The sequence below is a fragment of the Bacillus sp. FSL R5-0523 genome (assembly GCF_037975295.1).
In the GTDB taxonomy this organism is placed as follows: domain Bacteria; phylum Bacillota; class Bacilli; order Bacillales; family Bacillaceae; genus Bacillus; species Bacillus subtilis.
Map to the genome: position 1 here is coordinate 3,122,843 of NZ_CP150251.1, position 57,219 is coordinate 3,180,061.

The 57,219-nt window shown below is 46.7% G+C and carries 60 protein-coding genes and 1 pseudogene (2 of these 61 only partly in view); 18 read left to right on the forward strand and 43 right to left on the reverse strand.

All coding sequences use genetic code 11. The annotated features are described in order from the left end of the window. The 3 genes from NYE53_RS16045 to NYE53_RS16055 all read right to left on the reverse strand — a co-directional run. Window positions 1-748, reverse strand: the 5' portion of a protein-coding gene (locus NYE53_RS16045) for a 2,3-dihydro-2,3-dihydroxybenzoate dehydrogenase (RefSeq protein WP_339245616.1). The gene continues 38 nt to the left of window position 1, outside the view; 748 of the gene's 786 nt are visible here — the first part of the coding sequence; the start codon lies at window positions 746-748; its stop codon lies beyond the left edge, outside the window. Between the two features lie 192 nt (window positions 749-940). After that, the gene (gene besA, locus NYE53_RS16050; protein ID WP_339245617.1) at window positions 941-1,810 is read right to left on the reverse strand and encodes a ferri-bacillibactin esterase BesA; all 870 of its coding nucleotides are present in this window, start codon (window positions 1,808-1,810) and stop codon (window positions 941-943) included. Window positions 1,811-2,023: 213 nt separating this feature from the next. Then, window positions 2,024-2,620 carry a sulfite oxidase-like oxidoreductase gene (locus NYE53_RS16055; protein WP_003228739.1) on the reverse strand — a complete coding sequence of 199 codons (597 nt, stop codon included), beginning with the start codon at window positions 2,618-2,620 and terminating at the stop codon, window positions 2,024-2,026. A gap of 100 nt (window positions 2,621-2,720) precedes the next feature. On the opposite strand from NYE53_RS16055, the gene NYE53_RS16060 reads away from it, so the two are divergent. Further along, window positions 2,721-3,323: a biotin transporter BioY gene (locus NYE53_RS16060; RefSeq protein WP_339245619.1), complete on the forward strand. Its 603-nt coding sequence runs from the start codon at window positions 2,721-2,723 to the stop codon at window positions 3,321-3,323. Window positions 3,324-3,391: 68 nt separating this feature from the next. On the opposite strand, the gene NYE53_RS16065 is transcribed toward NYE53_RS16060, so the two are convergent. Together NYE53_RS16065 and NYE53_RS16070 are read right to left on the reverse strand one after the other, a co-directional pair. Then, complete coding sequence (locus NYE53_RS16065; protein ID WP_003228736.1) at window positions 3,392-4,720, reverse strand: Na+/H+ antiporter family protein; 1,329 nt, start codon at window positions 4,718-4,720, stop codon at window positions 3,392-3,394. Between the two features lie 147 nt (window positions 4,721-4,867). Further along, window positions 4,868-6,370 (reverse strand): leucyl aminopeptidase, encoded by a 1,503-nt coding sequence (locus NYE53_RS16070; protein ID WP_133954419.1) that lies wholly within the window; start codon window positions 6,368-6,370, stop codon window positions 4,868-4,870. Between the two features lie 157 nt (window positions 6,371-6,527). Here NYE53_RS16070 and NYE53_RS16075 point away from each other — a divergent pair, with 157 nt between their 5' ends. Then, on the forward strand, window positions 6,528-7,004 hold the full coding sequence (locus NYE53_RS16075; RefSeq protein ID WP_003228732.1) for a divergent PAP2 family protein: 477 nt from the start codon (window positions 6,528-6,530) through the stop codon (window positions 7,002-7,004). 29 nt (window positions 7,005-7,033) lie between these two features. Here the strand turns inward: NYE53_RS16075 and spsC are convergent, their stop codons facing one another. From spsC to NYE53_RS16095, 4 genes are all read right to left on the reverse strand, one after another. Next, entirely contained in the window at window positions 7,034-7,678 is a 645-nt protein-coding gene (spsC, locus tag NYE53_RS16080; protein WP_163182295.1) for a stationary phase survival protein SpsC, read from the reverse strand. Window positions 7,679-7,792: 114 nt separating this feature from the next. Continuing rightward, window positions 7,793-8,113, reverse strand: coding sequence for a YuiB family protein (locus NYE53_RS16085; protein ID WP_003243877.1), 321 nt, complete (start codon window positions 8,111-8,113; stop codon window positions 7,793-7,795). 53 nt (window positions 8,114-8,166) lie between these two features. Then, window positions 8,167-8,310, reverse strand: a complete 144-nt coding sequence (locus NYE53_RS16090; protein ID WP_003243733.1) for a YuiA family protein — start codon at window positions 8,308-8,310, stop codon at window positions 8,167-8,169. Window positions 8,311-8,482: 172 nt separating this feature from the next. Beyond that, window positions 8,483-9,703 carry an NAD(P)/FAD-dependent oxidoreductase gene (locus tag NYE53_RS16095; protein ID WP_047183579.1) on the reverse strand — a complete coding sequence of 407 codons (1,221 nt, stop codon included), beginning with the start codon at window positions 9,701-9,703 and terminating at the stop codon, window positions 8,483-8,485. A gap of 331 nt (window positions 9,704-10,034) precedes the next feature. Here NYE53_RS16095 and yumC point away from each other — a divergent pair, with 331 nt between their 5' ends. Further along, window positions 10,035-11,033 carry a ferredoxin--NADP reductase 2 gene (yumC, locus tag NYE53_RS16100; protein ID WP_003220618.1) on the forward strand — a complete coding sequence of 333 codons (999 nt, stop codon included), beginning with the start codon at window positions 10,035-10,037 and terminating at the stop codon, window positions 11,031-11,033. Between the two features lie 38 nt (window positions 11,034-11,071). On the opposite strand, the gene NYE53_RS16105 is transcribed toward yumC, so the two are convergent. After that, complete coding sequence (locus NYE53_RS16105; RefSeq protein WP_003228723.1) at window positions 11,072-11,212, reverse strand: hypothetical protein; 141 nt, start codon at window positions 11,210-11,212, stop codon at window positions 11,072-11,074. Between the two features lie 278 nt (window positions 11,213-11,490). Here NYE53_RS16105 and guaC point away from each other — a divergent pair, with 278 nt between their 5' ends. Then, window positions 11,491-12,471 carry a GMP reductase gene (guaC, locus tag NYE53_RS16110; RefSeq protein ID WP_339245625.1) on the forward strand — a complete coding sequence of 327 codons (981 nt, stop codon included), beginning with the start codon at window positions 11,491-11,493 and terminating at the stop codon, window positions 12,469-12,471. 74 nt (window positions 12,472-12,545) lie between these two features. Here the strand turns inward: guaC and paiB are convergent, their stop codons facing one another. The 6 genes from paiB to NYE53_RS16140 form a co-directional block, all read right to left on the reverse strand. Then, window positions 12,546-13,169 (reverse strand): protease synthase/sporulation negative transcriptional regulator PaiB, encoded by a 624-nt coding sequence (gene paiB, locus NYE53_RS16115; RefSeq protein ID WP_339245627.1) that lies wholly within the window; start codon window positions 13,167-13,169, stop codon window positions 12,546-12,548. 23 nt (window positions 13,170-13,192) lie between these two features. Then, a complete protein-coding gene (gene paiA / locus NYE53_RS16120; protein ID WP_014477872.1) occupies window positions 13,193-13,711 on the reverse strand; it encodes a spermidine/spermine N(1)-acetyltransferase in 519 nt (172 codons plus the stop codon). A 339-nt stretch (window positions 13,712-14,050) separates the two neighbouring features. Further along, window positions 14,051-14,413, reverse strand: coding sequence for an iron-sulfur cluster assembly accessory protein (locus NYE53_RS16125; protein WP_339245628.1), 363 nt, complete (start codon window positions 14,411-14,413; stop codon window positions 14,051-14,053). 76 nt (window positions 14,414-14,489) lie between these two features. Further along, window positions 14,490-15,344, reverse strand: coding sequence for a diaminopimelate epimerase (gene dapF / locus NYE53_RS16130; RefSeq protein ID WP_163117223.1), 855 nt, complete (start codon window positions 15,342-15,344; stop codon window positions 14,490-14,492). Window positions 15,345-15,466: 122 nt separating this feature from the next. Next, window positions 15,467-16,681 carry a NupC/NupG family nucleoside CNT transporter gene (locus tag NYE53_RS16135; RefSeq protein ID WP_339245630.1) on the reverse strand — a complete coding sequence of 405 codons (1,215 nt, stop codon included), beginning with the start codon at window positions 16,679-16,681 and terminating at the stop codon, window positions 15,467-15,469. A 135-nt stretch (window positions 16,682-16,816) separates the two neighbouring features. Further along, the gene (locus NYE53_RS16140) at window positions 16,817-17,053 is read right to left on the reverse strand and encodes a YuzB family protein (protein WP_003222913.1); all 237 of its coding nucleotides are present in this window, start codon (window positions 17,051-17,053) and stop codon (window positions 16,817-16,819) included. A 262-nt stretch (window positions 17,054-17,315) separates the two neighbouring features. Between NYE53_RS16140 and NYE53_RS16145 the strand changes: the two genes are divergently transcribed. Next, the gene (locus NYE53_RS16145) at window positions 17,316-18,383 is read left to right on the forward strand and encodes an NAD(P)/FAD-dependent oxidoreductase (RefSeq protein WP_251188297.1); all 1,068 of its coding nucleotides are present in this window, start codon (window positions 17,316-17,318) and stop codon (window positions 18,381-18,383) included. Between the two features lie 25 nt (window positions 18,384-18,408). On the opposite strand, the gene NYE53_RS16150 is transcribed toward NYE53_RS16145, so the two are convergent. After that, window positions 18,409-18,735 carry a YuzD family protein gene (locus NYE53_RS16150; protein WP_014477874.1) on the reverse strand — a complete coding sequence of 109 codons (327 nt, stop codon included), beginning with the start codon at window positions 18,733-18,735 and terminating at the stop codon, window positions 18,409-18,411. A gap of 99 nt (window positions 18,736-18,834) precedes the next feature. Here NYE53_RS16150 and NYE53_RS16155 point away from each other — a divergent pair, with 99 nt between their 5' ends. Next, window positions 18,835-19,170 carry a NifU family protein gene (locus tag NYE53_RS16155; RefSeq protein ID WP_010886606.1) on the forward strand — a complete coding sequence of 112 codons (336 nt, stop codon included), beginning with the start codon at window positions 18,835-18,837 and terminating at the stop codon, window positions 19,168-19,170. Window positions 19,171-19,211: 41 nt separating this feature from the next. On the opposite strand, the gene NYE53_RS16160 is transcribed toward NYE53_RS16155, so the two are convergent. The 5 genes from NYE53_RS16160 to cotNH all read right to left on the reverse strand — a co-directional run bounded on the left by NYE53_RS16160 (window position 19,212) and on the right by cotNH (window position 25,798). Next, complete coding sequence (locus NYE53_RS16160) at window positions 19,212-21,185, reverse strand: S9 family peptidase (protein ID WP_339245632.1); 1,974 nt, start codon at window positions 21,183-21,185, stop codon at window positions 19,212-19,214. A 107-nt stretch (window positions 21,186-21,292) separates the two neighbouring features. After that, complete coding sequence (gene thrB / locus NYE53_RS16165; RefSeq protein WP_003228699.1) at window positions 21,293-22,222, reverse strand: homoserine kinase; 930 nt, start codon at window positions 22,220-22,222, stop codon at window positions 21,293-21,295. Then, entirely contained in the window at window positions 22,219-23,277 is a 1,059-nt protein-coding gene (gene thrC / locus NYE53_RS16170; protein WP_026113691.1) for a threonine synthase, read from the reverse strand. The genes thrB and thrC overlap by 4 nt, the downstream gene beginning before the upstream one ends. After that, window positions 23,277-24,578, reverse strand: a complete 1,302-nt coding sequence (locus NYE53_RS16175) for a homoserine dehydrogenase (protein ID WP_014477878.1) — start codon at window positions 24,576-24,578, stop codon at window positions 23,277-23,279. The genes thrC and NYE53_RS16175 overlap by 1 nt, the downstream gene beginning before the upstream one ends. A 200-nt stretch (window positions 24,579-24,778) precedes the next feature. Further along, window positions 24,779-25,798, reverse strand: coding sequence for a spore coat-associated protein CotNH (gene cotNH / locus NYE53_RS16180; RefSeq protein WP_268555090.1), 1,020 nt, complete (start codon window positions 25,796-25,798; stop codon window positions 24,779-24,781). Between the two features lie 152 nt (window positions 25,799-25,950). Between cotNH and NYE53_RS16185 the strand changes: the two genes are divergently transcribed. Beyond that, a complete protein-coding gene (locus NYE53_RS16185; protein WP_327828662.1) occupies window positions 25,951-26,451 on the forward strand; it encodes a phosphatidylglycerophosphatase A in 501 nt (166 codons plus the stop codon). 25 nt (window positions 26,452-26,476) lie between these two features. Here the strand turns inward: NYE53_RS16185 and nucF are convergent, their stop codons facing one another. From nucF to NYE53_RS16200, 3 genes are read right to left on the reverse strand one after another with little or no spacing between them, the layout of a single operon-like run. Continuing rightward, window positions 26,477-27,247, reverse strand: coding sequence for a 5' nucleotidase NucF (nucF, locus tag NYE53_RS16190; RefSeq protein ID WP_003243196.1), 771 nt, complete (start codon window positions 27,245-27,247; stop codon window positions 26,477-26,479). A gap of 28 nt (window positions 27,248-27,275) precedes the next feature. After that, window positions 27,276-27,710: a DUF86 domain-containing protein gene (locus tag NYE53_RS16195; RefSeq protein ID WP_003228684.1), complete on the reverse strand. Its 435-nt coding sequence runs from the start codon at window positions 27,708-27,710 to the stop codon at window positions 27,276-27,278. A gap of 23 nt (window positions 27,711-27,733) precedes the next feature. Beyond that, window positions 27,734-28,009: a YutD family protein gene (locus NYE53_RS16200; RefSeq protein WP_003228682.1), complete on the reverse strand. Its 276-nt coding sequence runs from the start codon at window positions 28,007-28,009 to the stop codon at window positions 27,734-27,736. 113 nt (window positions 28,010-28,122) lie between these two features. Between NYE53_RS16200 and NYE53_RS16205 the strand changes: the two genes are divergently transcribed. Further along, window positions 28,123-28,755, forward strand: a complete 633-nt coding sequence (locus tag NYE53_RS16205; protein WP_251188300.1) for a YhcN/YlaJ family sporulation lipoprotein — start codon at window positions 28,123-28,125, stop codon at window positions 28,753-28,755. A 15-nt stretch (window positions 28,756-28,770) separates the two neighbouring features. Here the strand turns inward: NYE53_RS16205 and lipA are convergent, their stop codons facing one another. Continuing rightward, complete coding sequence (gene lipA / locus NYE53_RS16210; protein ID WP_003222888.1) at window positions 28,771-29,667, reverse strand: lipoyl synthase; 897 nt, start codon at window positions 29,665-29,667, stop codon at window positions 28,771-28,773. Between the two features lie 234 nt (window positions 29,668-29,901). Between lipA and lytH the strand changes: the two genes are divergently transcribed. Beyond that, a complete protein-coding gene (gene lytH / locus NYE53_RS16215; protein WP_015483651.1) occupies window positions 29,902-30,882 on the forward strand; it encodes an L-Ala--D-Glu endopeptidase in 981 nt (326 codons plus the stop codon). Window positions 30,883-30,909: 27 nt separating this feature from the next. On the opposite strand, the gene yunB is transcribed toward lytH, so the two are convergent. The 7 genes from yunB to NYE53_RS16250 all read right to left on the reverse strand — a co-directional run bounded on the left by yunB (window position 30,910) and on the right by NYE53_RS16250 (window position 37,034). Next, on the reverse strand, window positions 30,910-31,674 hold the full coding sequence (yunB, locus tag NYE53_RS16220; RefSeq protein WP_339245638.1) for a sporulation protein YunB: 765 nt from the start codon (window positions 31,672-31,674) through the stop codon (window positions 30,910-30,912). 72 nt (window positions 31,675-31,746) lie between these two features. Next, window positions 31,747-32,052, reverse strand: coding sequence for a YunC family protein (locus tag NYE53_RS16225; RefSeq protein WP_015251300.1), 306 nt, complete (start codon window positions 32,050-32,052; stop codon window positions 31,747-31,749). A 64-nt stretch (window positions 32,053-32,116) separates the two neighbouring features. Further along, window positions 32,117-33,505: a bifunctional UDP-sugar hydrolase/5'-nucleotidase gene (locus tag NYE53_RS16230; protein WP_339245639.1), complete on the reverse strand. Its 1,389-nt coding sequence runs from the start codon at window positions 33,503-33,505 to the stop codon at window positions 32,117-32,119. Window positions 33,506-33,524: 19 nt separating this feature from the next. Further along, window positions 33,525-34,346 carry a sulfite exporter TauE/SafE family protein gene (locus tag NYE53_RS16235; RefSeq protein WP_339245642.1) on the reverse strand — a complete coding sequence of 274 codons (822 nt, stop codon included), beginning with the start codon at window positions 34,344-34,346 and terminating at the stop codon, window positions 33,525-33,527. 17 nt (window positions 34,347-34,363) lie between these two features. Further along, entirely contained in the window at window positions 34,364-35,212 is an 849-nt protein-coding gene (locus tag NYE53_RS16240; protein WP_003243895.1) for a DUF72 domain-containing protein, read from the reverse strand. Between the two features lie 37 nt (window positions 35,213-35,249). Continuing rightward, window positions 35,250-35,597 carry a hypothetical protein gene (locus tag NYE53_RS16245; protein WP_014480757.1) on the reverse strand — a complete coding sequence of 116 codons (348 nt, stop codon included), beginning with the start codon at window positions 35,595-35,597 and terminating at the stop codon, window positions 35,250-35,252. Between the two features lie 96 nt (window positions 35,598-35,693). Beyond that, window positions 35,694-37,034 carry an allantoinase gene (locus NYE53_RS16250; protein ID WP_339245644.1) on the reverse strand — a complete coding sequence of 447 codons (1,341 nt, stop codon included), beginning with the start codon at window positions 37,032-37,034 and terminating at the stop codon, window positions 35,694-35,696. A 174-nt stretch (window positions 37,035-37,208) separates the two neighbouring features. Here NYE53_RS16250 and pucR point away from each other — a divergent pair, with 174 nt between their 5' ends. The 6 genes from pucR to yuzJ all read left to right on the forward strand — a co-directional run bounded on the left by pucR (window position 37,209) and on the right by yuzJ (window position 43,976). Then, window positions 37,209-38,804 (forward strand): purine catabolism transcriptional regulator PucR, encoded by a 1,596-nt coding sequence (gene pucR / locus NYE53_RS16255; protein ID WP_014477890.1) that lies wholly within the window; start codon window positions 37,209-37,211, stop codon window positions 38,802-38,804. 144 nt (window positions 38,805-38,948) lie between these two features. Next, window positions 38,949-40,298 carry a uric acid permease PucJ gene (gene pucJ, locus NYE53_RS16260; RefSeq protein ID WP_339245647.1) on the forward strand — a complete coding sequence of 450 codons (1,350 nt, stop codon included), beginning with the start codon at window positions 38,949-38,951 and terminating at the stop codon, window positions 40,296-40,298. 5 nt (window positions 40,299-40,303) lie between these two features. Further along, a complete protein-coding gene (pucK, locus tag NYE53_RS16265; RefSeq protein ID WP_021480542.1) occupies window positions 40,304-41,596 on the forward strand; it encodes a uric acid permease PucK in 1,293 nt (430 codons plus the stop codon). 12 nt (window positions 41,597-41,608) lie between these two features. Continuing rightward, window positions 41,609-43,093: a factor-independent urate hydroxylase gene (pucL, locus tag NYE53_RS16270; RefSeq protein ID WP_339245650.1), complete on the forward strand. Its 1,485-nt coding sequence runs from the start codon at window positions 41,609-41,611 to the stop codon at window positions 43,091-43,093. Beyond that, a complete protein-coding gene (uraH, locus tag NYE53_RS16275; RefSeq protein ID WP_015714658.1) occupies window positions 43,093-43,437 on the forward strand; it encodes a hydroxyisourate hydrolase in 345 nt (114 codons plus the stop codon). Before pucL ends, uraH begins: the two co-directional genes overlap by 1 nt. 407 nt (window positions 43,438-43,844) lie before the next feature. Next, window positions 43,845-43,976 carry a YhzE/YjcZ family sporulation protein YuzJ gene (yuzJ, locus tag NYE53_RS16280; protein ID WP_009968115.1) on the forward strand — a complete coding sequence of 44 codons (132 nt, stop codon included), beginning with the start codon at window positions 43,845-43,847 and terminating at the stop codon, window positions 43,974-43,976. A gap of 206 nt (window positions 43,977-44,182) precedes the next feature. Here yuzJ and pucE read toward each other — a convergent pair whose 3' ends face one another. From pucE to allC, 7 genes are all read right to left on the reverse strand, one after another. Next, the gene (gene pucE, locus NYE53_RS16285; protein WP_049139625.1) at window positions 44,183-44,704 is read right to left on the reverse strand and encodes a xanthine dehydrogenase subunit E; all 522 of its coding nucleotides are present in this window, start codon (window positions 44,702-44,704) and stop codon (window positions 44,183-44,185) included. Then, entirely contained in the window at window positions 44,695-46,932 is a 2,238-nt protein-coding gene (gene pucD / locus NYE53_RS16290; protein ID WP_339245653.1) for a xanthine dehydrogenase subunit D, read from the reverse strand. The genes pucE and pucD overlap by 10 nt, the downstream gene beginning before the upstream one ends. Next, the gene (gene pucC, locus NYE53_RS16295; RefSeq protein ID WP_339245655.1) at window positions 46,933-47,766 is read right to left on the reverse strand and encodes a xanthine dehydrogenase subunit C; all 834 of its coding nucleotides are present in this window, start codon (window positions 47,764-47,766) and stop codon (window positions 46,933-46,935) included. It lies immediately after the preceding gene. Then, a complete protein-coding gene (gene pucB / locus NYE53_RS16300; protein ID WP_339245656.1) occupies window positions 47,763-48,380 on the reverse strand; it encodes a xanthine dehydrogenase accessory protein PucB in 618 nt (205 codons plus the stop codon). Before pucB ends, pucC begins: the two co-directional genes overlap by 4 nt. Continuing rightward, complete coding sequence (locus NYE53_RS16305) at window positions 48,377-49,369, reverse strand: XdhC family protein (protein WP_339245658.1); 993 nt, start codon at window positions 49,367-49,369, stop codon at window positions 48,377-48,379. The genes pucB and NYE53_RS16305 overlap by 4 nt, the downstream gene beginning before the upstream one ends. Window positions 49,370-49,585: 216 nt before the next feature. Next, a complete protein-coding gene (gene pucG, locus NYE53_RS16310) occupies window positions 49,586-50,836 on the reverse strand; it encodes a (S)-ureidoglycine--glyoxylate transaminase (RefSeq protein WP_339245659.1) in 1,251 nt (416 codons plus the stop codon). A 16-nt stretch (window positions 50,837-50,852) separates the two neighbouring features. Continuing rightward, entirely contained in the window at window positions 50,853-52,091 is a 1,239-nt protein-coding gene (gene allC, locus NYE53_RS16315) for an allantoate deiminase (RefSeq protein WP_339245662.1), read from the reverse strand. A 244-nt stretch (window positions 52,092-52,335) separates the two neighbouring features. On the opposite strand from allC, the pseudogene NYE53_RS16320 reads away from it, so the two are divergent. Together NYE53_RS16320 and NYE53_RS16325 are read left to right on the forward strand one after the other, a co-directional pair. After that, a pseudogene (locus NYE53_RS16320) lies at window positions 52,336-52,405 on the forward strand (hypothetical protein); the annotation flags it as partial. Window positions 52,406-52,537: 132 nt separating this feature from the next. Then, entirely contained in the window at window positions 52,538-53,404 is an 867-nt protein-coding gene (locus NYE53_RS16325; RefSeq protein ID WP_327828649.1) for an endonuclease I family protein, read from the forward strand. Window positions 53,405-53,437: 33 nt separating this feature from the next. Here the strand turns inward: NYE53_RS16325 and ugpC are convergent, their stop codons facing one another. After that, window positions 53,438-54,541, reverse strand: a complete 1,104-nt coding sequence (gene ugpC / locus NYE53_RS16330) for a sn-glycerol-3-phosphate ABC transporter ATP-binding protein UgpC (RefSeq protein ID WP_335387407.1) — start codon at window positions 54,539-54,541, stop codon at window positions 53,438-53,440. Window positions 54,542-54,722: 181 nt separating this feature from the next. Here ugpC and frlR point away from each other — a divergent pair, with 181 nt between their 5' ends. Beyond that, window positions 54,723-55,451: a transcriptional regulator FrlR gene (gene frlR, locus NYE53_RS16335; protein ID WP_014480777.1), complete on the forward strand. Its 729-nt coding sequence runs from the start codon at window positions 54,723-54,725 to the stop codon at window positions 55,449-55,451. 24 nt (window positions 55,452-55,475) lie between these two features. Here frlR and frlD read toward each other — a convergent pair whose 3' ends face one another. Together frlD and NYE53_RS16345 are read right to left on the reverse strand one after the other, a co-directional pair. Then, window positions 55,476-56,330: a fructosamine kinase FrlD gene (gene frlD / locus NYE53_RS16340; RefSeq protein ID WP_339245665.1), complete on the reverse strand. Its 855-nt coding sequence runs from the start codon at window positions 56,328-56,330 to the stop codon at window positions 55,476-55,478. A gap of 13 nt (window positions 56,331-56,343) precedes the next feature. Continuing rightward, a protein-coding gene (locus tag NYE53_RS16345; protein WP_003228625.1) for a carbohydrate ABC transporter permease crosses the window boundary here: on the reverse strand, window positions 56,344-57,219 show its 3' portion. The gene runs 27 nt beyond the window's last position; only the last 876 of its 903 coding nucleotides appear in the window; its start codon lies off the right edge, out of view; the stop codon is at window positions 56,344-56,346.

A 57,219-nucleotide genomic window follows, 5' to 3' on the forward strand; every position in this document is an offset into this window, starting at 1 on the left:
TATGCATCGTAATATGCCCTGCCTGGCCAGAAACCAAAAAGAGCACCGCATCCGCAATATCCGAAGGCTTGGCTAGTTTTTTGAGCGGGATCCCTGTTTTAAATGTCTCAAGTGATCCTTTTATGACTTGCTCCGCTCCATTCTCGTCGGCCCATAATGACCACTGCATGTCTGTTTCCGTTGATCCGGGAGATACAATGTTGCAGCGAATATTGTATTCTGCAAGCTCAAGGCCAAGGCATTTCGTAAACATCACAGCCGCAGCCTTTGAGGACGCATATGCCGCCATAGATGTTCTTGGTACACCGGCAGCATTCGATCCGACTGTTACAATCGAACCCGATCTTCGGTCCATCATATATTTGCTGACTGAACGCGAGGCGTTAAATACGCCAGTCGAATTCACTGAGAACGTCGCCTCCCATTCCTCATCGCTAAGCGAATGGATCAGTCCCGGGCGAAGGACACCCGCTACATTCACTAAAATATCAATCGGCCCCATTTCACGTTCGATGCGCGCCGTGATCTCGTCAATCGCCGCGCTGTCTCTCACATCCGCAGGAAAAGCTTCTGCATGTTGGCCTTCTGCTTTGAGGCTGCTCACAACCTTTTCCAGCTTTTCAGGATTATAATCAACTGCCGCAATATGTGCGCCTTGACTGGCAAGCGTCCGCGCAACAGCTTCGCCTATTCCTTGGGCAGCCCCTGTTATAAAAGCAATTTTTCCCTCTATACTCTTTGCATTCATATCATCAATTCCTTTCTTCGCTCCAATGCCGAACAGACATCCAGCGAAAAAAACTGCTGCGCCTTGAAAAACGCAATCTATTGATAATGATTATCATTATCAATTATAAAAATAATCATATCCAAATGTCATGTGACAGTCAAATATAATTTCAGTGACAAATATTTTTTTAAAGGCAAGGCTGAGTATGTCTCAGCCCATTGATAGATGCGGTCCGTCAGGGTGAAGCGCAAAACGCAGCGCCCGGCTGACCAAAACAGGAAGAACTGAAATATGTCCTTCTCCTGAAAACTCGCAAAATTCTGCCCGTATGCCTTGTTCAGATAAAACGGCCAGCCGCTCATAAAGCTCCCTTGCATTATCATTCATCCGGCTTTTATGATGCTGCTCCAATTCTCCTGCGGCAAGCAGGATATTGATAGGCTGATTGTTTTTCTTGGTGAGAGAGACGAAATGGTCCGTTTTCTCGAGAATAAACGGTTTATTCCAATGAATGGACGGACTTCCCGCGATATACGTTTGAAACGCATCGGGCTTTGTTAGCAGCACCTGCAGCACGAAAAGCCCTCCGAGCGAATGGCCAAAGATTGTTTGTCTTTTTTTATCAATCTGGTAATCTCGTTCTATCTCCGGTTTTAAATCCTCTTCAATAAATCTGAAAAAGCCCTCTGCTCCGCCATGCTCCGGCCATTCTCTGCCGTCGGGCCTTTCCGGCAGCTTCGATTGGGCTGTTGGCATTGTAAAATCCCGGTGGCGCGCTGAGGAGAACGGCTCCGCTGTCTCATAGCCAATGCCGACGATCACTGCAGGGATCACCCCGGTTTTTTCGGGTCGGCGTCCCTGTATTCGAACGGCTTCCGTCATCGTTCCGAAGACAGAATTGGCATCCAGCAGATAAATCACAGGATAACCAGCGGGTGGCGGCGGCGTACTAGGTTTCGAGATAAAAATGTGATAGGTACGGTTTTCATTGCGTGAAGACATCATACGCACTTCCGTACCAGGAATCGTAAATGCGTATGATGTCCCGCCATTTGTCCGGTCTGTTGTTTGCTCTTTCATGCAGTACGACATTCCTCTCCTTAAACTAAACCGCAATGTATGATAATGATTTTCACTATCAACTAGACACCTCAAATAATAGGTTTTCTTCCAAAGAAAGTCAACTTTTTCCCGAATAAAAAAGGCACCTTGATCAAATAAGGTACCTGCAGACTATCAATATGGAAGTAAAAACCTAATAAAGATGCGGATTGTCCTATTTGAAATAGAACCTTAATCCCATGTAAACCTTTGATTTTGCCAAGGATCGCCTCTCATGTGATAGCCATTCCGCTCCCAAAAGCCAGGATGATTTTCTTTCGTAAATTGGATGCCGCGCAGCCACTTGGCGCTTTTCCAAAAATATAGATGCGGAAATACACCCCGCAGCGGAAAGCCGTGTTCAGGGGTTAAAGGTTCGCCATTATGCGCATAAGCCAGAAGGGAAGTTTCCGCTAAGAAATCATCAAGCGGCAGATTGGTCGTCCAGCCCTCTTCAGCATGTAAAATGACGTAGCCCGCTTCTTCTTTTACACCCGCTTTTTCCGCTATATCACAAGCCCGCACGCCTTGCCACACATTATCAAGCCTTGACCATCCCGTGACGCAATGAATGTCATTTTTCGATTCATACCGTGGAAAGGCTTTGACATCTTCAAAGCTTAGCAGCATCGGATGGTCAACCAAACCGTATACTTGAAGATTCCATTTCGTCATATCTTCGTAATATGGGACATCTCCGGTATGAAGCACAGGAAATGAAGTGGTGACGTTTTGATTTGGCGGCACTCTTCCAGATTGATCGGACTGTCTTGTTTTTCCGAAATACATATGGGCCTCCTTTTTGTTAACCTAATTTAAAATCATGTTGACAATCTTTTTGTTCTTTATTACTCTATGATTGTGTATGTCAACCTAAGGGGGAACAACGATGAAACAACGTAAACTTCGTGCGGGAGATATGGCGCTGATTGGCATGTTCGCCGCACTTATGGCTGTCGGGGCCAACATTACATCAGTAGCACCCTTTTTACAAGTAGCCGGCATTCCGCTTTCGATGCAGCCGTTTTTCTGTCTCTTGGCAGCTTTGCTTCTTGGCAGCAAACGAGCAGCGATTGCTATGATTGTATATGCACTTGTGGGATTGGCCGGAGCACCTGTGTTTGCTCAATTTTCAGCAGGCTTCGCACCGTTTGCAGGGAAAAGCGGCGGGTTTATTATCTCATACATCCCGGCAGCATTTGGAGCGGGATGGTTTTTAGAACGCAAAATGCAGCCAAGTAAAATTCGATTTCTCATTGCTTCACTTATCGGAACGGCGATCATGTATCTCATCGGCACTACCTATATGTATCTTGCACTGAAGCTGTGGATTCATACGCCAGTGAGCTACGGCACGGCTTGGGGCTTTATGATTTGGTTTATGGTAAAAGACACAGCGCTGGCTGTGATACTGTCGTTTATTGCACCAGCAATCTACCGCTCTATTCATAAAGCAACCGGCTTTAACAGAAATCACATATCATCTACGTAAAAACCGTTCTAATGGACGGTTTTTTATCATAACGAGAAAAGGCTCCCCAGTAAAGGGGAGCCTTTTTCCTATAAAACAAGTGCTGCAATCCAGCCAAAGATGACAAGCGGAATATTATAAAATATAAATGTCGGCACACAAGTATCCCAAATGTGGTGATGCTGGCCGTCCGCACTCAAACCTGAAGTCGGCCCAAGCGTACTGTCACTGGCAGGTGAACCGGCATCGCCGAGGGCAGCAGCAGCTCCGATAATCGCAATCGTTGCCATCGGGCTGAATCCTAGCTGCATGCATAGAGGCACAAAGATGGTTGTGATAACAGGAATCGTCGCAAAAGAAGATCCGATTCCCATTGTAATTAATAAGCCGACAATGAGCATCAGCAATGCGCCCAAGGACTGACTGTGTCCGATAAAACCGGCTGACGTTTTGACCAGTGACTCGACATCTCCGGTTTTCGTTAATACGTTTGAAAACCCGGCTGCAACAAGCATGACAAAGCCGATAAAGGCCATTAAAACCATTCCATCAGTAATCAGTGAGTCCGCTTCATCACGCTTCATCACACCGCTGACAAACAGAACAATCAGACCAGCGAGCGCCCCCATAATCATTCCTTCTACTCCCAAAGTCTGAGATAAGTAAAGCTGGACGCCGAGTGACACAACAATGGCTAGAACCGCGATACCAATACTTTTTCTCGTATATGGCGATGCTTCTGCACCTGAAATGTCTTTTGTTTCATATTGTTTCGGTTTACGGTATACGATCACTGATAAAATAAGGCCTACAACCATACCTGCAACTGGAATAATCAGTGCGTACGGAATATCAGCAAGCGGAACGTTTAATCCGGCATCCGCCATATTGTCCTTCAGCATTCCCTGGAAGATTTGGCCGAAACCGACCGGAAGCAAAATATAAGGAGCCGTTAAGCCAAATGTAATTACACACGCGATCAGACGGCGGTCCATTTCAAGTTCATTAAAGATTTTCAAAAGCGGCGGAATCAGCACCGGGATAAACGCGATGTGAACCGGAACGACGTTTTGCGAAAAACAAGATACAATTAAAATAATCAGCACAATCAGCACCTTAGACAGTGCTTTTTTTCGAGAATCTTCTTTATTTCCGATTAATTTAACAGAGGCTTCCACCATTGCGTCCGGAAGACCCGTTTTCGTCAAAGCGGCGGCAAACGCGCCAAGCATGGCATAGCTGACTGCAACGGTGGCATTTCCGCCGAGACCGTCTGTGAAAGCTTTAACCGTTTCGCCAAGACCGAGCCCGCCAGTTAACCCGCCGGCCAAGGCGCCTATAATTAATGCGATAACAATATTGACACGCAGCAGGCTTAATACAAGCATAAGCAGGACTGCGATGACGACTGCATTCATGATGATACCCCTCCAAAATCCTTTAGTTTGCTAATGTAGTAGATAAATAAAGTACGAACGTATCGTATCATAACCGATCCACTTTAGTCAACTAAAGATTCCAGAAGAAAAAAATCCCTGCCGCATCATAACAGCAGGGATTTTTCATTACTCGTTTTTATCTTCTTCCAATGTAAATCGCTCCGCAAGTGTAGCCAGTGTTCTTGCCATAACGCCGGTAGCCCCGGACGGCCCGAAGCAGGTAGCTTTATTGGCAGTCGCTGTGCCTGCAATATCAAGGTGAACCCAAGGTGTTGACTCAGCGAATTCACCAAGAAACGTTCCTGCCATAATCGCATGTCCCTCGCGTCCCGGTGAATTGTTGAGATCCGCCATTTGGCTGCTTTTCACGCGTTTTTTATCCTTCTCTGTTATCGGCAGCTGCCAGATCGCCTCTCCGCACTCTTGTGCAGCATCAGCTACCTGCTGGTAAAAGCTTTGATCATTTGTCATTGCACCGGTTGTTTCTGTTCCTAATGCCACAACGACGCCGCCGGTAAGCGTAGCTACATCGACAAGAACTGACGCGCCATGCTGTTTCGCGTATGTAATGCCATCTGCAAGCACTAGCCTTCCTTCAGCATCCGTATTAAGGATTTCTATTGTTTTTCCGCTTAAAGATACGATCACGTCATCCGGCTTCATGGCCCCGCCGGAGATCATATTATCGGTTGATGGAATAACGGCCAGCACGTTTTGCTCAGGACGAAGCTCTCCGATCGTTTCCATAGCACCGAGAACCGCAGCTGCTCCTCCCATATCTGATTTCATGCCGACAATTCCAGATTTCGTTTTAATGGAGTAGCCGCCTGTGTCAAAGGTAATTCCTTTCCCGACTAGTCCAACGACGTTTTCCCATTCCTTTTTGCCCTGGTATTTCAACACAATCATTTTCGGCGGTTCGGTGGAGCCTTGGTTTACCGCAAGTATTCCGCCCATACCGAGCTCTTCCATCTCTGATTTCTCCAATATTTCACACTCAAAATCATATTTCGCCGCAAGCTCTTCAGCATACGAAGCAAGGTCAGTCGCTGTCAGCATGTTTCCCGGCATATTCACAAGCGTTCTAGCCGAATTTGTCCCTTGTCCGTATGCCTGGCCGACGCGAAGCCCCGCCTGCACTTCCTGTGTATCTTCATCTGTTACAACATACACGGCTTCAATTTGTTTGTCAGGCTCATTTGATTTGTGCTTATAATCCTGCACCTCATAGGAAGCAAGCAGGCAGCTCTCAGCTAAAGCATGAGCGGCATCGGCTGGAGGCACGTCTTCCGAAATAAACGTATCAAGCAGGACAGCAGTTTCTTGTTTTCGATCTTTATGAATGGCTTGAAAAACATGAGCAAAACGTTCCTTCGCCTGTTCAAACGAATAATTTGCTTCTCTCCCCAGACCAACGAAATAAATCCGTTTCATACCCGCAGAAGATGGAGGGAATACTTTTGATACTTGATTCGGTTTCGCAGAGACATCACCCTCTTTTAAAAGCTGTGTCAGATGGCCTTCGAGCATTTCATCAATTTCCAACGCTTTTCCTGTCAGCTGGCTTTTTTGAAAAAGCCCGACCACAAGGGTTTCTGTATGCTCTGATTGTTGAACCGCATAAAACATGAGGCTTACACTCCTAACGTAATGGGTATTTGTAATGAACAATGGTATAATAGGAAAAACATTCTTTCCACTATACTTATTTTAACAAACAACAGTCTAAGACTTGCTTTTTTCTTTTGAAACACGAAGGATTTTTCAAATAGAAAGGATGTCGCCGATGGAACTTTTAACGAATTTTCCTTTATTATCAAGCCTGGCCGCAATTATTTTTGCTCAGGTCATCAAAGTGCCCATACAGTTTATCGTGTCCAGAAAACTGGACTGGTCGCTGGTCACAAGCACAGGCGGCATGCCCAGCTCTCACTCCGCAGCGGTCACTGCACTTTCAACAGGCGTAGCCTTGGAGCATGGATTAGACTCCTCACTCTTTGCGGTTTCCGCCATTTTCGCCGTCATCACCATGTTTGACGCAACTGGCGTCAGACGTCACGCCGGTGAGCAGGCAACAGTCATTAATAAGCTTGTCATTGATTTTAACCGTTTCGTAAATGAAGCGAAGGACTTCCCTAAGGCTGCAGAGAAAGAAAAGCAAAAAAAGCTGAAAGAGCTTCTCGGACATCAGCCGATCGAAGTCTTTTTCGGAGGACTAACAGGTATTTTACTGACATTGGCACTCGCTTACTTTTTCATGTAAAAAAACGCTCCTGCTTTCGCTGGAGCGTTTTATTCTTTCACAGTTTTATATTGATTTCTGAACACTTGCAAAGATTTTGTTTCATTGAGCTTCTCAAGCTCATCCTCCGTAATCTTTCCCGTTCCCTTTTTAATCACATATACATCAAGGGTTTTTTTGCCCCATTCATTGTATACATCTTTGACTGTCTCATAGTACAGATCAAGGCGGTTTCCCTTAATAGCTGATCCTGTGTCGGCCACAACTCCGAGACCGTAGTTCGGAATGAATAAAATTGTTCCGATCGGGAAAACGGACGGGTCAGCAGCAACCGTGGAATATAAATCCCTTTTCACTTTCACACCTGAATATGTAAGCCCGTATAATGGATCACCGGGATTTTTGCCCGTCGACTCAGCTCCTGCTGTGTAGCCTGTTGCTGTTACTCTTTGGACTGGATATTCATCCCAATCAAATGCCTCTTCTAACGGTTTTGTTTTATCCTCAGCCGCGGACGTGGTTTGTGTTTGTTTCTGCTGCAATGCTTTTAATGTCAGTCCTGCATGCTTCAAGTGCTTTTCCTGATGTTCCTGCACCCATTTTGACAAGTCCTTCGCTTCAATTCCTGACACTGATAAAAATGTCGTGCCAAATGCAAGCAGAAATAAACAGGTCATCAGCAAACGTCTGATCATATTCACATCATTCACCTCTCCTCCGAATCATTGTTCCCAAGTGGAGAGAGCATTATTCAAAATGATGAATGAGCTGAACGCATAAAAAAAGCTTTCTTTAGAAGAAAGCGGCATTTAAAACATTTGATATCCTCTTTTTCTGAGCATGTTGATCGCTATACCGGACACGATGGCGCCGGCCAAACCGCTGACTAAAATCAGCACATCGGCAGCCGCTAATGATAAGACACGATGAAACAGGCTGGCAAAGGATTCTCCCGGCGACTGGACATAGCTGATCAGCTTTTCTTTGCTGATAATGAAAAGGCATACAATCGGATAAATCACAGCCATAATCCAAGACATTCTCAGCAGCATGTTTAATAAGAAACCGATTCCAAAAAACAAGACAAAAAACAAAACAATTGAGATGATTACGACTGGCAGACTAATCAACCTATTCCACCCCCCTGCGTTGTTTTTAGTGTAACGCGGGGGCTGAAATAAAGTCAACGGCTGGAAAAAGAATGACTGTCTTTTCCTGTCCCCTGGCAAGACGGACAAGTCTCTGAACCGCCGAGAATCAATTGAAAATATCCTTTTCCTGAACAAAATGGGCATGCATGTGAAGCGGTTGTCGTTGCAGTTTTCATCTAACCATCACCCTTTTTCTCAATTTTCTGATAATATAACATATCAGACTGTCAACAATAAAGTCAGATCATGTGACAAATCTTTTGATGTAAGCGGAAACATACTTGTTTTCCTCTCGTTCTCTTTTTATTTTGGCGTTTTTTAATAAAGAAAACCCGCTTCCGCGGGTTTTTAGAAAAACTTGAACTTGCCTTTTTTCAGTGTCAGTCCGAGTCCGCCAATCATAAACAGTGAGCGGTTATCAATGACTTTTTTCATAAACGAAGCGGGCGTGCCTTTCAGCTTTCTGCCATAAACAACCCCAACCGCGTTATGCTCGCCAAGAGAAGCCACTGTTCCCTTAATGTCCGGCTTAAATTCCTCAAGCTCTCCGCCTTTAATAAGCCTGCCAAGATTTTTAGCGACCGTTATGCCCTGCTGCATTGCAATTTGCGCAGTCGGCGGATACGGGCGCTCTGTATCTTCATTCATAAACAGCGAGCTGTCGCCGAGAATAAAGACATTGTCATGTCCCGGGGCGCGGAGATCAGGGTTGACTTTGACCCGGCCGCGCATATTCTCAAAACCGGCTTCCTCCACAATCGGATGGCCGCGGACACCTGCTGCCCATACAACGGTTTGCGATTTGATCTGCTCTGGTTCCTCATCTTTTTTGCCGACTCTGACTCCTTCCGGTGTGCATTCTTGTACAGCCGTGCCGATCTTGAACTCAACTCCGTTTTCCTCAAGATAATGTACGGCGTAATCAACAAGTTCCGGATCAAAGCCCGGCAAAACGGTCGGCGCTGCTTCCACACAAATAATGCGGACAAGACTTCTGTCAACGTCATATTCCTTACAGAGCTCCGGCACGCGAGCCGCCAGCTCGCCAAGAAATTCAATTCCCGTAAATCCGGCACCGCCAACAACGATCGTTAACCTGTCCGGCCGTTTTTCCGCTTCCGTATTGTAAGTCGCAAACTGAAGCTCAATATGTTCCCGCAGCAGGCGCGACGTGTTGATGTTAGCAATCGGAAACGCATATTCTTTTAAGCCTTTAATGCCGAACGTTTCAGGCACGGCGCCGAGCCCGATGACTAAATAATCGTACTGCAGCTCTCCATTCGCAAGCACAACTTTTTTCTCATCAATTTTGATTGCCTTTACGGTATCCTGTACAAAATTCACCCGTGACTGGTTGATTACATCTTTTATCTGATAACGGCAGCGGTCATGATGGAGCGTACCCGCGCTCGCTTCATGCATCCATGTCGTTTCATAATGATAATTGTGTTTATTTACAAGCGTAATTTCAGCATCATTCGGACCGACATATTTCGTCAGCCTCGTCACCGTCATCAATCCGCCATATCCTGCACCTAAAATCACGATTTTGGGCTTATTCAATGCCATCACATCCACCTTCTCTTTTTTTGCTTTTGTTAGACCCATAATAAAATCATCATTTGTGTTAGCTTCAGCTTATTGGCGGGATTTTATGAAATATATTGAAAAGTTTTTTGTGAAGTCCTTACCCATAGCACTATTATCATGTTTATCCGGCTGGCCCAAGAAACATTCAGAAAAAGATCATTTCATTTGGTTATTATCGTAGCGGCCTGCGGAAATATTTTCAAGAACGGATGGGCACGTTAGATCCTTACGATTTTTTCTGCTGACTCGTCAATTTGAACGGCAATATGGTATAATTAATAACAATTTTCATTTAGGAGGCAATTTTCGTATGCGAGAGGATACAAAGGTTTATGATATTACAATTATAGGCGGGGGACCGGTCGGCTTATTCACCGCTTTTTACGGCGGGATGAGACAGGCAAGCGTCAAAATTATCGAAAGCCTGCCTCAGCTCGGCGGACAGCTTAGCGCCCTATACCCTGAGAAGTATATATATGATGTAGCGGGATTCCCGAAAATCCGTGCGCAAGAGCTTATCAATAACCTAAAAGAGCAAATGGCGAAATTCGACCAAACCATTTGTCTGGAGCAAGCGGTTGAATCTGTTGAGAAACAAGCGGACGGCGTGTTTAAGCTTGTAACAAATGAAGAAACCCACTACTCTAAAACGGTCATCATCACTGCAGGAAACGGCGCATTCAAACCGAGAAAGCTGGAACTTGAAAATGCCGAGCAGTATGAAGGCAAAAACCTCCATTACTTCGTTGATGATCTGCAAAAATTTGCCGGCAGACGCGTTGCGATCCTTGGCGGTGGAGATTCCGCGGTTGACTGGGCGCTTATGCTTGAGCCGATCGCAAAAGAAGTATCGATCATTCACCGCCGTGACAAGTTCCGTGCGCACGAGCACAGTGTGGAAAACCTTCATGCGTCGAAGGTTAATGTCCTGACACCATTCGTCCCTGCGGAGCTGATCGGCGAAGACAAAATTGAACAGCTTGTGCTTGAAGAAGTGAAAGGCGACCGCAAAGAGATTTTAGAAATTGATGACTTAATCGTCAACTACGGTTTCGTTTCATCTCTTGGACCGATCAAAAACTGGGGTCTGGACATCGAGAAAAATTCCATTGTCGTAAAATCAACAATGGAAACAAATATCGAAGGCTTCTTTGCAGCAGGTGACATTTGTACATACGAAGGAAAAGTCAACCTGATTGCCAGCGGCTTCGGTGAGGCACCGACAGCAGTGAACAACGCCAAGGCTTACATGGACCCGAAAGCCCGTGTACAGCCTCTTCACTCAACAAGTCTTTTTGAAAATAAATAATAAAAAAGGGAGCTTGTGTCTGCGACACAGCTCCTTTTTTATTTGAAGATATTTATATAATTCAATGCAGTTCCTACAACCAGCGCAATCACAAGGGCTGCGACTACCCAGATCATTGCCATAATAATGCGGTCCTGAATCTTTTGGGACTTCGGTGTTTTTTCTTCGTTTTGGGCCATCTTATTCGCTCCTTTCCCATGTCCATGCCATAAAGAAAGCCTGGTGCTGAACGACCAAGCTTTGCTGAACGTATATCATTCGCGTTTTGATCCGCTCTCTAAGACCATTCGTTAAAACTATGATACCTAAACTCACCCTGCATGACAAGCTTCGGCACTTGCACCACACCTGCCAGCAAATCATAATGTTTGACATCCTAAATAAAACAGAGTACATTATAGAAGGCGAACATTTCATATATTATACTTTTAAATATTCGTTTTTAGGAGTGAAAACCATGGAAAACGTATTTGATTACGAAGATATTCAGCTAATTCCTGCAAAATGCATTGTAAATAGGCGTTCAGAATGTGATACATCCGTACGTTTAGGCGGACGTACATTTAAATTACCCGTCGTCCCTGCCAATATGCAGACGATTATAGATGAAAAACTAGCGATTTCATTAGCCGAAAATGGCTACTTTTATGTGATGCACCGATTTGAGCCTGAGACACGGATTAATTTTATTAAAGATATGAACGCACGCGGGTTATTCTCTTCTATCAGCGTGGGCGTCAAAGAGGAGGAGTATGAATTTGTCCGCCAGCTGGCAGAAGAAAATCTGACTCCTGAATACGTGACAATTGACATTGCTCACGGGCACTCAAATGCTGTCATTGAAATGATCCAGCACCTTAAAAAACATTTGCCAGACAGCTTTGTTATTGCTGGCAACGTCGGAACGCCGGAAGCAGTCAGAGAGCTTGAAAATGCGGGAGCGGATGCCACTAAAGTCGGCATCGGACCGGGAAAAGTATGTATTACGAAAATCAAAACCGGCTTCGGCACAGGCGGCTGGCAATTAGCAGCGCTGCGCTGGTGTGCCAAGGCTGCCAGCAAACCGATTATCGCGGATGGCGGCATCCGCACCCATGGCGACATCGCAAAATCAATCCGATTCGGCGCAACGATGGTCATGATCGGTTCACTATTTGCCGGACACGAAGAATCGCCAGGCCGAACGATCGAAAAAGACGGAAAGCTTTACAAAGAGTACTTCGGCTCAGCCTCTGAATTCCAAAAAGGCGAAAAGAAAAATGTCGAAGGCAAAAAAATGCACGTGGCGCATAAAGGCTCAATCAAGGATACACTGATTGAAATGGAGCAGGATCTTCAATCTTCTATTTCTTATGCAGGCGGAACAAAGCTTGACGCCATCCGCAATGTGGATTATGTGATTGTGAAGAATTCCATTTTTAATGGGGATAAATATTAATCATAAAAAAAACGCCAAGTCAGCGGTTCTCCGCTTGAGTTGGCGTTTTCTGCTACTTCTTCAGCAAAGTAAGCTTAGATTTGCTTTTTGAATTTATCTTCCATCAGTTCTGCCATTTGTTTTGCATTTGGATTTTCTTCATTTTGCAACTGTTCAATGATGTTCATATAATCCGTTTCATTTCGGTTCTGGCTTAATTTATATGCCGCTTGAATGTCTTCCACCTTAATCTTAAATCCAACGATACCTTTCAATTCACGTTCTAAGAGTTTTGGAGAAAGCTTATCCCATAAAACAGGATTGTCACGATGTTTTTCGTATTTCTCCAGCATGATTGTTAATTCTTCTGCTAATTCTTCTTTCTCTAACATACTTGCTTTTCCATACATGTGGACAGCCTGATAATTCCACGTCGGAACATTTTCACGCGAATACCAGGAAGAAGAAATATAAGCGTGCGGTCCCTGAAACATCACAAGCACATCTTCACAGGCTTCAAACGTTCTCCACTGAGGATTTCCATAAGCGAAATGCCCCGTAATATAGTAATGATCGTCTTTTTTATTGAATCCTAACGGCAAATGTGTGGCAATTGGTTTTCCTTGTTCTGTTGTGACAATCGTACCAAAGGAGTTTTCTTGTACAAAATTCCAAATGTCTTCAGCATTTGTGACTTTAAAATATTTTGGAATATACATCATCATCCACCCTTCGAAAAATACTATATGAGTGTTTTAGCCATGATTAAATCCGTTTGCTCTTCATCACCCATATAAAAAGAGTGGGCGCCGGTCTGAACAAACCCCATTTTCTTATAAAAGGCAATGGCATTTTCATTTTTTTCCCACACGCCTAGCCAAATGTTCTTTTTATTACGTTCCAGCGCAATTTCTATCGCTTTATTCAGCAGATGTTTGCCAAGCCCATGTTTTTGAAAGCTGTTCTTTATATAAATCCTCTCGATTTCAAGTGATTCAGCACCCATTTCTTCAGACTGAGCATCATCGATATTGACCTTTACATATCCAGCGATTTCATGATCAAAGTAAACAAAAAAGAATTGCGAAGACATATTGGATAACTCTTTTTCCAGCTGCTCAGTGTTAAATGCGCTTTCTAAATAGGCTTTCATATTTTCAGGTGAGTTCTGTTCTTTAAAAGTGTCATTGAATGTTTCAATACTCAATTGTTGGAGTGTTTGTAAATCTTCCCGGCTGCATTTTTTCATTTTTACACTCATTGTTCGGATTCAGCCCCTTTATTTAAAATTCAATTGTCTTGGTCCCTTTTTAATATAGTTAAACACAGAACAGATACTGACCTTGTTACCATTCCAAAAATCTTCTTCATCATCAACTCCCTATCGTCGATTTTGTTGTAAATGCAATAAAATATACTCCGCATTAAATATAACGTAACTTTGCTGTATTTACAACAAAAATCAAACAACAAAGCAGCGTTTCTCTTGCCGAAGTTCCCGGAACTCTCTGCATCATTTCCCCATAATAAAAACGCCTCCCTTAACGATGATTTATCGCTAAGAAAAGCGTCAGTAATAGTTGCTATCCGTTTTTGGTGCTTAGCACTCTTCAGGCTTGCCTGCATTCGTTGCTGTTCTAAACGAAGAACCGCAGCCGCATGAAGCGATGGCGTTTGGATTGTCGATGGTGAAGCCGCCGCCGAGCATGGATTGTTTATAATCAATCACGGTGCCGTTCATGATGTCAAGGCTTTCTTTGTCAACTAGAACAGTGATGCCTTGCTGATCAAACACACTGTCTGATTCACTCTTTTCATGCTCAAAGCCCATGCCGTAAGAAAGTCCGCTGCAGCCGCCGCCTTTGACGCCTACACGCAGAAACGCGTTTTCTTCTTCATGCTCTTTCATCATATCTTTTATATGCAAAGCTGCTGCTTCTGTAATTGTTATCGGGTTGCTCATCATTGAACCTCCTTTTAAAAACCGGTTGCTGTCTTTTATTATAAACATGATCGTTCCAATTCTCAAACAAGGTGTTTTACAAGAAATAGACACCCTCACAAACGGTTTCAGCCGGCCCTGTCATCATTACATGGCCGTTATCTTTCCAGTTTATCACCAAATCCCCGCCTGCTAAATGCACCGTGATGTCTTGATTTCGCTTTGATACGCCGTTTAATACAGATGCGACTGCCGCTGCACATGCTCCTGTCCCGCATGCCTGAGTAATCCCTGATCCCCGTTCCCAGACGCGGAAATGCAATTCTTGTTCATTCACGGTTTCAACGAATTCCACATTGATGCCTTCCGGAAATCTCGGATCTTTCTCAATCACCGGCCCCAGTGTCGTTAAGGGTGCCTGTTCAATGTCTGCGATCGGAAAAACGATATGCGGATTTCCCATTGAAACGGCAGTGCCTGTTAGTTCTACTTCACCAAATGCCATCGTTTCATTGATTGTGTGCTCTTCCCCGCCGTCAAGCATCGGAAGCTCGGATTTTGTCAAGCGCGGTTCGCCCATATCGACAGTGACCACATTCACTTTTCCGTTTTCGACTTGAACCTCCGCAGTTACAAGCCCGGAGAGAGTTTCAATCAGAAAAGATGTTTCCTCAACCAGCTTATGCTCATATGCGTATTTTGCGACGCAGCGCAGGCCGTTGCCGCAGTTTTTCCCTTCAGACCCGTCATTATTAAAAATCCGCATTTTGACAGGCGCTTGGTCTGATGGGCATATCAGGATCATTCCGTCGGATCCGATCCCTGTATAAACAGAAGAAACCTGAATTGCAATCTCTGACAGTTTTTCTTCTGGAAGCTGTTCTTCAAATTGATTCACATAAATATAACTGTTTCCCAGGCCGTGCATTTTGGTAAATCGAAATGAGTTCATAGGTGCCTCCAACTTTTTTTCTTTTTCTTAGTATAAAAGCTATTATAAGCGGACACAATACAATTATCCCCCGTTTTTCATACATAAAAGCTCCTTGCACTGACGCAAGGAGCTTTTATCGTTTATATAAACATGCCGGCAATGGCTGCGCTGAGCAGATTGGCTAACGTTCCTGCAAGAACAGCCTTCAGGCCGAGACGCGCGATATCTGAACGGCGGCTGGGCGCTAATCCGCCCAGCGTACCAAGCATAATCGCAATTGATGAAAAATTGGCGAATCCGCATAACGCGAAACTGATAATGGTAGCAGTTTTCTTAGAAAACTCGCCGATGTGCGGACCGAAGTTAGAATAAGCGACAAACTCATTCAGCACCAATTTCTGGCCGATATAGCTTCCCGCCTGCAATGCTTCATGCCAAGGCACGCCAATCAAAAAGGCGATAGGAGAAAACACATAGCCGAGAATGGATTCTAATGTTACGCCTTTTAAACCGAACAAGCCGAAAGCCCCGCCGAGAATACCGTTTACTACAGCGATTAACGCAACAAACGCAAGCAGCATCGCCCCAACGTTTAACGCAATTTGCAGTCCTGTTGACGCTCCCTTTGCAGCTGCGTCAATGACATTGGCTGCGCCTTCGCCTTCATCCATTTTGAAATCGCTTTTTACGGTTTGCGTTTTTTCCGTTTCGGGTATAATCAATTTACCAAAGACTAGTCCAGCTGGAGCAGCCATAAAGCTGGCCGCCAGCAAGTATTCAATCGGAATGCCGAGAAGCGCGTACCCAAACAAGGTAGATCCCGCTACTGCCGATAGACCGCTCGTCATAATCGTAAACAACTCAGAGCGTGTCAGCCCGACAATCAGGGGTTTGATCACTAACGGAGATTCTGATTGTCCTACAAAAATATTGGCAGCAGCCGCCAGAGATTCCGTTTTGCTTGTTCCAAGGAGCTTCGACAATCCGCCGCCAATGACACGGAAAACGAGCTGCATGATTTTCAAATGATATAAAACTGCAATCAGTGCTGAGAAGAAAATGATAACGGGCAGTACACTTAATGCAAATGCCGGACTGTCTCCGACCTTTAGAAGCGGTCCAAAAATAAAACTGATGCCTTCATTCGCATAGTCAATCAGAAGCTGTACACGGCTTGAAAACCATAAAAAAACAGCGCGTCCCGCTTCCCATTTCAACACGATGTATCCAAACGCCACCTGTGTGCATAAACCAACGATGACGGTTCTTATCTTAATATTGCTTTTCTTTTCTGAAAATAAAAACGCGATAGCAATGATCGCAACTGCGCCCAGCAGCCCCCACAGAACATTCATGAATACTCGTACACCTCTTAAATTTTATTTAAAAAAATATCTTTTATACGATAACAATAATATTTTTTGATGTCTACACATTTTTTAGTTCTTTTGTACGACAAAATAAAAAAGGGCCCGTCCAGGCCCTTTTCTTTAAAACATTGGATTTTCTTCAATAAAGGTATATATATTCTCAACAAGCTCAGCAGGCGTTTCACCCATGACGACTTCTCCGTTTACCAGAGCGAAAAGCGATTCCATGCATGTCCCGCAGTAGCTTAAGCAGCCATATTCAAGGACATCAAGGTTGGGATCCTTCTCCAAAATCGCCCGGGCTTCCTGAGAGCCGTGAGCCAGATTGCTGACACAAAATTCAATCATTGGATTCATGCGGTTTCACCTCACATATGTCCATTATCGCGAATTTTTCACTATTCGTCAAAGACAAAGGATGATACAAAATTTATTATCGTAACATATTATTTCTCAAATAACGTTTTACTAATTTATGTTTTCAGGCTAAATTGTAGGTTATTTTGAAACTATTATTGTGATTTTAGATCAAATTCGATATAATTCTAGATGTTATTTTACATAGTTCGTATTTTCTTCAATGTGTCTATCATACTCTTCGGATTAAAGGGGAATTCAAATGAAAAAATTGGTCTTGATCGGCGGAGGTTACGGGAACATGCGTGTTCTTCATCGCTTATTGCCAAACCAGCTGCCTGATGATGTTTCAATCACGTTAATTGACAGAAATCCTTATCACTGCTTGAAAACAGAATATTATGCCCTTGCCGCAGGCACAATTTCTGACCATCATATCAGAGTGTCATTCCCAGAGCACCCTCGCCTGGATGTCCAATACGGTGATATCACATCAATTGATATTGTACAAAAACAAGTGCTGTTCCAAGATCGTGAACCGATTTCTTACGATGACGCCGTAATCGGGCTCGGCTGTGAGGATAAATATCACAACGTGCCGGGAGCGCCTGAATTCACCTACAGTATTCAAACCATCGATCAGTCCCGCGAAACCTACCAAAAGCTGAATAATCTAAGCGCTAATGCCACCGTTTCCATTGTCGGAGCGGGCTTAAGCGGCGTTGAGCTTGCAAGTGAATTGAGAGAAAGCCGTGATGACCTGAACATTATTTTGTTCGACCGCGGTAATCTCATTTTATCAAGCTTTCCCGAGCGTTTAAGCAAATATGTGCAAAAATGGTTCGAAGAGCACGGTGTCCGCATTATTAACAGGGCAAATATCACAAAAGTAGAAGAAGGCGTTGTGTATAACCACGATGATCCGATTTCTGCAGACGCCATTGTGTGGACAGCCGGCATTCAGCCAAACAAAGTCGTCAGAGACTTAGATGTGGAGAAGGACGCACAAGGGCGTATTGTATTAACGCCTCATCACAATCTTCCAGGTGATGAACATCTGTACGTTGTCGGCGATTGCGCCAGCCTTCCTCATGCACCGAGCGCCCAGCTGGCAGAGGCTCAAGCAGAGCAGATTGTCCAAATCTTGCAAAAACGCTGGAATGGAGAAGCCCTGCCTGAATCAATGCCTCAGTTTAAGCTGAAAGGCGTCCTCGGTTCACTCGGAAAAAAAGCCGGCTTCGGGCTTGTTGCTGACCGTCCGCTGATCGGCCGTGTTCCGCGTATGCTGAAATCCGGCTTGCTGTGGATGTATAAACACCATAACGGTTAATGATAGAGAAGAACCGCTGATCAAGTCAGCGGTTTTCTGTATACCCATGCTTCTCCATTTCCTCATAAACGTCTTTTAATTTCGGATTGCCTTCACCGACAATTTTGTCTTCTACGAGCACAAGCGGATAAAAATACTCGTCATTTCTGATTTTTTCCGCAAGCTCTTTCGCATGTTCATTGTCAGGCGGCTCATAAATATCGATGTACTGCATCTCAAAAGGCTGATTTGGATATTTTCTTTTCAGCGCAGCCTCAAGCCACTCGTATGTATCCTTGGCTGTCGGCATATTGACACAGCTCGCACAAACGGTTTCTGCCCCGTACACGCTGAGCATGACTGGTTTCATCACTTGTAAACGCCCCCTTCTCCTATGTAAGTCCTTTCTTTTAAGTATACAGAGCCAAAGGGCGTTTTTATAGAAAAAAACCGTTTTTGTGTTGAAGTCTGAATGTGCTATAATAGGGAAAGCAACTTTGCAAACCAAACAATAGATTTTTATTGTTACACTGAATATAATGGTTTTATGACGACGAAAGGAGCGAATGTCATGACTGAAGTTGAAATGAAAGAACAGGTGCAGGAAGTACTGGACAAACTTCGTCCGTTTTTACTTCGTGACGGCGGTGACTGTGAGCTTGTAGACGTAGATGAAGGTATCGTTAAGCTTCGTCTTCTAGGCGCATGCGGCAGCTGCCCAAGTTCAACAATTACGCTGAAAGCCGGAATTGAGCGCGCTCTTCTAGAAGAAGTGCCGGGTGTCGTTGAAGTAGAACAAGTCTTTTAATAAAGCAGCCAGGCTGATATTTGATCAGCCTGGCTTTTTTATTAGAGATGTTGATCAAACCATGAGCTGATATAATTCAGGCGCTTGATCCGCTGTCTTGGGTGTCCGGTGCGTGACAAATTGTGCGATGCATTCGGAAAACGGACAAGCATGGTTTCCTTGCCCATTTTTTTCAGAGCGATAAACAGCTGCTCCGCCTGCTCGATCGGGCATCGGTCATCCCGCTCGCCATGCAGTATCAAAAGCGGTGTCTCCACGTTTGCTGTGTATTTTAAAGGAGACCGGTCCCAGAGCTTTTCTGTGTCCTCAAACATGTCATGCTCAAGCTGCCAGTCTGTAAAGAAATAGCCGATATCACTGACGCCGTGAAAGCTGATCCAGTTTGAAATCGAGCGCTGGGTGACGGCAGCTTTAAAGCGGTTTGTCTGTCCGACGATCCAGTTGGTCATAAAACCTCCGTAGCTTCCGCCCGTGACACCAAGCCGCTTAGGATCAATATGCGGATCTCGCTTGATAGCCTCATCCACAGCTTTCATCACATCGTCATAATCCTTTCCTCCATAATCTCCTCTGACCGCATTCACAAATTCCTGCCCGTAGCCGTGGCTTCCTCTCGGATTGATATAAACGACCGCGTATCCTTTTGCCGCCAGCACCTGAAACTCATGAAAATATGTATGTCCGTACATCATATGCGGACCGCCGTGTATGTTGAGAATAAGTGGATATGTTGTCTCACCTTCCATTTGTGCAGGCTTCATCAGCCAGCCGTTCACCGTCACGCCGTCTTCTGTAGCATATTGAATCTCTTCAGGTATTGATATCATATGCTCACTGACAAACTTGTCATTCGCGCCAGTCAGCTGTTTCTCTTCCTGTCCAAGCGGGATACTGTAAAGCTCACTCGGTCTGTCCGGCTTTGTCACACTGGCAATAAAGTGCTGTTCATCAGGTGAAAGAGAAAAGCTATTGATGTACTCTTTTTCCAGACGAACTGGATACACAAGGCCTTCAATCGAAATATAATAGATGCCCGTACTGCCTTGATCTGTGCCGATGACATAAAACCCTTGGCTGTCCTTTGTCCAAATCGGGCGCTGTTCAGCACCACCGATCAATGAATCTCCAATCAGCGCATCCGCTAAATGAACGTCCAGCATCTCAGTCAGACATGTGAGGCGGCCTTGTTCGATATCATAGAGCCACGCCTTTGAGAGCGTTGCATTCTGATATTCCTTTTCATTTCCAAGGAAAGCAAGATACCTTCCGTCTGGTGAAAATGAACTTGATCCGAATGAGCCGCGATGAGGTGTAACTTGCTTAAGATCTCCAGACTCCAATGACATTATGTAAACATCATGAGGCTTGCTGGCATCATCTGTTTCAGTTAAATTAGCTGAGAAAACAAGCCATTTGCCGTCAGGAGAAAAAGCAGGATCACCATGATCAGCTTTGTGACTTGTCAGCTCCTTCATCTCACCCGACTTTACGCTGACAAGCACAAGCTGGGCATACGCGCCTCTCGTCAGCCCTTTGCCGTCCCGTTTGTAGGAGAGGCTTTGCACTTCAACAGGTTCATAGCTGTCCTGCTCTGTTTTTTCTCGGTCATCAATGCTTTCTCCCTCTCCCAAACTGACAGTGACCAGAATCGATTCGCCATCCGGGGACCATATTGGCTTTGACACGCCATACGGGATATCAGTCAGTTTTCTCGCTTCTCCGCCTTCAGCGCTCATCATATACAGCTGGGCCGCATCGCCTTCTCGATCAGAAATAAAGGCAAGCGTGCGCCCGTCCGGAGACCATCTTGGGTCGGTGCTTCGCTTTTCTCCATGTGTCCAAGGAACAGATCCACCCGTTTTCGTTTCATAGATCCATATATTTGATGTATACGAATCTTTCTCTTGATTTACTTGTGATTTTACATATGCGGCACGGGTGCCGTCTGGGGCGTATTGAGGATCGGTCACAGAGACAATCGCTGTGATGTCGTCTGCGGTTATCAGCTTTTTCATATTCATCTCCTCCTTTTTACATGTATTTCGTTTTTCTAAATAAAAACTCCTTTATCTCCAGCAAAAAAAAGCGCCCTCCGCTGACGCTGAGGAACGCTTGGCATGATCTATACACTTTTTACTTGATATAAAGGATTTCGCTCTATTATACTTCCCTCTTTCGGAACGGTCAAAGCGTCTACTTCACAATGAGGGAAATGAAGCGCGAGCTGTTCTTTTAGCTCTTCTCCCTTTCCTTTTTCGGTCATGACGAGAATCGTTGGGCCTGCTCCGCTGAGAGCCGTTCCATATGCGCCCTTCATCTCGGCGACGTGCTCTACTTTTGACAGCTCAGGCACAAGCATCGCCCGGTACGGCTGATGGAACATATCCTTCTTCATGATTTTCCCGACAAGCGGCCAGTCCTTAGACATGATCGCAGCAATGAGGATATTGCTGACAGCACTTGCTTTTACGGCATCGGCATATGGAAACTCCTTCGGAAGCACGTCTCTCGCGTCTCTTGTCAGCACTTCGTAAAAAGGAATGACAACGACTACGTCAATGTCAGCATTCGGGACGCGGATCATTTGGGTCTCGTCATCCTCATGCAGGCCGATCACAAGTCCGCCGACGAGAGAAGCGCCAGCATTGTCCGGGTGTCCTTCTTCTAGACTGGCTAAATGCAGCTTGTCCGCTTCAGACAGCTTTAAGCCGCATAATTCATCAGCCAGTTCAATGGCCGCTACAATCGCCGCGGCGCTGCTGCCAAGGCCGCGTGCAAGCGGGATGTCGCTCCACACCTTCACATGGACAGGAGGCATTTCTTTTCCGTACAAATCTGCGGTCCGTTTAGCCACTTGATAGATCAGGTTATCTGTACCCGCCGGAATTCCGGCGACTGTTTCTGTTTCAGCCTCAAAAGACCATTTGTCGCTTTCAAAGACGGTCAGCTTCAAATATCTGCTGAGCGCCATTCCGACTGAATCAAAGCCGGGGCCTAGGTTAGCTGTGCTTCCGGGAACAGTGACAGAGAACAGCATGTCGGCTTCGTTCATACACGGGCCGCTCCTTTTACATATTCAAGGATGCTGTCTTCATCAGTCGGCAATGTGACGGGCTTGATTTCTGAAATGTCGACCGCTGTGTTCGGATCTTTCAGTCCGTTTCCTGTTAACACAGCTACGACCTTGCTGCCTTTCGGAATTTCTCCGGATTTCACCTGTTTCAGCACTCCTGCGATAGACGCGCAAGAACCTGGTTCTGCAAACACGCCTTCTACACGGGCGATCAGCTGATATGCGTGAAGGATTTCATCATCAGTGACTTCGTCAATTTTCCCATTGGATTCCTCGGCTGCCTTTACAGCTTTGTCCCAGCTTGCCGGGTTTCCGATACGAATGGCTGTCGCTATTGTTTCAGGATTTTCAATCACTTCATTGCGCACGATTGCCGCCGCACCCTCAGCTTCAAAGCCGCGCATTTTCGGAAGGCCTGTGCCGTTTTTCTCATGATATTCCTTGAAGCCCTTCCAGTACGCAGTGATGTTTCCCGCGTTTCCGACCGGGATCGCTAAAACATCCGGCGCTTGCCCCAGCTGTTCACACACTTCGAAGGCAGCAGTTTTTTGGCCTTCAATGCGGTAAGGGTTGACTGAATTGACAAGGGCAATCGGTGATTTCTCACAGATGGAACGGACAATTTTAAGCGCATCGTCAAAGTTTCCGTCAATTGCGATAATCTCGGCTCCGTACATGACAGCTTGAGCGAGTTTTCCAAATGCAATTTTTCCGTTCGGGATGATGACAATGCATTTCATGTTAGCACGGGCTGCATATGCTGCCGCAGCAGCGGAAGTGTTACCTGTTGACGCGCACATAATCGTGTCATTGCCTTCTTCTTTTGCCTTGGCCACAGCCATAACCATACCGCGATCTTTAAATGATCCCGTAGGATTGACGCCTTCCGTTTTGACATGAAGCTCAATTCCGAGCTGCTCAGACAGCTTCGGCAGGTGAATAAGAGGTGTGTTTCCTTCATGTAAAGTTAGCGCCGGTGTTTGATCTGTTACAGGTAAAAATTCTTTATATTGATGGATAAGTCCTTTCCACATTAGCTCCAACCGTTCCCTTCTACACGATATGTGCTTTTGACTTCTTGAACGACTTCCAAATCATTTAGGTTTTGCAGGATATCACTGAAATCAGCTTCTGATGTATGATGTGTGACAATTACGATTTCAGCTAACTCATCATGGCCTTTAATTGGCAGCTGAAGGATTTTTTCAAAGCTCACGCCCCGCTCTGAGAACACAGATGTAATTTTCGAGAATGAACCAACCTCATCTTTTACATGAATTCTTAAAAACTGCTGTGCATAAATGTCAGACGGCGATTTCATGTTTTTCTCATATTGCGGTCCGACAAAGCTGTTGCCGGTTACACCGAGGCGCATATTTTTCATGACAGCGACGAGGTCAGAAACAACGGATGTCGCTGTCGGCATGCTTCCGGCTCCCGGCCCGTAGAACATCGTCTCACCGACAGCCTCGCCGTATACATAAACAGCGTTAAACTCATTATGAACAGCAGAAAGCGGATGATGGTCAGGAAGCAGTGTCGGCTGTACGCTGACCTCGATTTTGCTGCCGTCACGCTGAGCAATCCCGATCAGCTTCATTGTATAGCCGAGGCGTTTGCTGAAGCTGATGTCCTCGTCTGTAATTTGGGAGATTCCCTTTACTTTGACATCTTCCAGATCCACGTTCATCGAGAAGCCGAGGCGCGCCAATATCGCCATTTTCCGTGCGGCGTCAAGCCCTTCCACGTCAGAAGTCGGATCAGCTTCGGCAAAACCGAGATCCTGCGCTTCCTTGAGCACTTCCTCGTATGGGCTTTTCTCTTTGATCATTTTTGTTAAGATAAAGTTTGTTGTGCCGTTCACAATTCCCATCATTTTTGTAATTCGATCTGATGAGAGGCCTTCCTCTAACGTGCGCAGAATCGGAATCCCGCCGGCAACACTGGCTTCAAAGTAGATATCGCATCCATTTTCCTTCGCTTCGGCAAGCAGCTCGGAGCCGTACACAGCCATTAAGTCCTTGTTTGCTGTGACAACATGCTTTTTCGATCTCAGCGCGTCGACCAAATATTGTTTTGTCTGTTCAACGCCGCCGATCACCTCGATGACGACATCAACATCTGGATCATCAATGACATCATACACTTCTGTCGTGAGCACTTCCTTCGGCAAATCTACTTCTCTCTTTTTCTCTATATCTTTTACAAGCACTTTTTTTATCGTAACCGGACAGCCGACCTGATGCATAAGCTTATCCTGATGGTCTTGAATAATTTTAACGACACCGCTTCCGACGGTACCTAAACCTAAAAGCCCTACACGAATCGCTTTCAAAAAAACTCCACCTTTCTTTTGATTGTCCTCTTGAAAAGGACAATTGTTAACTCAACGCAGACATATAAGTTACAAACATTATATAAGCCCGCTCCTGTTTTGACAAGACAGCACTAGGCTGAATTTTGCGAATGTAAACGCTTAACGCATTGATATGACAAGATTCTTTATTTTCTAATTATTTTTGTCAGATTTTCTCCTCACCCTGAGCTGCCTTTGCCGAGCCAGCTGACGCGTGGAACAAACAGCTTCTGCGCCCTCATATTCATGAATTCCTGCGCTGTATTGAGAAATTGTTCATAACGCCCACAGTCATTAAGAATGAAGTCAAGCTGTTCTTCAAAATAATGCTTTTCTGATTCTGATGACATGTAATAGCTTTCCACGATTTCAAAATAATGAAGCGGGAAAAGCAGGCGGCTGTATAAAAGGCGTTTCGAAAACGAAGACAGCGGTGTGACTTGCTCGTATTCCTGTAAAAAGAGAAAGCCCTGCTGATTAAAATCTTGTCTGTGATGCAAATACGTATGCCTCATATATTCAGCCAAATCACGGGAAGCGTGGTCAAACACCCAATCGGCCGGAATTCTGATCAATGATTCCGGTGACCATGTATGCCTTTCCATCCGCTGATGGCATATCGTTCCTGAATCAGCGGCTTGGGGCTTGTCATCCAGTTCAGTGTCCACTAAATATTGTATCGCGTTTTCTGACAGTCCTAAATAATATGGAAATGATTCGATCATTTTTTTATCGAATGGCTCATGCGGAGGGGTCTGAACCTTTCTCTGCCAAAATGCTTCCAGCTGATCAATTCGTTTTCCCCACAGATCCTTCCACTGGCCGATTCTTCCGGCTGCCTTCACCTCATACGGATATCCTCGGCCTTTTCGGTGAAATTCCGCCAGCTCCGCTCCAATGGAGAACGCCCTGTTTGAATAAGGGGGGGCCGCCTTCAGCAGAGCGTACGTTTTTCCCTCATGTTCAAATGTCAGCTCACCTTCTTTTGTAAAGATAAAAACTGAAACGTATGGGTCACTTTGTTCTTGTAAATACTGACTCATGTAATAAAGCTCCGCCAGCTCTGTATCTGAGAATTGGGAAACGGGGACAATCAGAAAGTATGAATTAGGCGTCTGAAAGCATTGATATGTGTGCTGGTACATGGAAAGCTGCCTGATGTGAATGCCGTATTTTTCTTTTATTGTACCTTTCACCATGATCACCTGCCTGTTGAATTAGGGCTCATCACATCGTAGTCATACACAGCCGGAATTATGAATACATATTTTAATCCGAAGAAGGCGCAAGAAAAAGTCGTAAACTTCTCAAGCATTTTGTATAAACTAGTAAAAAAGATTGGGTGAAGCTGATGTCAGAAAACGAACAATTCAGTCAGATGGAAGCTAAAGCAAGAGCACGGATGAAGGAGCGCGGCGTTGAGGTATCAGACATTGCCGAGCTTGTCTTTTTTCTGCAGAAAAAATATCATCCGGATTTAACCATTGATGAATGCACGCTGAACGTCAATCGTGTTCTCGCAAAACGCGAGGTGCAAAACGCGATTTTAACGGGCATTGAATTGGATGTTCTTGCTGAGCAGAAAAAACTGTCTGAACCGCTGCAAACGATGCTGGAAATAGATGAAAGCCTATATGGAGTAGATGAAGTTCTGGCATTTTCCATTGTGAACATTTACGGATCGATCGGGTTTACGAACTACGGTTACATCGACAAAGAAAAACCCGGAATCCTTAAACAATTGAATGATAAATCAACCGGTGAATGCCATACTTTTTTAGATGACATCGTCGGAGCGATTTCCGCCGCGGCTTCAAGCAGACTTGCTCACCGCGCGCGGCATACAGAATAAGGGCACCCTTTAGGGCGCCCTTTTTTCAAATGTATGGAATCCATTCAGTCAGAGAGTCAATGGCGTGAGTCGGTTTTTCCATATCGTCTGTCATATGTTCTCTTTTCGTTACGCCTGTGTGAACGAGCAGCGTATCCATACCCGCGTTAATGCCGGCCATAATATCAGTGGCGTAGTTGTCGCCGACCATGAGTGTTTCAGACACATCTGTGCCGAGAACGCGCATCGCCTGCTCCATAATAATTGATTCCGGCTTGCCGATAAATACAGGCTGTACACCTGTAGATACGGTTAACACCGATGTCAGTGAGCCGTTTCCCGGCAGAAGCCCTCTTTCAGTCGGAATCGCAATATCTCCGTTAGTGGAAATAAAGCGGGCGCCATTTCTGATTGCCAGGCAGCCGACAGCAAATTTTTCGTATGTAATGGAACGGTCGATGCCAACAACGACAAAGTCCGCGTTTTCTCCGCCAAATGTCAGGCCATTTTCTTCAATCGCCTGACGGATTCCTTCCTCCCCAATCACATACACAGACGCGTCTTTTTTCTGCTGTGCAATGTGCTGGGCAGTTGCCATGCTGGTCGTGAAGACCTGCTCTTCTGTTGCCGGAATATCAAAAGACACGAGCTTGTCCGCTACCTGCTTCGGTGTGCGCGAAGAGTTGTTTGTCACGAAAAGATAAGGAACGCCGCGATCTTTCAGCGTTCTGACAAATTCACACGCTTCCTCGATTTTTTCCGTGCCATTGTACATCGTTCCGTCTAAATCAATTAAATACCCTTTATATGTTTTCATATCCAACACTCCTGTGGCTTTCCAATTGTTATTTAAACGCAGAAACAGGTCCTAGCTCTGTTTCCAAATAGCTTCTGATCCGTTTCGGGAAGTCCTGAAGAGCTGTTTGATGCGCCTTGATCAGCCTATAAAGCTCGCCGCTGTCAGCGAGCAGATACTGTTGAACCAACGTTTTGCGGTAGGCGATCAATTTTTTGAGCTCATCACCCTCTTTTTCCGTGACAACTTTCTCATCAACAAGTATATCCATAATGTCGTCATAGCTGCCCGGGTCCCGCATAATAAAGCCGTCAATCATATCATTGCCTGTATCCAAAATGCATTCGATTAACAGATGGCCTATACGCTGAAGTGCCAATTCCCCGATTTCAGACTGCCAGTCTGTTTGTGAGTCAAATAGCGCCAGCTGGTGCTCGAAGAACCCTAGTGTTTTCTCGATTTTGCTTCTGTCAACAAAATACATGACAGCATCCCCTTTGTGTATATTTATTTTCTGATCCGTTTCAAGACAAAATACGCACAGCCGAAATTGCAGTATTCGTAAATATATTCATCTAATGTGCTGATTTTCGTTTCGAAGGTTGCCTTTTGATTCTGGTCGTCAAAGAAGCCCTTGAGCCTTAACTGACCGTATCCCCAGTCTCCCACAATATAATCGTATTTATTTAATATATCGGAGTAGCGGGCTTTAAAAGCCTCTTCGTTGAAGCCGTCTTTGAAATTGTGCACCAATTCAAATTCGGCATTTTGAATAAGAATCATGATCTCACCTCTTTTTCACTCATTCCTATCATAATTCATTGCCCCGTCCCCATCAATTGCTAAAGAATAAATCATGCGATTTGGCTACCCTACACATGAGGAGGGATTGATAAATGAAACGAACCGCTGTCAGCCTCTGCCTGCTGACCGGACTTTTATCCGGGTGCGGAGGCGCAGGATTGGATAATGCCCAAAATGTCCGGAATCAGACGCAGAATCAAACCAAACCCATTCATGTGTCGGACCGCAACGAGGCTTTTAACAGGCATAATGAGAACGAACAATTTGGCTATGTCCGCTATCAAAAAGAACAATTTGACGGAGACCAGCAGAAAACGCCGGTGATGAACCGGAAAGAAACCGCTCACATGATATCAAGTTTAACGGTTCAGCTCCCCCATATTCAAGATGCTGCGACATTGGTGACTGACCGAGAAGCGCTTGTCGTATACAAAACCGATTCTAAAAACCGGGAGCTGACCGCCGATCAGGTGAAAAAAACAGCGGCTTCCGTGATACCGCGATACTATCACGTGTATATTTCCGATAATCCAAACCATATGCAGTCCGTCGAAAATTACAGCAATCTCGGCTCTGGTTCAAGGGATATCAGAGAGATCATGTCGGGGACGATTCAAGAAATGAAAACCTCCCCGCAAGGAAGCCCTGTCTCAGAGAATGAAAATGCCAATGGAGAAACGCGTCAGGACATGAAAATCGATAGGAATGACAAAAACGCCAGATGATCTGGCGTTTTGGCATTATGCTTGGGCTTGACGCTTTTTAGATGCTTCGTTTACTTGTTCATCCGCATGGTAAGAGGAACGGACAAGCGGACCGGCTTCACAATGGCTGAAGCCTTTTTGCATCGCGATTTCTTTTAATTCTGCAAATTCATCAGGATGGTAGTATTTTTGGACTTTCAAGTGTTTCTTCGTCGGCTGCAGATATTGGCCGATTGCCATAATATCCACGTTGTTCGCCAAGAGGTCGTCCATTACTTCAATAATCTCTTCTTTTGTTTCGCCGAGCCCGATCATGATACTTGATTTTGTCGGAATGTCAGGCTGCATTTCCTTCGCACGGCGCAAAAATTCCAATGAACGGTCGTACGTCGCACGCGCACGGACTCTTGGCGTCAGGCGGCGAACCGTTTCGATATTGTGATTCAGGATGTCTGGGCGTGTATCCATTAAGGTTTTTAGGTTATCGTAGTTTCCGCCCATATCAGACGGCAGCACCTCAATTGTTGTGAACGGGCTTTTTCTGCGGATCGCACGGACAGTTTCCGCGAAAATGCCTGCCCCTCCATCTTTCTGATCGTCACGCGCAACAGCCGTAATAACCGCGTGCTTCAGATTCATAAGCGCGACTGAATCCGCTACGCGTTCCGGCTCTTGCAGGTCAAGCTCAGTTGGAAGGCCTGTTTTGACAGCACAGAAACGGCATGCTCTTGTACAAACAGAACCTAAAATCATAAATGTCGCTGTACGTCTGACAGCCCAGCATTCATGAATATTCGGACATTTTGCTTCTTCGCATACGGTATGAAGGTTGTTTTCCCGCATGAGTTTTTTGAGCCCTGTATAGTTTTCATTTGTATTTAATTTAATTTTAAGCCATTCGGGCTTTCTGAGGTGTTCGTCTTTCTTTGCCAATTCCCATCATCTCCAATATCCAATATACTCAATTTCTGACACGAAACATTCTGAAAACGAGAAAGGTGCAGGTTTTAGTTCTGCAACAAAAATAATGTTTTTCTAACTAAAGAAAGTCTTTTCTTTAGACACTTTAACATAGGAAAAATTTCTCGACAAGGGAAGATGATTACTGACATTTTTAAGCCGGGTTGCCGCAAACTATGTGTATTCAATATGAAAGGAGATTATTTTGTGAAAGTTTTGTTATCCGCTCTTCTTCTCCTTTTGTTTGCATTTGAGCCTTCTGCGTCTGGAACAAAGCTTTCAGATCCAGTGCTGTCGAAACGGATGGAATTATATCATAAAATCGAAGCTGTGACGCAGATCCCTTGGTATGCGCTCGCCGCTGTTGATCAGTACGAAGAAAACGTGCGGAGCAACCGGAAAGATCTGCCTGACAAGGCGGGAATCATCAGCATCTATATACCCGATGACATCTGGAGCGGGCCTGAAAACCCGAATCCGAAAGATGATGCGCCGTTAAGCATTAAAGTGTTTGACGGAATCGGGATGGATGGCGATGGAGACGGGAAAGCCGAGGTCAGCAACGATGAAGATATTTTGTATACGTTCAGCCAATACTTACTGTCGTATGGCACAGATGAAGACAACATCCGGATCGGGCTTTGGAATTATTACCGGCGTGATCAGACAGTGGGGATCATATCTGAATTCATGAAGCTGTTTAAAGCCTACGGCCATATTGATCTGGGCGAGCATGCATTCCCGCTTCCGATCAGAACCGATTACAGCTATCGAAGCACGTGGGGAGATGCCCGCGGCTTCGGTGGAAGGCGGATTCATGAAGGTACGGATATCTTTGCCCATTACGGCCTTCCTGTCAAATCCACATGTTACGGCGTAGTTGAAATGAAGGGCTGGAACCGCTTCGGAGGATGGAGAATCGGCATCAGGGACATTAACAATACGTATCATTATTTTGCCCACCTCAATGGGTTTGCCAAAGGGATTAAAACAGGACAAATCGTTGAGCCTGGCCAAGTGATCGGATCAGTCGGCAGCTCCGGATACGGCCCGCCGGGAACCGCCGGGAAGTTCCCGCCGCATCTGCACTATGGCATGTACAAAGATAACGGAAGAACCGAATGGTCATTTGATCCATACCCGCATTTGAGGGCGTGGGAGCGATATGAATACCAAAAAAAGAAGTAACAAAAAGCCGCCTCTTCGACAGGCGGCTTATTTGCTGCTTTTTTCTTTTTTTGAATCGGCACCGTCTTCTTTGCTGCTCGGAAGCTGGACAGAAGGTGTAACACCCGAGCCGCCGCTTCCATTATAAAACTGCGGCACTTCGCCCTGCACTGCTTTAATCGATACAGGAACATTATTTGTGACGACAGCGGTTTTGCTGGCAAATGGAATGATGACCTTCACTTTAATTTCGACAAAGATGCTGATATCAATAAGTGCGTTATTTATGCCATACGGCTTGATTTTGGTTTTGACATCTGTAAAAGCGTCACCGATTAAATTGAACCGGATCGGGATTTTCGGCCCGAGGTTTCCAAGAAGGCTGTTGCCGGTTACCTGTCCCAGCGGAATGTTGATCATAATGTTTTCACTGGCGCCGCTGTGTCCGGTATGGGTTTCCATCTCTTTCAAATGAGCCTGAAGCTGCTTTGTCACTTTTGTTTTCACACTGTTTACAACCTGTGTATTAAAATCGATTGTCGTTAAGTTTCCGTTTTCATCAGAATTCATTTGAAACATATCTTTCATATTTTCACTGTCAGACATATAGTCCTCAATCGAATCCTGGATCACCTCTGTCGCTATACGCTTCGTTTCCATCTCGCCGATGTCCATTAAAACAGGTTTGATCGAGCCATTGATCATCCAAAGGCTGACCGTTGTTGACAGGATAAAAAAGACAACGGACAGGAGCATCACGTAACGGAAAGGCAAAGGTCCTCTCTTGCGAAAAGGGCCGCGATATCTTGGCAAGAAAATCCCTCCTTACATATCACAATGTATGCTTGTAAGAGGGGACATAGTAATAGCCGGAGCCAATTTATTTTATTTCACCATTTTTAAAAGCGCTTCTCTGCCGCTCATGCCGACTTGAATGCCAAGATCTTCCGCGGCGTACGTGACGGATTCTAAAGGTGCGTCTAACAGCTGGTCAATGGTGCGGACACCAACTGCCCGCCCCGCCACGATGCCGCGCTCCTTTAATTTTTCATTCAGCAGCGCCACATCCAGCGCACCGCACATAATATATCCGTGATCATTGGCGACGGCCATAAAATTCGTTTTGGGAAGTTTCACTGTCACAGCTGTAAAAGGCTGTCCTTCTATCATGATCGGTGTCAGGTTTACCACGTCAACCACTCCCTTCATTCATCACTTTATGATGAAGGGCACAGCTTGTTGTGGGCTGACTGCCTTATTGTGCAAGCTTCCAAGCAAGCAGATCCCGCAAAAATTCCGGCATAAAATATTCTTTTTCTGCAGCGTCGCGAATCAACGGAAACAGTTTGCCGAGCGTAAACATATCAAGCACCGCAACGGAGTATTGTTTATGTTTTTCAATATCTTCCCCGTTCAGTGTGATCCGGGTGACGTGGGTGATCCCGTCATCGAGCCGTTTCGTTTCTACCTCAACGCCGGCATACACCATTTTCCCCATCACTTCTCCGCGGAAGCCAAGTCCTTTGATCCGGAGCTGCTCCATTTGTTCGGAAGCGGCATGGACAATGGTTTCCTTCAATTCTTCTCCCGTCAGGCGGACAGCCACCGGGTTGATCGGATGCGGACAGATGCGGTGCAGATCCAGCTTTGTCACAGGACCTGCTTTTAGCGGACCGAGAATGACACCTGAATTGACCATACTGATGTCCGTCTCGCACCATTCCTTTAAGGCGTATGCCAAAAGCAAAGGCAGCTCTGATTCTTCAAACCACTTCACCTCAGCATCTTGTGCAAGCTCTGCAACGGCATCGGACAGCTTCTCCTCGGCTTCTCGTTCTTTTTCATTGAGAAACGCTTTTGTTTCTGCGGATTCTCCTGTCCATTCCGCCATGTTCTGCACAGAAGCCGTTTTGCTGATGATGCTTCGCTGTACGCTGTCCACCGTGATTTCTACACAGCCGACATAATGCCCGTATTTCTCGGCGCTGGCCAGCAGTACCCCATTCACCACTTGTCCATCTTCAAGCAAATGATGGGTATGTGATTCGAGGATTACATCAATCTCAGGCACCGCTTCAGCCACTGCCTGATCATCAAGAATGCCTAAATGTGACAGCAGAACGATAATATCAGCCTGCCCTTTCACATCCAGAATGGTTTCCTTTATGCTTTCAAGAGCATCCGTTACTGTCCATCCCAGCTTGTCATATACAGGATAATACGGCACAGTTACACCTAAGAAAGCAATGGACATACCGTTTTTCAATGATTTGATATGGTAAGGCACCGCCCAGGACGGACGGTTTCCGTTTTTATCAAACAGGTTAGAGACGATGACAGGAAATTCAGCATGATCATATAAGGCAGCAAGCTCTTCATGCGGAAGCGTAATCCCTTCGTTATTGCCGATCGCCGCTCCATCAATGTGAAGGCGGTTTAAGAGATCGACATTCGCTTTTCCGAATGTCGCCTCTGTCACGAATTGAAAACGATCAAGATGATCGCCAATATCAAAAACGAGCGTCTCCTCGCCGTCTGACTGATGCTCTTTTCTTTTCTGCTCGATATAATCTACAATTTTCGGCCAATTTTCAAAATGGCTGTGCAAATCATTTGTATGATATAAGCGGAGCTTCTCCTTCATAATATCTCTCCCTAATCGTTCAGCTGAAAATGCCTTCATAAATGAGCTGGCAGCCGATCAAAATCAATACGATCCGCATGATCATAACGATCGTTTTCGTCTGCATTTTTCTGTTGATGGCGGCGCCAAGCTTTCCGCCGAACCAAGCGCCGGGCACAAGCGCGAGGGCGTACAGCCAATTGACGTGCCCGGAAATCATATGTGAAACAGACCCTGTCATAGAAGATAGGAAAATAATAAACATGGACGTTGCCACCGCAACCTTCGGCGGAAACAGAAATAACAGCATCATCGCCGGAACCATCAGTGATCCGCCGCCTATACCGAAAAGTCCGCCTAAAAAACCGACAACAAAGGCAATAGCAATACCCACAGAGGCCTGATATGAGTACGTATAAGGCTCACCGGCATCATCCTGAAATGTCCGGATAATTCCTTTGTGCGCTTTGTTGATTGGCCGGGCTTTCGCTTTCAGCATTAAGGATAATGAAATCAGAATCATAAAAATGCCAAACCAAACGGAAAACGAGTTTGAATCGAACAGCTTTGACACGTAAGCCCCGATCATGCTGCCGGGACCCGAACCGATAAAGAAAATGAGCCCGCTCTTATAATCAACGGTTTTATATTTAATATAAGCCAAAGTTGAAGAAAGACCCGTAAAAATAATGACCAAAAGCGAAGTTCCAATCGCAACCTGCGGCGTCACATCCTGAAACAGCTGCGTCACTGTGCTTAAAAACATCAGAGACGGCACAATGACAATTCCGCCGCCAAGCCCGATCAGACTTCCTACCGTACCTGCGATTAATCCCAGTACGACCAAAATCACAAACGACATCAATAAAAACCTCTTTTCTAAAATAAATCGAGCTGTCTCGGAGCAAGTCCGCTGTACTCGATATCAAGCAGTTCAAGCATCTGCTTGCCATTATCCGCGGCGTCACCGCCGGAATTGTTGTTGAACAGGACAAAAACATCCTTACATTGCTGCTGCAATTCATTCAGGTGCTTTTTCCAATCCTCCAGCTCCTGTTGGTTGTAGCGGTATAAGTACCTGACCTCCCGCCAGTTTTTCCCGCCATCAGGCTTCATCCAGCCCTGCTTGTTGCGTCCGTGAAACCTGACGAGCGTTTTGTTTTCATCGGTCGCGCGCAACACGGTCGGAACGCTGCCTTCTCCGATTTGCGGTTCATCACAGACACTGTGAATCCAGCCTTCCGCTTTCATAAATGAAAGCGTCTGCTCATAAAATGGCGGCGAGAACCAGGAACGGTTTCTGAATTCAAGCGCGCAAGGAATATCTCCCATTTGGTGCTTGCACCATCTCAAATAGGCGACATTCTCCTTCTTGCAGTCAAACCACGGTGGAAATTGAAACAGCACCATGGCGAGCTTATTGCTATGTAAATATGGCGTTAAAGACACCTTAAACGCATCAAACATCTCCTCTTTTGAGTCAAAGGGAATTTCGCCGCGCTGATGCCCTGTCATGCCCTGATATGCTTTCACGATAAATTGGAAGGTTTCGGGCGTTTCCTTCACCCACTTTTCATTATTGCGCGCCGGCTGAATCGCGTAAAAGCTCGCGTCTAATTCCACGATCGGAAAATGGGAGGAATAGGCCTGCAATTTTTTCTGGCTGGCCGTTTTCGGCGGATAGATGCTGTCATGATCCCCCCACCCCGTCAGTCCGATATAAATCACACTCATTCACCTCTCTTCCAGTTTATCACACGTGTTTTCAGGTTTCCTTGGAAATGCTGTTCATATGGCGGGAAAATGCAGAACGAAGATGCTGATATTGTTCCTCATTCGTATCTAAAAACGCCTCTTCTCTTGAGGAAGGAATATGCTGATATTCAATAGGCGCCTGAAACTGCTCACTCGTAAAATCGTACATCACACCATTGATGCTGTTGTAAAAATGCCAGCTCTCACCGACTTTTGTTTTGAAAATCGTGCCGCCGAAATGGTCTTGAATCACCAATGCCGTCACGCCGCATTGGCCGCATGACGGGCATTCTTCCGTCCATTTAGAGCTCGAATGACGCGACCAGGATTGCTTAAGTATGTATTTGACATGCTCCATTGCCTCCGCCTCCTTTAAAAAAAGATACCACGTTGATGAGATTTTAAAAACTAGAACGGAGGAAATCAAAAAACCCGGCGGTAAAATCCGCCGGGCTTACGAAGGAACGACCAGAGCTCCGTCAATTTCAGTGATTTTTTCCCCATCTTTGTACACGCACCGGCCTTTGCTGTAAGTGGCCGAAATGCTGCAGGGAAATGTATGTCCTTCGTAAATGCTTTTTTTATGCTTTGCAAACATCGATTCTCTTGTAACAGTATACGGCTTCATGCTGACGAGCACGAAATCTGCATCACACCCCGCCTCAAGCCGCCCTTTTTTCTGAAGGCCGAATCGTTTTGCAGGGGCCGCCGCTGTCCATTCTGCGATGGTTTCAAACGGAATCTGATGCTCAAGCGCCAGTTCCAGCATTCCTAATAAAGTGAACTGCCCGCCGCTGATTCCACCCCATGATAAAAACATGTTATCCTCCCGCTTCAAGGATGGACGGCAGGGGGAATGGTCTGAGGAAACCATGTCAATGTCCCCGGCAATGAGCGTCTCGATCAGCGTCTCTTTTGATTGCCGGAACCGGAGCGGAGGCGCGCATTTTGCGACAGAGCCCCTTTGCCGTAAATCGTCATGGCTGAACAAGACATAATGCGGGCATGTTTCAACCGAAACATCAAGACCTTCCTGTTTCGCCTCTCTGATCAGCCGGACCGCTTTCGCTGTGCTGATATGGACAAAATGAACCGGACAGCCTGTCACCTTCGCATACTGAATCGTGCGATACACCGCTTCAACTTCTGCTTCCTCCGGGCGGGAGGCGGCGTACGCATCCGCGTCCACCTTTCCTTTATTGGCCAAAACCATCTGCAAGTAGCTTGTGATCGCGTCGCTTTCCGCGTGGAGAGCGAGGATTTTTCCTGCAGCCGCGATTTCTGCCATGCCTTTGAGCAATGTCCGTTCATCAACAGAGCGGAACTCATCAGTGCCTGACTTTGATAAAAACGCTTTAAACCCGATCGCTCCCGCTTCAGCCATCGGACGGATGTCCTCGATATGGCCTGGCACAAGGCCGCCCCATAGCGCAAAATCCACGGCAGATTTTTGCCTGCCTAGCTCAGCTTTTGCGAGAAGATGCTCTGCCGTCACGGTTGATGGAATACAGTTGAGCGGCATATCAAAATAGGTGGTGCAGCCGCCTGCGGCCATCATTTGAGAACCTGTTTCAAACCCCTCCCAATCCTCCCTGCCCGGTTCATTAAAATGAACATGGCAGTCTATCACACCAGGAAACACGTATTTCCCGTCTGCCTGGATGATTTCCGTCCCGCTTGCTTCAATGTCAGAACCTATCTCGGCAATGACACCGTTTTGAACTGCAATCTCAGCTTCTATAACGCCATCTGGCGTAACTGCCTTCGCACCTTTTATCACCATATCGTAAGCCATATTGATCCCCCCATGTCAGGATGACGATTTTTCATGTCAGTTTATGTAACACAACCAGTTCTATTTTCAACAGTTTACTGCTACTATGATCGTATTACATCAGCAAAACCGCTAGAATTCCTATTGAAAATTATTCACCTTAACCAATGTTTTTATAGAAAAGGAGAATGCGCTATGAATATTTTTGATGTGATGAAAATACCGGCTTTTGAAAACGCCAATTTAATCGCTGGAAAAGCAGGAGGGGAAAGAGAGGTTCAGCATGTCAATATGATGGACGCTCCGGATATCGCAGACTTTTTGCATAAGAATGAATTGCTCGTCACCACCGCCTATCATCTGAAGGATCACCCGCATCAATTATCTGAACTGATTCGGCAAATGGCAAAACGCGGCTGCGCGGGCCTCGGCATTAAAACAAAGCGCTATCTGGAAGATATCCCGAAGGAAATCATCGAACTGGCCGATTCATATGCGTTTCCGATCATTGAGCTTCCGGAACACATCCGACTCGGCGATATTGTGAATGCCACACTCAGCCATATTCTCGATATGCGTTCTAACGAGCTGCAGCAAGCCATTTACGCGCACAAAAAATTCACAAACCACATTATGAGCGGCAAGGGGCTGCAATCTCTCCTCAAAAAGGTGTCAGACCTCCTTCAGCTTCCCGTGCTGCTGCTTGACCAGCATGCCAAAATGCTGTCTGCGTCTCATCAGATTTCAGTTGAGACCGAAAAGCTGAAAGGCACCCTGAATACCGTATCCGGGCCATTTTTCACTTGTTTCTCTACAATCTCAGATCAGAAAACATATTCTGTCCTGCCTATTTATAATCACGAAAAAAACTGCGGCTACCTGCTGATACCGGACATGGTGCAGGCCGGCGACAAAGGATTGATCCTCACGATTGAACAAGCGGCCAACGTCATTTCCTTTGAACTGCTGAAGGAAAATGCGCTGAAGCAGTTCAGCCGGCGGGCCCGCAATGAGTTTTTCAACAATTTTATTGAGCGGTCCTTTTCTTCAGATGACGAAATCAAAAACCGGGCGAAAGAATTCAAGCTGCGCTGGGATCAAAAATACATGTGCATTGCCGGCAAACTCGATCGCAATGACGAATCAATCAGCTTTACAGAAAATCAGCTCGCTTCCGACAGCGTATTCGAATTTCTTGAAGGTGAACTATCAGCCTTCCCGTTTCCGCCTCACTTCTTTATGAAAGGAAATGTCGGCATTATTCTAATCGAGGCGACAGACAGCTGGAGTGAAATGCACGCCTCGGTGATCAGCTTTTTAGAACAGTTTCAAACACAGGTCAGCGCTCAATTTAAACGAACCGTGTCCTTTGGCATCAGCAATATCTGCCAAAAGCTCATTGATGTCCCCGACGCTTTCACAGAAGCTTCTGATGCTCTGCAATCGGGGCATTTGTCAAGAAGCACCGCATTTATCCAGGTGTATCACGCCAAAGATGTGCCTGAGCTTCTGCGCTTGCTCCCGGTTGAGGATTTGAAGAAATTTTACAACTCCACGCTTCAGAGCCTCGCTGAAAAACAGCAGGAGGATCAAAGCCTGCTTCATACGCTTTCCGTCTATTTAGAGACACACTGCCAAATTTCAGAGACGGCAAAGCGTCTGTACGTTCATCGCAATACGGTCATATACCGCCTTGAAAAATGCGAAGAGCTTCTGGGTAAAAGCTTAAAAGATCCTGAAACAACGATGCGTTTGCGGCTTGCCTTACGTATGCAGCGGCTGATCAGCTAATGTTTGTTACATTTTCTTACAAAATGAATCATTTTTCGTCACTTTCAGCAATCACACCTGTCTTTTTCAGCTACTGTATCCAATGACACCCCTCGATCGGCACGATATCATGTTACTAAAGTTCACATACAGGGAGGGACTATAGTGAAAAAAAGATCGTTTAAGGTGTTTACGCTTAGCCTGCAGCATGTGCTCGCCATGTATGCAGGTGCGATTTTGGTGCCCCTGCTTGTCGGCAGGGCGCTGAATGTAACAACTGAACAGCTGTCCTACCTATTGGCGATTGACCTGTTAACATGCGGCGTCGCGACGCTTTTGCAAACCTTGCGCGGAGCATACATCGGCATCGGGCTTCCCGTCATGCTGGGCAGTTCATTTGTGGCCGTCACCCCGATGATTGCAATCGGCAGCACTTACGGCATTCACGCGATTTATGGTTCCATCATCGCGGCCGGTGTGTTCATCTTTTTGTTTGCGCGTTTTTTCGGCAAGCTGACTGTGTTATTTCCTCCTGTCGTAACAGGTACCGTTGTGACCTTGATCGGCCTTTCACTTGTTCCGACAGGTGTGAAAAATATGGCTGGCGGCGAAAAAATAAACGGCAGCGCCAACCCCGAATACGGTTCGCTCGAAAACCTTCTTCTCTCTGTCGGTGTCCTTGTTCTGATCTTAGTCCTCAACCGCTTTCTCAAAGGATTTGCCCGAACACTGTCCGTTCTGATCGGCATCGCCGCCGGAACAGCGGCAGCAGCGATCATGGGCAAAGTCAGCTTTTCTTCTGTTACAGAAGCACCGTTCTTCCAAATCCCGAAGCCTTTTTACTTCGGAGCCCCCACGTTTGAAATCGGTCCGATCTTAACGATGCTGATCGTCGGAATCGTCATTATTGTGGAATCAACCGGCGTTTTTTACGCAATCGGAAAGATATGCGGCAGACCTTTAACTGAAAAAGATCTCGTCAAAGGCTATCGAGCGGAAGGAATCGCCATTCTCATCGGCGGGCTGTTCAATGCCTTTCCTTATAATACCTTTGCGCAAAACGCCGGCTTATTGCAGCTGACCAAAGTGAAAACAAGAAACATCGTCGTTACCGCAGGCTGTATCCTTGTCTGTCTCGGGCTGATTCCGAAGATTGCCGCCCTTGCATCTGCCGTTCCTGCTGCTGTACTTGGCGGCGCGACCGTCGTCATGTTCGGCATGGTGATTGCTTCTGGCGTCAAAATGCTGAGCACAGCGGATCTCAAAAATCAATACCACCTCCTGACCATCGCATGCTCAATCGCACTCGGCATCGGCGCCAGCACGGTCCCCGGGATTTTTGCTGAATTCCCCGCTCCGATCCGGATTCTGGTCAGTGACGGCACCATCACTGGCAGCCTGACCGCCATCTTTTTGAATCTATTTTTCAGCTTGCGCGACAAAAAAGAATTAACAGCACAGCAAACAGAACTTCCGGTATTAGAACATACACTCGCATTAGAAAAAGAGGTGTAAAAAAGATGAAGGAACAGCACAATGCCTTACAGCTGATGATGCTGGGGCTTCAGCACATGCTTGCCATGTATGCGGGAGCCATTCTCGTTCCGCTGATTGTCGGAGCGGCGATCGGGCTGAATGCGGGGCAGCTGACGTATTTAATCGCGATTGATTTGTTTATGTGCGGGGCGGCAACTCTTTTGCAGCTCTGGAGAAACCGATATTTCGGCATCGGCCTGCCCGTTGTGCTCGGATGTACGTTTACCGCAGTCGGCCCGATGATTTCCATCGGAAGCACTTACGGTGTCCCAGCGATATATGGTGCCATTATCGCCGCAGGACTGATTGTCGTCTTAGCCGCGGGCTTCTTCGGGAAGCTTGTCCGTTTTTTTCCGCCTGTTGTAACCGGATCAGTCGTCATGATCATCGGCATCAGCCTGATTCCAACGGCAATGAATAACCTGGCCGGAGGTGAAGGAAGCAAAGAATTCGGCTCACTCGACAACGTGCTCCTCGGGTTTGGCGTCACAGCTTTTATCTTATTGCTATTTTATTTCTTTAAAGGCTTTATCCGCTCCATAGCGATTTTACTCGGTCTTATCGCAGGAACAACGGCTGCATATTTGATGGGAAAGGTCGATTTTTCTGAGGTCTTGGAAGCGTCTTGGCTTCATGTTCCGTCTCTGTTTTATTTCGGACCGCCAACCTTTGAGCTGCCGGCTGTTGTCACGATGCTTCTCGTTGCGATTGTCAGCCTCGTTGAATCGACAGGCGTTTATTTTGCCCTCGCTGATATCACAAACCGCAGGCTGTCGGAGAAGGATCTGGAAAAGGGCTACCGGGCAGAAGGCCTTGCGATTTTGCTGGGCGGCTTATTTAACGCGTTTCCCTATACAGCTTTCTCGCAGAATGTCGGCATCGTTCAGCTCTCAAAGATGAAAAGTGTCAACGTCATCGCCATCACAGGAATCATACTGGTCGCGATCGGGCTGGTTCCAAAAGCAGCGGCCCTGACAACAGTGATCCCCACCCCAGTTCTCGGCGGCGCAATGATCGTCATGTTCGGCATGGTCATTTCTTACGGGATCAAAATGCTATCCAGCGTTGACCTTGATTCGCAAGGCAACTTGCTGATTATCGCCTCTTCCGTCAGCTTGGGGCTTGGCGCTACAACAGTTCCCGCGTTGTTTTCATCTCTTCCGGGCGCGGCCTCTGTCTTGGCAGGAAGCGGAATTGTGATCGGCAGTTTGACGGCCATTGCACTGCACGCTTTTTTTCAAACCAAACAGCCGAATGGCGCAGACATAAAAACGTAAAGGAAGATGCCAATGTTCACAATGGATGACCTGAACCAAATGGACACACAAACACTGACAGGCACACTTGGTTCTATTTTTGAACACTCTTCATGGATTGCGGAGAGATCCGCAGCACTACGGCCGTTTTCGTCCCTTTCTGATCTTCACCGCAAAATGACTGGCATAGTAAAAGCCGCGGATCGCGAGACACAGCTTGATTTAATCAAAAAGCATCCCCGGCTCGGAACAAAGAAAACAATGAGCGATGACTCGGTACGAGAGCAGCAGAACGCGGGGCTCAGCAAATTAGAACAGCAGGAATACGAGGAGTTTCTCATGCTGAATGAACACTATTATGATCGCTTCGGCTTTCCTTTTATTTTAGCGGTGAAGGGAAAGACGAAACAGGACATTCACCAAGCCCTGCTGGCAAGGCTTGAGAGCGAACGAGAAACGGAGTTCCAGCAGGCCCTTATAGAAATTTACCGAATTGCCCGCTTTCGTCTGGCTGACATCATCACTGAAAAAGGAGAGACGCAAATGAAAAGAACCATGTCTTATGGCAAAGGAAATGTATTTGCATACCGAACGTTTTTAAAACCGCTCACTGGAGTGAAGCAAATCCCAGAATCATCTTTTGCCGGGAGAAGCAATACCGTTGTCGGCGTTGATGTGACATGCGAAATTGGCGGAGAAGCCTTCCTGCCATCATTTACAGACGGAGACAATACTCTCGTCGTGGCAACGGATTCAATGAAAAACTTTATCCAGCGCCATCTCGCATCCTATGAAGGAACGACAACCGAGGGGTTCCTACACTATGTAGCTCACCGATTTTTAGATACCTATTCTCATATGGACAAGATCACTCTGACTGGCGAAGACATTCCGTTTGAAGCAATGCCTGCATACGAGGAGAAAGAGCTCAGCACAAGCCGCCTCGTCTTCAGAAGATCGCGTAATGAACGAAGCCGCTCTGTGCTGAAAGCAGAACGAAGCGGGAATACCATAACGATTACAGAGCAATACAGCGAAATCATGGATCTTCAGCTCGTCAAGGTGAGCGGCAACTCCTTCGTTGGCTTTATTCAGGACGAATATACGACGCTCCCGGAGGACGGCAACCGCCCGCTGTTTATCTATTTAAACATCAGCTGGCAGTATGAAAACACAGATGACGCACGTGCTACCGATCCCGCCCGCTACGTCGCGGCTGAGCAAGTTCGTGACTTGGCGAGCACCGTTTTTCACGAACTCGAAACCCCTTCAATCCAAAACTTAATCTATCATATCGGCTGCAGAATATTAACGACATTCCCGCAGCTCACTGATGTCAGCTTCCAATCTCAAAACCACACATGGGATACAGTCGTTGTAGAGATCCCAGGGTCCAAAGGAAAAGTCTACACCGAACCGCGCCCGCCATACGGTTTCCAACATTTTACCGTGACAAGAGAAGACGCCGAGAAAGAAAAACAGAAAGCCGCTGAAAAATGTCGGAGCCTGAAAGCCTGATGGGAAAACTGACAACCCATATTTTAGATTTAACCAGCGGCAAACCAGCGGCGAACGTAAAAATTGAAGTGAAGCGGCTGGGCGAAAGTATTTTGAAAGAGGTTTACACTAACAATGACGGCAGAGCCAATGTCCCTCTGCTGGCTGGTGAAGAGCTGGTTTCCGGAGAGTATGTGATGGAATTTCATGCAGGAGACTATTTTGCGAATAAAAACGTGAATACGATCGACCAGCCGTTTTTAACCATCGTCACCGTCCGTTTTCAGCTTGCAGATCCAGATGCACATTATCATATCCCGCTCTTGCTGTCGCCGTTTGGTTATCAGGTGTATAGGGGGAGTTAAGAAGAAAGCCCGCCGGTAAGGCGGGCTTCTATTTGCACTTCAATAAACTTTTAATCCTAGGACAGTACTTGCAGTGATCCCACGCTTAGTGAAACAACAGCTTGAATAAACATTCACCAATATTTTTCAGGATAATTGCCTACGAGAAAAATATCCTGTAGTCCTTTCATTTATAAATATTGAGGTTTCAAACTAATAAGTCAGCTCTTAGCAGCGAAGCTCCCTTTTCTAATCCTATAACGAAAAAATACTTTGAAGACAATTGCTGCGGTTTTAATCGTTTTGATAATGCGTTCTCTCTTACACCTTTAGACAAAATATTCATTTTTTCTTTTTTAGACTTAAATCTATGTCGAAAATGATCGTTTGGCATATCTTATACTATCTCCACTAAAGGAGGTGACATTATGGGATTCTACAATTCTGGTGGATACAGTGGAAACTCTGGTTACTCAAACGGTTTCGGGAGCTCCTTCGCTTTGATCGTGGTGCTATTCATTTTGTTGATCATTGTTGGAGCAGCTATCTTTAATTATTAAGTTTAACTTTCCTTGCCTCCGCCGTATCCAACACCTCCCTGTCCGACAGACGCCATAAGAAGTTTTTATGGCGTCTTTGCTATGTGATTCACTAATCATTTTCTAATCCAGAAGCTGTCAAGTTCTACGAGATTTATCGTGTGTTTTCCCACAACGCTTCTGCGTCTTGATCGCGCTGTCTGACTGAGGCTAAAAAAGTCCGGCTCTTAAAAGCCGGACTCCAGACTACCCCCGTTCAACTCTCTTCTAATCCTGCAAGCTGACCGCATAATCCCGCCATACCCGGTACACCGGCACAAGTTCCCCGCCAGCCCTTCTTCTATATCTTTGTCAGAAGGTTGAGGGGTTTCCCGAAACAGTGCTTTAAGCGCAATTATCATTCCTGGGGTACAGTAGCCGCATTGGAAGCCTCCTTCTTCCAGAAAAGCGGTTTGGCAGATATCCAGTTCCTCTTGTTGTACGCCCTCGATTGTTGTAATGGAGTGGCCGTCCACTTGATAAGCCATGGTCATACACGCATTGGCCAGTTTTCCGTCGATTAAAATAGAGCAGGCTCCGCAGCGGCCGATTCCGCAGGACACCTTTGTCCCGGTCAGCTGAAATTCCTTTCTAAGCAAGTCACTCAGATGTGTCGTAGGAATGGCAGCAACCTCCCACTCCTGCCCATTCACGGTCATCCGGAACTGTTCCTTTTTTACAGGAAATGGCCCAGCCTCTTTTACGTCCATTGCTTCAGCCCCTTTCTGTCTATCGCTTCAAGCAGCTCTTCTCTTGAAATTGGCAGCTTGTTTATCCAGCATCCGACCGCATCATGTACTGCCTTTACAATCGCCGGAGTGATGGCGATCGTTCCAATTTCGCCAACACCGCGTGGTCCATATGCATCACCCTTCATTAGTTCTTCTATTGCGATCACCTTCATGTTAGGAACGTCTTTGACTCCAGGGATCAAATAGTGATCTAGATTTTCTGCGGCATAACGGCCGTCCGTCATTTTCGCTTCCTCCATCAGTGTGTAGCCGAGTGCCATGGCAGCGCCGCCTTCAATTTGACCTCGATATCCCTGCGGACTGACAACCGGACCTGCCGCAATAGCGTGCTCACAATCTATCAATTTGACATCGCCTGTTAACAGATCTACCTCCACCTCAACGGCAGCCGCTCCAAATGAGTAGAGGAAATGGCCGCCCACCACAGGATCAGGCGTTGTTGGAAAGTCAAAGGCCGTTTCCTCTGCCAAAGGGCCTTTTTCAGCCAGCTCCTGATACGTCACCACGAGCGCCTTTGTGTTTTTGTCACGCAAGCCTGCAGCGCCGGGAATAAGGTTTTCCGCTGAACAGCCGTTCCATTCTGCCGCCCGTTTTTTCAACTGAGATAGAAACGGCTTCTTCAAACGCTGGATCGCGTGCCACACCATGCTTGTGCCGCGGGATGCTGTGGAGGAGCCTGACTTCGGCACTTTTGCGGTATCCCCAATAACAATGGAAATATCCTCTGCGGCACAACCCAGCTCCTCCATGACAATCTGTTCAATCGCTGCTAGAATCCCCTGTCCGCATTCTTCAAATCCAAATGATGCTGTGATTTTGCCTTCACTCGAAAGAGACAAACGGCCTCCTGCCGCATCCATTCGGCCAAACCCCAGCCCGCCGCCGTGCATTGTAATTGCCGCTCCCGTGCCTCTTTGCAGGTACCCGCAGTTCCGGCTAGTTCTTGTAAGAATGGGAGATTTAGATATGGCATTCAACACCTGTGCCGCTCCGTCAGTCGGTGCAATCCGATGCTCAAGAGACCCCAAGTCATGCGGTTTTCTGATATTTTTTCTTCTCAGCTCGAGCGGGTCGATGCCGAGCATGCCGCTGAGACGATCGAGATGGGTTTCGAGTGCAAATGTGATTTGGTTGCCGCCAAAGCCCCGAAATTCCCCCGCCACCCCGTTGTTCGTAAATACTGATATTCCTTCAGTCCGGATATTCGGAATACGGTACGGCCCCGCGGCATGCTCGACAGAAAAATCAAGAACAGCCGGTCCGAGCGTAGCATATGCGCCTGTGTCCGCCACAATTTTCACGTCATGCGCCAATAGATTTCCCGAATGATCCGCACCCGTTTTTATCGTAATCTTCATCGGATGGCGCTTAATGCCAGAACGTACAGATTCCTTTCGTGTCTGATGGATTTTGACAGGGCGTCCGCTTTTCAGGGCCAAAAGCGCGGCATACGGCTGAATATTCAGCTCATCCTTCCCTCCGAACGAGCCGCCCATCGGACTTGACACAATTCTGATCTTCTCTTCAGGAATATCAAAAATACGGGCAAGCTGGAAACGGTCTTTATAGCCGTGCTGGGTTCCTGCATACATCGTAAAACCCCCGTCGTCTTCCGGAACGGCTACGCCTCCCTCCGTTTCCATATACGTATGCATCTGCCGCGGCAGCTCATAGGTTTCTTCAAGGACTGTGTCAGATGCTTGAAACCCTTCTTCCACATCGCCGTTTGAAAAAAATGCGCGGTGCAGGATATTCCCGTCCTCATGCAGTCTTTGCGCATTCGGCCGAATCGCTTTTTCTGGTGAATCCATGACTTCCAGCTCTTTATACTCAACTCGAATCAGCTCCAGCGCCGCTTCCGCGATTTCTTCCGTTTCCGCAGCAACTGCGGCGATCGCATCCCCGACATACCGCACCCTGTCCTCACATAAAACCGGCTGATCAGGGATGACAATGCCAAATCGGTTTAAGCCGGGAACGTCTTTATGTGTGACGACGGCTTGCACGCCTTCCATTTTCTCAGCTTTTATGGTGCAAACCGACACAATCTCTGCATGAGGATAAGCACTTCTCAGCACCTTGCCATACAGCATTCTCGGAAAGCTGAGATCGGTCATATATTTCAATTCCCCTGTGACCTTATCCCTTCCATCCGGCCTGACTCTTGACGGTTTGTTGATGATCATTTATTCCCCTCCCTCAGCCATCAGCTCTGCCATGATGACGTTGGCAGCGGCTTTTTTTCTGTATGCCGCTGACATAAAAGCATCTGAGGAAAACGGCAGCTCATGGATAAGTGTTTTGTACAGCTCATGCGAGTCCCACCCTGGTGCCATCCATTTCGCTTCGCTGTCCAATAATCTCCTAGGAGTGATATCGGCATGGCCAGCGGCGAGGCGAATGCCGCCGTCTTTCAAAAAACGTCCAGCTGCAACAGCAGCCGCTCCTGTAAAAGCCTGGCGCCTTCCAAGCTTGTGATAAAATACACGCTCTCCCTCCGCCCGCGGGATGATGACACGCGTAACGATAGCCGTTCTAAAGTCTTCCTCACTGAGCCAAGCGCCAAGCGGCAGCCTGATTAGCTTCTTTTGATATACGATAAGATCAGCATCAAGCACAAGCAGAAGCGGAATGAAATCACCAATTTTACTCGCTATGTTGCCGCCAATCGTGGCACGGCTGCGAATCCCCGGTGCAGCGACAGCGGAAGCAGCGTCACTGAAACAGCTAAGCGCTCTCTTGATCAAAGGGTTCTTTCTGCATTCATTCAGTGATGTGAGCGCCCCGATCGACACGTGGGTGTCACTGGCGCTGATCCCTCGCATCTCGTCAATCCCTTCAAGGCTGACAAGGTGCTGTTTCGGCAGAGTTCCTTTGTCCCACTGAAGCTGAAGCAGCGTGCTTCCCGATGCAGCACACACATCCGGAGCAAGCTTCTCTAAAAGCGTATAGGCCTCATCAAGCGCTGTCGGCCTCCATAATTGAATATTCACCCTTGCTTTTGTCACCTGGCCGTTCAAGCCATCGCCCTCCTTACCATGTCATATTCCTCGGGTGTATCAATATCGTCCAACTCACCGCTATCCTTTGCCTCCAAAACCGCTCCTGCTCCAAGCTGTCCGCTTTTCAGGAGCCTGCGAGCCCCTTCATCTCCCGTTAACCCCTTTACATAAGGAAAACAAGCCGACGAGAAGTAGATTGGCGGGGTGAACGCCCCTAAAAACGATGACACGGCAAATGACTCAGGAGCCAGAGCCACAAGGGCATTGAGATGATCGACGGAAAGCTGAGGCTGGTCGGCTAACAAAATGACAACGCCGTCCGCCCCCATGCTTTCTGCTTTTCTCACCCCGCTGCTGACTGAATGCCCCTGACCCTGTTCTGCATCTTGGCAAACGTGCAGGCTCCAGCGTTTTTGAAAAGGCGGAGCGTGATACGGCGCTCCTATCCACTCAAGGGAGGCATGTTCTGTCCGCTCGACGACCAGCACGTGATCAAGGCGGGACGACAGAGCAGTTTTCAAGGAAAGTGAGCCTATGTTTTCTCCTTTTAGCGGCAAAGTCAGCTTGTTTTGACCCATTCTTCTGCTTTTGCCGGCAGCGAGAAACACGCCGATCAGATAGGGGCTTCTCATACAACCGCTATCCGTTTTCTTGTTTGAATGATTTCTGCAACTACACTTACCGCAATTTCCTCTGGACCTTCCGCACCGATTTTCAGCCCGACCGGACTGTAAAAGTGAGACGGAGGATGTTTTCCGTTCAGCAGCCGTTTCGTGCGGTTTGCCGAACCCAACAGTCCAATATAATGGAGGTTTTGAGAAAATAAGAAGTTGATGATTGTTTGATCGTGCTGATAATGATGGGTTGCCACAACAGCTGCATCATGCGGAAAAAATTGAAATTCGCTAAGCATTTGTTCCGGAAAAGCGGTGATCAGCTGATCCGCTTTTGGAAAAAGAGACGATGTACAATAAGCGGGCCGCCAATCCGTCACGATAACAGAAAACCCTGTGTCAGCCGCCAAATTGGCCAGCGGTACAGTATCCGGTCCCGCCCCAAACAGAATGAGGCGCGGCTTCGGTTCAATTCGCTGAATAAACATGTTAGTGGGTGGATCGAAATGCGGTAAATGAAGCGTTGAAACAGTACGTTGAATAGCTTGCAGAGGCGCGTCCGGCCAGTTGCCAAAATGCCCGTTCTCCGTCAGAAATAAATAATGGGAGGATCCAATCTTTGTAACGGAAGTGACAGCTTTGCCTGAATGAAGGCAATCCCTCACTTTCTCATAGTGCCGCCTTTTTTCCTGAGTGATTCGCTCCGCATGAACATGAATAATGCCATTGCACCCGGCTCCCATGCCCCAAGAAAGATCGTCCTCCGACCTCATGTCGTAGGGAATCAGCGTTGGTGTGAGCTGATCGCCCAGCGCACTGATTCTTTGGAATACATCTTCTTCCACACACCCGCCGCTCAGCAAGCCAATCCGTCTGCCATTTTTCTTAAAGAGCATAGAGGCGCCTGCTTTTCGATACGCGGAGCCTTCAACTTGAACAATGGTCGCCAGCACAGCCTCCTCCTGGTCTTCCAGGAGCGCATCTAACACCGTGTGAAAATTCCCCAATGCCGCATCCTCCTCTCGAAAAAAACAACTAATTCAGCGTGATTTTATAGGTAACTTGTATAAAGAATAGACGATGGAAGAAAAAATGACTCATGATTTGTCAGAAAATAAAACACATAGAAAGAGGATTTGTAAAAAGAGTCAAACGAAGAAAATCAGATTGGAGAAAGCATGAAATCATATCTAAAAAGCTTGCGGAGTTCCGCAAGCTTTTCTTTACACCGCCGCCTGGCGGCCAGCGTTTTCATACACATCCAGCGCTGCTTGGAGCGCTTTTCCTGCTTCGATTCCTGCGTTATGTCTGAGAAGCACAGCCTCTAACCCGGCAAGCACGAATAGCACGTTTTCTTTTCTGCAGCTGTACCCCATCGTGCCGATTCTCCAGATCTTCCCTGCGAGCGGGCCGAATGAGCTGGCGATTTCAATACCGAATTGTGCCAGCAGCATGCCACGGACAGACTCGCCGTCAATGCCGCCGGGAATTTCGACACAGGTGACAACAGGCATTTTGCAGCTGTCATCTCCAAACAATCTTAGCCCCATTGCCTTTATCCCTGCTGCTAATGCGGCTTCATGGTGCCGATGCCGCTCAAAACGCGCCTCAAGGCCTTCTTCAAGCACCAGTCTGACTCCCTCACGTAAGGCGTACAGCATCGTCGTCGCTTCTGTATGATGATTGAGCCGTCTTTCGCTCCAATAATCCTCAAGCTGGCTCAAATCAAAGTAGTTGCTTGTGATTGGCCGATTTCCCGAAAGCGCTTCCCTGTCAGCTTGTGACGCAATCCCCCGCTCCACCTTTTTGCGAGCTGCAATCACGTCCGCCACCCGCTCATTATATGTAATCGGCGCCATTCCTGAAGGCACAGACAAACATTTTTGCGTCCCGCCGATGGCAGCGTCAATCTTCCATTCATCGACTTTAACCTCGCAGCCCCCAATCGTTGCGACTGCATCGACGATAAACAATGCATCCTCGGTGCGGCAGGCTTGGCCGATGGCTTTCAGCGGGTGAATCCGTCCTGTCGATGTTTCTCCATGCACCATTGCCACAATTTTCGGCTTCACTTTTTTTATCTCCCGTATGATGTCCTCCGGGTCAAAAACCGTTCCCCATTCGCCCTCAAGCATATGAACATTTGCCCCATATCGCTCGGCGATTTCAGTCAGCAAATAACCGAAACGGCCGTAAATGGGAATGAGCACATCATCTTCCGGCTCTATGACACTAGCCAGCACTGCTTCAATTCCCGCCCTTGAAGTGCCGTCAATCGGGTATGCCCAGCGGTTTTTTGTTTGGAACAGCTCCCGAAGCATCTCCATCGTTTCATTCATAATACCTGTAAACGCCGGATCAAATTGGCCGACAACCGGGGTGCTCATTACTCTTAATACACGCGGATCAACCTCAACAGGCCCTGGCGTCATAATCGTTCTTAACGGGGTGCATAATTCTCTTCTGCCTGACACAGCCATTCCTCCTTTATCAGTAAGCCAGTTTGTATAATAAATCAGTCAGTGCGCGGACGCCGATCTCAAGCTGTCTGGCTGACGTATATTCCTTCGGTGAGTGGCTGACGCCGCCTCGGCTTGGCACAAACAGCATACAAGCAGGATAGCGCCTTCCGATCATTTGCGCGTCATGCCCTGCTCCGCTCACCATTTCCTCACAGCTGAAGCCGTTTTCTAATGCTGTTTCAAAAGCCGCAGCCTTCAGCCTTTCGTCCATCGGCACAGGCTCTATCCGCATATATTCATCAATCACGGCGCGAATTCCTTTTTGTAGGCAAATGCCGTTGATCAAAGCAACCATGTCTTGATGAAACTGCTCCAGCACATGCTGATGCTGATGGCGAATATCGATTGAAAACTGGACGCGGCCCGGTATGACATTGGCTACATTGGGCTCTGCCGTTATTTTTCCGCATGTCAGACGGAGCTCATCCGGCAGCTCCTCCGACCGCAGCAGCAGTTCATGAATGATACGGCTGCTGGCTGCGAGCGGGTCCTTGCGCCATTTCATAGAGGTGGTTCCCGCGTGATTGCATTCCCCATCCAGTGTAACGAGATATCGCCTTTGCCCCGCAATGCTTGTCACAATCCCGAGATCCCGTCCTGACATTTCCAATGTCTGTCCCTGTTCAATGTGGAGCTCAACAAAAGCGCTGATATCTGTCCGATATGCTGCCTGAAACACACCTTTGCCAAAACCGTTCTTATGCATCGCATGTTGCAGCGAGACTCCTGATTCGTCTCTTGGCTCTGCTCCATCCTGTAATGAAAAAACACCCGTCATATTCCCTGATCCCCAATAGGTCATTGGAAAACGGCTGCCCTCCTCCTCACATAAGGATACCGCTTCGAGTGTTTTTTTCGGCGCTCCATATGTCTCTTTGAGCCGCTTTATCGCAAGCATTGCCGCCAGAACACCATAGGCGCCGTCGTATTTTCCCCCATTGATGACAGTATCGATATGTGAACCGGTTACAATGACTTCATCCGGAGACTGGGTGCCCGAAAGCCTTCCAAACACATTCCCGACATCGTCGAATCTTGTGTCAAGCCCGAAAGAAGACATTTCTGTTTTCACTGCAAGCTGTGCGTCCATCCACTCTTTTGTGTATAAAAGCCTCGTTACGCCGCCGTCCGTGGACGCACCGTATTGGGCGAGCCATTCAATATAATCTGTGATGCTGTTTTTTACTGAAAGCTTCTGCTTTCCCATGTACTCCCCCCTCTGGCCGTTATAGTGACTTCATTATAGAAGGAGGAACATGATAGTTCATTGGCATATTAACCAAAAAAACGTTTATTTTTTGGTCACAGTATCTATCCAGCAACCAGATTCACCCTATATGTCACAACTATTTTTATGTAAAGCTCAAAAGAAAACACGGTAAGGAAGAGAGCCAGCAAGAGCGAAAGAGAGGGTCAAAATGCCTTTTATATGAACAAGCTCAGCTTGCCGGAGAGGCGATGTTTGCGGAACAGATGAAAACGGAAATGCCGGCAGCTCGCAAAAAACAGGACCTAAAGATATAGGAACAGGAGATTTCCGCCTCCTCCAAAGGGACTAATTTACAATTTTAATGAAAAATATACAAAATGACACTTCTATCCTTTATTTCAATTTTAGATAATAGACATGATCTGATAAAAGGAGGGCAAGTGATGACAAAAAAAGCATGGTTTCTGCCGCTCGTCTGTGTATTACTGATTTCCGGATGGCTTGCGCCGGCAGCTTCAGCAAGCGCGCAAACCGCATTAAGCCTTAATGACCGATTGGCGTCTTCCCCTTCAGGAACAGGAAGCCTTCTCTCATTAGCCGCCCCCGCTGCACCCTATGCTGACACAGATACCTATTATGAAGGGGCTGAAGGTAAAACAGGAGACTCGCTAAAAAGCACCCTGCACCGTATTATCAGCGGACACACGATGCTGTCCTACAGCGAAGTGTGGAACGCGCTGAAAGAAACGGATGAAGATCCGAGAAATCCGAATAACGTCATCCTGCTCTATACGAAAGAATCGCGGTCCAAAAACCTGAACGGCGGGAATGTCGGCGATTGGAACCGCGAGCACGTCTGGGCGAAATCCCATGGCGATTTTGGTACGAGCAAGGGACCTGGTACTGATATTCATCATTTGCGCCCGGCTGATGTTCAAGTGAACAGCGCCAGAGGAAATATGGATTTTGACAATGGCGGCACTGAATATGCGAAGGCACCCGGAAATTATTATGACGGCGATTCATGGGAGCCCCGCGATGATGTGAAAGGCGATGTTGCCCGCATGCTGTTTTACATGGCTGTCCGTTACGAGGGTGATAACGGCTATCCTGATCTTGAGCTTAATGATAAGACAGGCAACGGCTCAGCTCCTTATCATGGCAAACAATCTGTCCTGCTCGAATGGAATAAGCAGGATCCGGTTGACGACCGCGAGCGGAAAAGAAATGAAATCATTTATGAAAAATATCAGCACAACCGCAATCCATTTATCGACCACCCTGAATGGGCGGACGAGATTTGGCCGTAAGAAAAAGGTGCTCCTTTTTGGGAGCACCTTTTTCTAATACACAGCCTCTTCCGTTTCCGCATCGAAAAAGACGACGTGGTCCATTTTCACTGAGAGCTGGATTGAATCGCCTGCATCGATTCGCGTGTTTCCGTCCAGACGGACCTTGAGCCGCTCGTCCCCAGCCATGACATGCGCTATGAGCTCCGAGCCCAGATTTTCATTCACTTCCACGTTCGCTTGAAACACTGAATCAAACAACTGGTCATTTCCTGTCATTTGTGTGATGTGCTCCGGCCGTACACCGGCAATCATCTGTTCTCCGGCATATCCCTTTTCCTTCAGCCGCTTTGCTTTTTCTTCAGGAATATGAAGCCGGATCGAAGAATTTGTGAAAAACAGCTCGCCATGCTGCTGTTCTATGATCCCTTTCAAAAAGTTCATCCCAGGAGAGCCAATGAAGCCTGCGACAAACAAATTGGCCGGGTAATGATAAATGTCATGAGGTTTCGCCACTTGCTGAATTTCCCCTTCATTCATGACGACAATCCGATCTCCCATTGTCATTGCTTCGGTCTGGTCATGCGTGACATAAATGATCGTTGCCTCTAATCGCTGGTGCAGCTTGCTGATTTCTGTCCGCATCGTCACTCTTAGTTTTGCATCCAGATTAGAAAGCGGCTCGTCCATTAAAAAGACCTTCGGCTCCCTCACAATCGACCTGCCAAGCGCCACCCTTTGCCGCTGCCCGCCGGAGAGCGCCTTCGGTTTTCTCTTCAGCAAATGTTCAATTTCTAAAATTCTAGCTGCCGCATGAACCCGCTCGGCAATTTCCTGTTTCGCCATCTTTCTGAGCTTTAATCCAAACGCCATATTATCAAAAACCGTCATATGCGGATAAAGCGCATAGTTCTGGAATACCATCGCAATATCACGTTCTTTCGGCGGAAGATCATTGACCCGCTCCCCATCAATAAGAAGATTTCCTTCAGAAATGCTTTCTAATCCAGCCACCATCCGCAGCGTTGTTGATTTTCCGCATCCTGACGGCCCCACCAGCACCAAAAGCTCCTTATCCTTTACATCTAAATCAAAGTCCTTCACGGTTAATTGTGAGTGATATGATTTTTTGACGTGTTCAAATGTTAATGAAGCCATCAGAAAAGTCCCCCTATCTTTTGACCCGTTATTTCGTCACTGGAAACAACTTGGTCTTTCTGTTATTTTTAGAGTAATCGATTCCCATTTTTGCTATATTTCTAAAATAAAAAATGTAAATTTGTATTATAACGTCATAATACATTATAATATAAATAATAGGTTAAAAGGAGGCTACCCTTTGTTAAACAACGGAAGTTCTACACCTTTATACATTCAGCTAAAACAAATCATCACTGATGACATCAAAAAGGGCGTGTATTCCCCAACCGCCAAGCTGCCTACCGAAAACGAGCTTTGCACCAAGTATAACGTCAGCCGCATCACCGTCAGGAAAGCCATTCTCGATTTAGTCGAAGAAGGCTATCTGATCAGGCAGCAGGGAAAGGGAACGTTCGTTAAAAGCCCTAAATTAAAACGAGAGCTGATCGCTGTAAACGGCTACTCGGAATTTATGGAATCAACCGGCAAAAAACCGAAGCATCATGTGCTGTCCCATGACATCATTCCAGCGTCAAAACCCATCGCAGAAAAGCTTCAAATCCATCCCGAGAGCCCTGTCGTTGAATTAAAACGGATTTTATATAATGATGATCAGCCTCTCACCTTTGAAGTGACGCATTATCCGCTTGATTTGTTTCCCGGCATTGATACCTTTATTGCTGACGGCGTCTCCATGCATGATATTTTGAAACAGCAATACAAAGTTGTACCCACGCACAATACGAAGCTATTAAACGTTGTATATGCCCAACAGGAGGAAAGCAAATACCTGGATTGTGATATCGGGGATGCGCTGTTTGAAATTGATAAAACGGCTTTTACATCAAACGACCAGCCAATCTATTGTTCATTGTTTTTGATGCACACAAACCGTGTCACTTTTACCATCAACAGCCCCTACACATAACAGGCATAAAAAACGAGACACTGCTTATAGTATTCTCGTTTTTTCACTGCTTCCCCCGTCCTCCAGGCGATAAGGATAGCCATAGCCGAAAGCTCCGTACACACCGCATGTTTTCGCAGCCGTTTCAGCAGCCTGGCGCAAAGCATACGTTATATCCTGCTTCACCCAAAAGGCAGTCAAAAAGCCTGCTATAAAAGAATCTCCCGCTCCAAGTGTATCTATTATATCAGCTTCCACAATCGGCTGATGATAGATTCGATCACCCGCAGACAGCATTGCTCCTTGGCCCCCTCGGGTCATACAAACCATTTTGGCTCCGTACCCATGAGCTGTTTTGGCAAGCTCACCGCATTCCGACTCACTCAAATCGCTTCCTGAAAAAAACGCATACGTCACATAAGGACAGACCCTCCTCAAATAATCATCCTCCCGATTGGTTGAAAAATCAAATGAGACCGGGACCAGCCCGCACAGCTGGGGAAGATCGTTCTCAAGCCTGCTGTACACGCTCGTATGCAGCAGATCATGCCCGCTGATAAAAGATACATCTTTCTCCTGAAACGCGAGGCGAAGCCGGGACTGAATGCCGCCTTTATTTGATCTGACAAAAATGCGGTCCCCCTGTTCATCAAGGGTGACAATCGCCATCCCGTTTTCTCCGTGCGCCTGGCGGATATAATCTGCATTGACCTGCTCCAGCTTGAGAACGTTCAACAGATGTGCCGCGGCTTCGTCATTGCCGACGATTCCGATATAGGAAGACTCATGCCCGAGCCGTTTGGCAAGCACGGCGACGTTTAAGGCATTTCCTCCCGGGTAGAATGTTTCTTGGTCCTGATAATAATCTACAACATTATCTCCAACCGCAATCAATTTCATAGCGCTTCCTCCTTTATCCTTTTACACTGCCGCTTGCAATTCCGCGGACAAAATATTTCTGCATCAACAAAAATAGAATAATAATCGGCGCGGCTGAAATCGTTAACCCCGCCAGCAGGACGCCCCAGTCTGTCTGTAGCGCGTCTCTGAACTGCATCAGCCCGGCTGGAATGGTCCGCAAATTCTCATCATCTATGAAAATAATCGCAAACATAAACTCATTCCATGTATGGTAAGCCGTCAAAATGCCGGATGTCACCAAAATCGGCACACTCATTGGTAAGAAAATTCTGAAAAATACCCCAAAACTTGTACACCCATCCAAATAGGCCGCCTCCTCCAATTCTTTGGAAATAGAAAGAAAATAAGAGCGGATCAAAATGATGGTGAATGGGATCCGATAAGCCGCATACGGCAGGATTAACGCCCAATACGTATTGTACAGGCCAAGCGACTGAATAATAGAATAAAGCGGCACAAGACTGACCTGCGGCGTCAGCATCAATCCGCCAAGACATAGCACCAAAAAGAATCCTTTTCCTTTAAACTCAAACCGGGAAAGGCCATACGCTGCCCATGCACTGATAAAGACAGTGATCACACACGTCAGCGCCGTAACGATGACACTGTTCATAAAATAAGAAGAAATCCCCTGGTTCCAGGCGGAAACAAAATTTTCCGGATGCCACGAAGACGGCAGCGACCAGCTGTGCTCAAAAATATCGTCAGAGTTTTTAAAGGCGCTCATCACCATCCAGAGAAGCGGATAGGCAATCGCAATCAGATAAAGAAACAGAAAAACCCACACAGACGTTTCTCCGATATACCATTTTCGTCTAGGCTTATCTTTAACCTCAATGTGCTGGTCAGGCACAGGCTCCAATCTGAA

Excerpts from the sequence above, each read along its gene's own strand:
- NYE53_RS16125 (WP_339245628.1), bottom strand. The coding sequence starts at position 14,413 with ATGAGCAACCCGATAACAATTACAGAAGCAGCAGCTTTGCATATAAAA.
- pucB (WP_339245656.1), bottom strand. The coding sequence starts at position 48,380 with ATGAGAAGCCCCTATCTGATCGGCGTGTTTCTCGCTGCCGGCAAAAGC.
- dapF (WP_163117223.1), bottom strand. The coding sequence starts at position 15,344 with ATGAACTCATTTCGATTTACCAAAATGCACGGCCTGGGAAACAGTTAT.
- pucE (WP_049139625.1), bottom strand. The coding sequence starts at position 44,704 with ATGGACGTAAAAGAGGCTGGGCCATTTCCTGTAAAAAAGGAACAGTTC.
- allC (WP_339245662.1), bottom strand. The coding sequence starts at position 52,091 with ATGGGAAAGCAGAAGCTTTCAGTAAAAAACAGCATCACAGATTATATT.
- paiA (WP_014477872.1), bottom strand. The coding sequence starts at position 13,711 with ATGAGTGTAAAAATGAAAAAATGCAGCCGGGAAGATTTACAAACACTC.
- NYE53_RS16185 (WP_327828662.1), top strand. The coding sequence starts at position 25,951 with ATGTCAGAAAACGAACAATTCAGTCAGATGGAAGCTAAAGCAAGAGCA.
- NYE53_RS16065 (WP_003228736.1), bottom strand. The coding sequence starts at position 4,720 with ATGAATGCAGTCGTCATCGCAGTCCTGCTTATGCTTGTATTAAGCCTG.
- nucF (WP_003243196.1), bottom strand. The coding sequence starts at position 27,247 with ATGAAAACATATAAAGGGTATTTAATTGATTTAGACGGAACGATGTAC.
- pucK (WP_021480542.1), top strand. The coding sequence starts at position 40,304 with ATGAAGGAACAGCACAATGCCTTACAGCTGATGATGCTGGGGCTTCAG.
- NYE53_RS16195 (WP_003228684.1), bottom strand. The coding sequence starts at position 27,710 with ATGTATTTTGTTGACAGAAGCAAAATCGAGAAAACACTAGGGTTCTTC.
- NYE53_RS16095 (WP_047183579.1), bottom strand. The coding sequence starts at position 9,703 with ATGGCATTGAATAAGCCCAAAATCGTGATTTTAGGTGCAGGATATGGC.
- ugpC (WP_335387407.1), bottom strand. The coding sequence starts at position 54,541 with ATGGCTTCATTAACATTTGAACACGTCAAAAAATCATATCACTCACAA.
- NYE53_RS16160 (WP_339245632.1), bottom strand. The coding sequence starts at position 21,185 with ATGAAAAAGCTGATAACCGCAGACGACATCACAGCGATTGTCTCTGTG.
- NYE53_RS16250 (WP_339245644.1), bottom strand. The coding sequence starts at position 37,034 with ATGGCTTACGATATGGTGATAAAAGGTGCGAAGGCAGTTACGCCAGAT.
- NYE53_RS16070 (WP_133954419.1), bottom strand. The coding sequence starts at position 6,370 with ATGTTTTATGCGGTTCAACAATCAGAGCATACAGAAACCCTTGTGGTC.
- besA (WP_339245617.1), bottom strand. The coding sequence starts at position 1,810 with ATGAAAGAGCAAACAACAGACCGGACAAATGGCGGGACATCATACGCA.
- frlD (WP_339245665.1), bottom strand. The coding sequence starts at position 56,330 with ATGAAATTGATTGCGGTTGGAGATAATGTTGTAGATTATTATCAGGAC.
- NYE53_RS16235 (WP_339245642.1), bottom strand. The coding sequence starts at position 34,346 with ATGTCGTTTGTGATTTTGGTCGTACTGGGATTAATCGCAGGTACGGTA.
- yuzJ (WP_009968115.1), top strand. The coding sequence starts at position 43,845 with ATGGGATTCTACAATTCTGGTGGATACAGTGGAAACTCTGGTTACTCA.
- NYE53_RS16145 (WP_251188297.1), top strand. The coding sequence starts at position 17,316 with ATGAAAAAATTGGTCTTGATCGGCGGAGGTTACGGGAACATGCGTGTT.
- NYE53_RS16105 (WP_003228723.1), bottom strand. The coding sequence starts at position 11,212 with ATGGCCCAAAACGAAGAAAAAACACCGAAGTCCCAAAAGATTCAGGAC.
- pucR (WP_014477890.1), top strand. The coding sequence starts at position 37,209 with ATGAATATTTTTGATGTGATGAAAATACCGGCTTTTGAAAACGCCAAT.
- pucD (WP_339245653.1), bottom strand. The coding sequence starts at position 46,932 with ATGATCATCAACAAACCGTCAAGAGTCAGGCCGGATGGAAGGGATAAG.
- pucL (WP_339245650.1), top strand. The coding sequence starts at position 41,609 with ATGTTCACAATGGATGACCTGAACCAAATGGACACACAAACACTGACA.
- yumC (WP_003220618.1), top strand. The coding sequence starts at position 10,035 with ATGCGAGAGGATACAAAGGTTTATGATATTACAATTATAGGCGGGGGA.
- NYE53_RS16155 (WP_010886606.1), top strand. The coding sequence starts at position 18,835 with ATGTGCTATAATAGGGAAAGCAACTTTGCAAACCAAACAATAGATTTT.
- paiB (WP_339245627.1), bottom strand. The coding sequence starts at position 13,169 with ATGTATATTCCAAAATATTTTAAAGTCACAAATGCTGAAGACATTTGG.
- NYE53_RS16060 (WP_339245619.1), top strand. The coding sequence starts at position 2,721 with ATGAAACAACGTAAACTTCGTGCGGGAGATATGGCGCTGATTGGCATG.
- thrC (WP_026113691.1), bottom strand. The coding sequence starts at position 23,277 with ATGTGGAAAGGACTTATCCATCAATATAAAGAATTTTTACCTGTAACA.
- NYE53_RS16200 (WP_003228682.1), bottom strand. The coding sequence starts at position 28,009 with ATGATTCTTATTCAAAATGCCGAATTTGAATTGGTGCACAATTTCAAA.
- NYE53_RS16140 (WP_003222913.1), bottom strand. The coding sequence starts at position 17,053 with ATGAATCCAATGATTGAATTTTGTGTCAGCAATCTGGCTCACGGCTCT.
- thrB (WP_003228699.1), bottom strand. The coding sequence starts at position 22,222 with ATGAACGAAGCCGACATGCTGTTCTCTGTCACTGTTCCCGGAAGCACA.
- NYE53_RS16205 (WP_251188300.1), top strand. The coding sequence starts at position 28,123 with ATGAAACGAACCGCTGTCAGCCTCTGCCTGCTGACCGGACTTTTATCC.
- NYE53_RS16245 (WP_014480757.1), bottom strand. The coding sequence starts at position 35,597 with ATGGAGCATGTCAAATACATACTTAAGCAATCCTGGTCGCGTCATTCG.
- NYE53_RS16230 (WP_339245639.1), bottom strand. The coding sequence starts at position 33,505 with ATGAAGGAGAAGCTCCGCTTATATCATACAAATGATTTGCACAGCCAT.
- NYE53_RS16090 (WP_003243733.1), bottom strand. The coding sequence starts at position 8,310 with ATGAAAACTGCAACGACAACCGCTTCACATGCATGCCCATTTTGTTCA.
- cotNH (WP_268555090.1), bottom strand. The coding sequence starts at position 25,798 with ATGGTGAAAGGTACAATAAAAGAAAAATACGGCATTCACATCAGGCAG.
- NYE53_RS16055 (WP_003228739.1), bottom strand. The coding sequence starts at position 2,620 with ATGTATTTCGGAAAAACAAGACAGTCCGATCAATCTGGAAGAGTGCCG.
- spsC (WP_163182295.1), bottom strand. The coding sequence starts at position 7,678 with ATGATCAGACGTTTGCTGATGACCTGTTTATTTCTGCTTGCATTTGGC.
- NYE53_RS16075 (WP_003228732.1), top strand. The coding sequence starts at position 6,528 with ATGGAACTTTTAACGAATTTTCCTTTATTATCAAGCCTGGCCGCAATT.
- NYE53_RS16135 (WP_339245630.1), bottom strand. The coding sequence starts at position 16,681 with ATGAATGTTCTGTGGGGGCTGCTGGGCGCAGTTGCGATCATTGCTATC.
- NYE53_RS16325 (WP_327828649.1), top strand. The coding sequence starts at position 52,538 with ATGACAAAAAAAGCATGGTTTCTGCCGCTCGTCTGTGTATTACTGATT.
- guaC (WP_339245625.1), top strand. The coding sequence starts at position 11,491 with ATGGAAAACGTATTTGATTACGAAGATATTCAGCTAATTCCTGCAAAA.
- uraH (WP_015714658.1), top strand. The coding sequence starts at position 43,093 with ATGGGAAAACTGACAACCCATATTTTAGATTTAACCAGCGGCAAACCA.